The sequence below is a fragment of the Chitinophaga hostae genome (genome assembly GCF_018224885.1).
Lineage (GTDB): Bacteria > Bacteroidota > Bacteroidia > Chitinophagales > Chitinophagaceae > Chitinophaga > Chitinophaga hostae.
In genome coordinates this window covers 115,344-165,562 of the sequence record NZ_JAGTXB010000019.1, presented here as the reverse complement: position 1 = coordinate 165,562, position 50,219 = coordinate 115,344, and the positions used below count along the sequence as shown (strand labels likewise).

Annotated in this window: 39 protein-coding genes (1 of these 39 only partly in view); 19 read left to right on the top strand and 20 right to left on the bottom strand. The window is 47.4% G+C overall.

Going from position 1 to position 50,219, the window contains the following annotated elements; all coding sequences use genetic code 11:
- Positions 1 to 28 precede the first annotated feature (28 nt).
- The 3 genes from KE626_RS27615 (at position 29) to KE626_RS27605 (ending at position 5,089) form a co-directional block, all read left to right on the top strand.
- Positions 29 to 1,306, top strand: coding sequence for an IPT/TIG domain-containing protein (locus KE626_RS27615; RefSeq protein ID WP_211976261.1), 1,278 nt, complete (start codon positions 29 to 31; stop codon positions 1,304 to 1,306).
- A 10-nt stretch (positions 1,307 to 1,316) separates the two neighbouring features.
- Positions 1,317 to 2,444 carry a family 20 glycosylhydrolase gene (locus KE626_RS27610; RefSeq protein ID WP_211976260.1) on the top strand — a complete coding sequence of 376 codons (1,128 nt, stop codon included), beginning with the start codon at positions 1,317 to 1,319 and terminating at the stop codon, positions 2,442 to 2,444.
- 89 nt (positions 2,445 to 2,533) lie between these two features.
- Positions 2,534 to 5,089, top strand: a complete 2,556-nt coding sequence (locus tag KE626_RS27605; protein ID WP_249207740.1) for a M1 family metallopeptidase — start codon at positions 2,534 to 2,536, stop codon at positions 5,087 to 5,089.
- A gap of 57 nt (positions 5,090 to 5,146) precedes the next feature.
- On the opposite strand, the gene KE626_RS27600 is transcribed toward KE626_RS27605, so the two are convergent.
- Genes KE626_RS27600 through KE626_RS27585 form a run of 4 tightly spaced genes read right to left on the bottom strand, consistent with a single transcriptional unit; the run spans position 5,147 to position 12,014 of the window.
- The gene (locus KE626_RS27600; protein ID WP_211976259.1) at positions 5,147 to 6,322 is read right to left on the bottom strand and encodes a TlpA disulfide reductase family protein; all 1,176 of its coding nucleotides are present in this window, start codon (positions 6,320 to 6,322) and stop codon (positions 5,147 to 5,149) included.
- Between the two features lie 16 nt (positions 6,323 to 6,338).
- Positions 6,339 to 7,574 (bottom strand): TlpA family protein disulfide reductase, encoded by a 1,236-nt coding sequence (locus KE626_RS27595; protein ID WP_211976258.1) that lies wholly within the window; start codon positions 7,572 to 7,574, stop codon positions 6,339 to 6,341.
- A 37-nt stretch (positions 7,575 to 7,611) separates the two neighbouring features.
- Positions 7,612 to 8,946, bottom strand: a complete 1,335-nt coding sequence (locus tag KE626_RS27590; protein ID WP_211976257.1) for a RagB/SusD family nutrient uptake outer membrane protein — start codon at positions 8,944 to 8,946, stop codon at positions 7,612 to 7,614.
- A gap of 11 nt (positions 8,947 to 8,957) precedes the next feature.
- Positions 8,958 to 12,014 (bottom strand): SusC/RagA family TonB-linked outer membrane protein, encoded by a 3,057-nt coding sequence (locus KE626_RS27585; protein WP_211976256.1) that lies wholly within the window; start codon positions 12,012 to 12,014, stop codon positions 8,958 to 8,960.
- Between the two features lie 305 nt (positions 12,015 to 12,319).
- Here KE626_RS27585 and KE626_RS27580 point away from each other — a divergent pair, with 305 nt between their 5' ends.
- The 3 genes from KE626_RS27580 to KE626_RS27570 are packed head-to-tail and all read left to right on the top strand — an operon-like array spanning position 12,320 to position 15,039.
- Complete coding sequence (locus tag KE626_RS27580) at positions 12,320 to 13,285, top strand: histidine kinase (protein WP_211976255.1); 966 nt, start codon at positions 12,320 to 12,322, stop codon at positions 13,283 to 13,285.
- Positions 13,278 to 14,339, top strand: a complete 1,062-nt coding sequence (locus KE626_RS27575; RefSeq protein WP_211976254.1) for a sensor histidine kinase — start codon at positions 13,278 to 13,280, stop codon at positions 14,337 to 14,339. Before KE626_RS27580 ends, KE626_RS27575 begins: the two co-directional genes overlap by 8 nt.
- A gap of 4 nt (positions 14,340 to 14,343) precedes the next feature.
- The gene (locus tag KE626_RS27570) at positions 14,344 to 15,039 is read left to right on the top strand and encodes a LytR/AlgR family response regulator transcription factor (RefSeq protein ID WP_211976253.1); all 696 of its coding nucleotides are present in this window, start codon (positions 14,344 to 14,346) and stop codon (positions 15,037 to 15,039) included.
- Positions 15,040 to 15,377: 338 nt separating this feature from the next.
- On the opposite strand, the gene KE626_RS27565 is transcribed toward KE626_RS27570, so the two are convergent.
- Positions 15,378 to 15,923 carry a type II toxin-antitoxin system death-on-curing family toxin gene (locus KE626_RS27565; protein ID WP_211976252.1) on the bottom strand — a complete coding sequence of 182 codons (546 nt, stop codon included), beginning with the start codon at positions 15,921 to 15,923 and terminating at the stop codon, positions 15,378 to 15,380.
- Between the two features lie 91 nt (positions 15,924 to 16,014).
- Here KE626_RS27565 and KE626_RS27560 point away from each other — a divergent pair, with 91 nt between their 5' ends.
- On the top strand, positions 16,015 to 16,608 hold the full coding sequence (locus KE626_RS27560; RefSeq protein ID WP_211976251.1) for a hypothetical protein: 594 nt from the start codon (positions 16,015 to 16,017) through the stop codon (positions 16,606 to 16,608).
- Between the two features lie 71 nt (positions 16,609 to 16,679).
- Here the strand turns inward: KE626_RS27560 and ppsA are convergent, their stop codons facing one another.
- Entirely contained in the window at positions 16,680 to 19,172 is a 2,493-nt protein-coding gene (ppsA, locus tag KE626_RS27555; RefSeq protein WP_211976250.1) for a phosphoenolpyruvate synthase, read from the bottom strand.
- A gap of 208 nt (positions 19,173 to 19,380) precedes the next feature.
- Between ppsA and KE626_RS27550 the strand changes: the two genes are divergently transcribed.
- Positions 19,381 to 19,884 carry an Lrp/AsnC family transcriptional regulator gene (locus tag KE626_RS27550; RefSeq protein WP_211976249.1) on the top strand — a complete coding sequence of 168 codons (504 nt, stop codon included), beginning with the start codon at positions 19,381 to 19,383 and terminating at the stop codon, positions 19,882 to 19,884.
- A gap of 22 nt (positions 19,885 to 19,906) precedes the next feature.
- Here the strand turns inward: KE626_RS27550 and KE626_RS27545 are convergent, their stop codons facing one another.
- Complete coding sequence (locus KE626_RS27545) at positions 19,907 to 21,919, bottom strand: beta-L-arabinofuranosidase domain-containing protein (RefSeq protein ID WP_211976248.1); 2,013 nt, start codon at positions 21,917 to 21,919, stop codon at positions 19,907 to 19,909.
- 140 nt (positions 21,920 to 22,059) lie between these two features.
- Between KE626_RS27545 and KE626_RS27540 the strand changes: the two genes are divergently transcribed.
- Positions 22,060 to 22,872, top strand: coding sequence for an alpha/beta hydrolase (locus KE626_RS27540; protein ID WP_211976247.1), 813 nt, complete (start codon positions 22,060 to 22,062; stop codon positions 22,870 to 22,872).
- Between the two features lie 17 nt (positions 22,873 to 22,889).
- On the opposite strand, the gene KE626_RS27535 is transcribed toward KE626_RS27540, so the two are convergent.
- Complete coding sequence (locus tag KE626_RS27535) at positions 22,890 to 23,276, bottom strand: response regulator (protein ID WP_211976246.1); 387 nt, start codon at positions 23,274 to 23,276, stop codon at positions 22,890 to 22,892.
- Positions 23,277 to 23,582: 306 nt separating this feature from the next.
- Between KE626_RS27535 and KE626_RS27530 the strand changes: the two genes are divergently transcribed.
- Complete coding sequence (locus KE626_RS27530; protein ID WP_211976245.1) at positions 23,583 to 24,362, top strand: protease complex subunit PrcB family protein; 780 nt, start codon at positions 23,583 to 23,585, stop codon at positions 24,360 to 24,362.
- Positions 24,363 to 24,675: 313 nt separating this feature from the next.
- Here the strand turns inward: KE626_RS27530 and KE626_RS27525 are convergent, their stop codons facing one another.
- The 7 genes from KE626_RS27525 to KE626_RS27495 all read right to left on the bottom strand — a co-directional run bounded on the left by KE626_RS27525 (position 24,676) and on the right by KE626_RS27495 (position 36,133).
- The gene (locus KE626_RS27525; RefSeq protein ID WP_211976244.1) at positions 24,676 to 25,527 is read right to left on the bottom strand and encodes an NAD(P)-dependent oxidoreductase; all 852 of its coding nucleotides are present in this window, start codon (positions 25,525 to 25,527) and stop codon (positions 24,676 to 24,678) included.
- Positions 25,528 to 25,674: 147 nt separating this feature from the next.
- On the bottom strand, positions 25,675 to 27,108 hold the full coding sequence (locus tag KE626_RS27520; protein ID WP_211976243.1) for an alpha-L-fucosidase: 1,434 nt from the start codon (positions 27,106 to 27,108) through the stop codon (positions 25,675 to 25,677).
- A gap of 9 nt (positions 27,109 to 27,117) precedes the next feature.
- Positions 27,118 to 29,166 (bottom strand): glycoside hydrolase family 2 protein, encoded by a 2,049-nt coding sequence (locus tag KE626_RS27515; RefSeq protein WP_211976242.1) that lies wholly within the window; start codon positions 29,164 to 29,166, stop codon positions 27,118 to 27,120.
- 12 nt (positions 29,167 to 29,178) lie between these two features.
- The gene (locus KE626_RS27510) at positions 29,179 to 30,762 is read right to left on the bottom strand and encodes a RagB/SusD family nutrient uptake outer membrane protein (protein WP_211976241.1); all 1,584 of its coding nucleotides are present in this window, start codon (positions 30,760 to 30,762) and stop codon (positions 29,179 to 29,181) included.
- A gap of 17 nt (positions 30,763 to 30,779) precedes the next feature.
- Entirely contained in the window at positions 30,780 to 34,025 is a 3,246-nt protein-coding gene (locus tag KE626_RS27505; RefSeq protein WP_211976240.1) for a TonB-dependent receptor, read from the bottom strand.
- A 288-nt stretch (positions 34,026 to 34,313) separates the two neighbouring features.
- The gene (locus KE626_RS27500; RefSeq protein WP_211976239.1) at positions 34,314 to 35,498 is read right to left on the bottom strand and encodes a FecR family protein; all 1,185 of its coding nucleotides are present in this window, start codon (positions 35,496 to 35,498) and stop codon (positions 34,314 to 34,316) included.
- 44 nt (positions 35,499 to 35,542) lie between these two features.
- Entirely contained in the window at positions 35,543 to 36,133 is a 591-nt protein-coding gene (locus KE626_RS27495) for an RNA polymerase sigma factor (RefSeq protein WP_211976238.1), read from the bottom strand.
- 130 nt (positions 36,134 to 36,263) lie between these two features.
- Between KE626_RS27495 and KE626_RS27490 the strand changes: the two genes are divergently transcribed.
- The 3 genes from KE626_RS27490 to KE626_RS27480 are packed head-to-tail and all read left to right on the top strand — an operon-like array spanning position 36,264 to position 38,227.
- Entirely contained in the window at positions 36,264 to 37,484 is a 1,221-nt protein-coding gene (locus KE626_RS27490) for a trans-sulfuration enzyme family protein (RefSeq protein ID WP_211976237.1), read from the top strand.
- A 25-nt stretch (positions 37,485 to 37,509) separates the two neighbouring features.
- Positions 37,510 to 38,037: a hypothetical protein gene (locus tag KE626_RS27485; protein WP_211976236.1), complete on the top strand. Its 528-nt coding sequence runs from the start codon at positions 37,510 to 37,512 to the stop codon at positions 38,035 to 38,037.
- 4 nt (positions 38,038 to 38,041) lie between these two features.
- Entirely contained in the window at positions 38,042 to 38,227 is a 186-nt protein-coding gene (locus tag KE626_RS27480) for a hypothetical protein (RefSeq protein WP_211976235.1), read from the top strand.
- 27 nt (positions 38,228 to 38,254) lie between these two features.
- Here KE626_RS27480 and KE626_RS27475 read toward each other — a convergent pair whose 3' ends face one another.
- From KE626_RS27475 to KE626_RS27465, 3 genes are all read right to left on the bottom strand, one after another.
- Positions 38,255 to 39,583: a GntP family permease gene (locus KE626_RS27475; protein ID WP_211976234.1), complete on the bottom strand. Its 1,329-nt coding sequence runs from the start codon at positions 39,581 to 39,583 to the stop codon at positions 38,255 to 38,257.
- Positions 39,584 to 39,645: 62 nt separating this feature from the next.
- Positions 39,646 to 40,131 carry a YdcF family protein gene (locus tag KE626_RS27470; protein WP_211976233.1) on the bottom strand — a complete coding sequence of 162 codons (486 nt, stop codon included), beginning with the start codon at positions 40,129 to 40,131 and terminating at the stop codon, positions 39,646 to 39,648.
- Between the two features lie 208 nt (positions 40,132 to 40,339).
- The gene (locus tag KE626_RS27465) at positions 40,340 to 43,480 is read right to left on the bottom strand and encodes a glycoside hydrolase family 31 protein (protein ID WP_211976232.1); all 3,141 of its coding nucleotides are present in this window, start codon (positions 43,478 to 43,480) and stop codon (positions 40,340 to 40,342) included.
- 351 nt (positions 43,481 to 43,831) lie between these two features.
- On the opposite strand from KE626_RS27465, the gene KE626_RS27460 reads away from it, so the two are divergent.
- The 5 genes from KE626_RS27460 (at position 43,832) to KE626_RS27440 (ending at position 46,952) form a co-directional block, all read left to right on the top strand.
- Positions 43,832 to 44,362 carry an OmpA family protein gene (locus tag KE626_RS27460; RefSeq protein ID WP_211976231.1) on the top strand — a complete coding sequence of 177 codons (531 nt, stop codon included), beginning with the start codon at positions 43,832 to 43,834 and terminating at the stop codon, positions 44,360 to 44,362.
- 5 nt (positions 44,363 to 44,367) lie between these two features.
- Positions 44,368 to 44,565 carry a hypothetical protein gene (locus KE626_RS27455; protein WP_211976230.1) on the top strand — a complete coding sequence of 66 codons (198 nt, stop codon included), beginning with the start codon at positions 44,368 to 44,370 and terminating at the stop codon, positions 44,563 to 44,565.
- Positions 44,566 to 44,595: 30 nt separating this feature from the next.
- Positions 44,596 to 45,702, top strand: a complete 1,107-nt coding sequence (locus tag KE626_RS27450; protein ID WP_211976229.1) for a Gfo/Idh/MocA family protein — start codon at positions 44,596 to 44,598, stop codon at positions 45,700 to 45,702.
- A gap of 126 nt (positions 45,703 to 45,828) precedes the next feature.
- The gene (locus tag KE626_RS27445; protein ID WP_211976228.1) at positions 45,829 to 46,425 is read left to right on the top strand and encodes a porin family protein; all 597 of its coding nucleotides are present in this window, start codon (positions 45,829 to 45,831) and stop codon (positions 46,423 to 46,425) included.
- Positions 46,426 to 46,466: 41 nt separating this feature from the next.
- A complete protein-coding gene (locus tag KE626_RS27440; protein WP_211976227.1) occupies positions 46,467 to 46,952 on the top strand; it encodes a DinB family protein in 486 nt (161 codons plus the stop codon).
- Here KE626_RS27440 and KE626_RS27435 read toward each other — a convergent pair whose 3' ends face one another.
- Both KE626_RS27435 and folD read right to left on the bottom strand, forming a co-directional pair.
- Positions 46,953 to 47,456 (bottom strand): DinB family protein, encoded by a 504-nt coding sequence (locus KE626_RS27435; RefSeq protein ID WP_211976226.1) that lies wholly within the window; start codon positions 47,454 to 47,456, stop codon positions 46,953 to 46,955.
- A 201-nt stretch (positions 47,457 to 47,657) separates the two neighbouring features.
- Positions 47,658 to 48,509 carry a bifunctional methylenetetrahydrofolate dehydrogenase/methenyltetrahydrofolate cyclohydrolase FolD gene (folD, locus tag KE626_RS27430; RefSeq protein WP_211976225.1) on the bottom strand — a complete coding sequence of 284 codons (852 nt, stop codon included), beginning with the start codon at positions 48,507 to 48,509 and terminating at the stop codon, positions 47,658 to 47,660.
- Positions 48,510 to 48,689: 180 nt separating this feature from the next.
- On the opposite strand from folD, the gene KE626_RS27425 reads away from it, so the two are divergent.
- A protein-coding gene (locus KE626_RS27425; protein WP_211976224.1) for an FAD-dependent oxidoreductase crosses the window boundary here: on the top strand, positions 48,690 to 50,219 show its 5' portion. 483 nt of this gene lie beyond the right edge of the window; 1,530 of the gene's 2,013 nt are visible here — the first part of the coding sequence; the start codon lies at positions 48,690 to 48,692; the stop codon falls past the right edge of the window.

The window sequence follows — 50,219 nt, the reverse complement described above, 5'->3', positions numbered from 1 at the left end:
CGTAACTGTCTAACTAAAAAAATAACAGATGAAAACTATGATATATCGTTTACAGGTAGTATTGCTGTTGTTTGCAGCAGCCGCCTGTAAAAAAGACAAAGGTTTTGTTCACGATAACAACGCCCCCGTAGTAGTGGATAAATTTACACCGGAGAAAGGCGGATCGGGAACAGAAGTATTGATTTACGGAACCAATTTCAGCACAGATACTACAGGCGTAACCGTTACCATCAATGGCGTTAAAGCCCTGGTCACAGGGATCATCAGCGATCATATCCTGGTGGTGATACCGGAGAAAGCAGGTACGGGTAAAGTGGTGGTAAGTATCAACGGAAAAACGGGCGAGGCGCCAAAGGATTTCCAGTATGAAGCTTCTTATAAAGTGAGCACCCTGGCCGGCAACGGCACCGCCGGTTTTTCGGACGGAAAAGGAAGCAATGTGGCATTCAGTTTCAACAAACGATGTGGCCTGGATGTGGATGCAGACGGGAATGTATATGCAGCCGATGCAGAAAATTTCCGTGTGCGTAAAATAGCGCCTGATGGTACCGTAACTACCCTCGCTGGCGGGATGTATGGCTACCAGGAAGGAAAAGGCGGCGATGCACAGTTCTACCTGCCTTTCGACGTAGTAACAGACAACAGCGGTAATATATTTGTATCAGACCCATCTGCATGGACGGTTCGTAAAATTACACCGGATGGCACCACGTCACGGATAGTTTGGGGCGAGGCCTGGGGACTGGGTATCGACAAACGCAATGGTACCCTGTATTACGCCAACAATCGTTACCCGGGCAGCATTTACCAGGTAACGCAGGATGGTACGGCTGCGGAAATCATCAAAGGCCTGAGCGGCCCGGCAGATGTGGCAGTAGATGATAAGGGTAATTTGTTTGTAACAGAAAACGGGAATTCTATCATCAAAAAATTTGCTGCGGGCAGCTGGGAACCTACTGTTATAGCCGGTGCAGAAAACCAGACAGGACTGGTCAATGGCGTTGGTACAGCCGCACGCTTCGAAAACCCATGGGGTATTACCCTCGATGCTGCCAACAATATTTATGTAGCCGGCAATGGTTCTTCCGACGGCAGCACGGTTAACTCCAATCAGTGTATCCGTCTTATTACCGCCAACAACTGGAATGTAACCACCTACATAGGCGGTGGTACAGCCGGGTTTGCAGACGGTACCGGCGCTGCCGCTCTGTTTAGTGCTCCCACCGGCGTGGCGGTAGACAAGCACGGCGTGGTATATGTGTTGGACAGAAATAATAATCGTATCAGGAAGGTAATAGCTGAATAAAAAACAGATGATGATAAAACAAATCCTTTTCGCCTTGTGGCTGCTGCTGGTACCGGCAACAGTATTTTCGCAGTCGCCCGGCACATTTAAATGGAACGTACTACCGGTAAAAGGCTTACTGCTGAGTGTTCCGGCTTCACAGGATGTACCGCTGCTTTGCCGCTTTATTAAAGAAGCGCTGGTGGCAGAAGGTGTAAACACGCTGGCATTGAGAATAGAGTACGTATACCAGTTCAAATCAAACCCGGAAGTGGCGGAGCGAAACAGTCTCTCGGAAACGGAGCTGAAACAGATTGTACAGGCTTGTAAGGAAGCAGGCATCCGCTTCATTCCTACTATGAACCTGCTGGCGCATCAGTCGGAGCAAACGGAAATTGGGCCGCTGTTAAAAAAGTATCCGCAACTGGATGAGTCGCCGGATTATAATCCGCCTGTACCCTGGAAAGATGGGGGCATGTTCGACTTCTATAGTAAATGTTTGTGTACCCGGCATCCGGACCTGTTCAAAATTATTTTTCCTTTAATGGATGAATTGATTGATGTATGCGGCGCCGATGCGTTTCACGTGGGCCTCGATGAAGCATGGATCATTGGCTATAACAAATGTCCCCGCTGTGGTGGTAAAGACCCGGCGGAACTGTTTGCCGCCTATGTAAATACCTTGCATCAACATCTCAAAGAAAAAAAATGCCAGATGTGGATGTGGAGCGACCGGCTGATCGATGGTAAGGAAACCAACCTGCTGGCATGGCAGGCAAGCATGAATAATACTGCCAGGGCCATAGACATGATCCCGAAAGACATCATGATCTGCGACTGGAAGTATGAAGATGCACCACCTACACCTGCCTATTTTGCCATTAAGGGATTCCAGGTGCTCCCGTCGGCCTGTGGAAAAAAAGACGCTGCGCTGGCGCAGCTGGAACAGGTATATGCTGCCCGCAAAAATGCGCTGAGAGCGGATTATTCCCGCACGCTGTCGGAACGTATGCCTGGCGTATTTGAAACCATGTGGATAAATACCCGTGAGTTTATTGATGCGTATTACAACCGTAAAGGCGTGCGTAAAGGCACACAGGATAATGCAGATACCTTTAAGGCATTGTTTGCAGAAATCAGAAAGAAGGAGAAATTATAAGTATACTATTCCTATCCGGATACCAACCGCCCTGACTGACAGGGCGGTCTTTTTTATTTACCGCGATCCTTTATATTTACAGGATGACGATGAAATCATTTCTGCCAACCATGTTTTTTCTGCTGACCGCTTCACAGGCTGCTGTGGCGCAACAGCAACATCATTCCGTGCCGGTTACCGCCGGTGTTTCCCTGGAACTCGCACAATACAGGTACGCCGTTATCAGGGATGTCAGCTATACGCTTCATTTCAGCATTCCTGAAACTAAGTCCGAACCTATACCGGCAAAGGAGAAGATACAATTCCAATTGACGGATGTTTCCCAGCCATTACAACTGGATTTCAAACAAACGACTGCGCAGATCAGCAGCATCACGGTGAATGGTAAGCAAACCAAGGCGAATGTAGAAGCAGAGCACCTGTTGATACCCGCCACCATGTTGCATACCGGCAAGAACGAAATAGCGCTGGCATTTACAGCGGGAGAAGGAGCATTAAATCGCAATGCGGAATTTTTGTATGCGCTGTTTGTGCCGGACAGGGCACGTTTCGTATTCCCCTGTTTTGATCAGCCGGATCTGAAAGCCATTTTCAACCTGAGCATGGAAGTCCCTACCGGCTGGAAAGTGCTGGCCAACGGCTGGATGAAAGACAGTGTGGCGACTTCATCTTCCGTAACTTATACATTTGCTGCCACAGAAAAATTGCCTACCTATCTCTTTTCCTTTACTGCCGGGAAATACAGCGAAGCGGTGCAGCAGATAAAGCAAAAGAATGCCACACTGCTGTATAGGGAAAAAGACCCGGGAACCAATATCGACAGTGTTTTTCAGCTGCATCGCGAAGCGGTGAAATTCCTGGAACAATGGACCGGTATTCCTTTTCCGTTTCAGAAAATGGGCTATGTGGCCATACCCGACTTTCAATTCGGTGGCATGGAACATCCGGGCGTAGTGCATTACAAGGCATCGTCCTTTTTTCTTCAGAGCCCCACCAGGGATCAGCTGCTTTCCCGCACCAACCTCATTTCTCATGAAACGGCACATATGTGGTTTGGCGACCTGGTTACAATGAGGTGGTTCAATGATGTGTGGATGAAAGAAGTATTTGCCAATTTCATGGCCGACAAGGTGGCGGAAAATATCCTGGGCAGCGAGCAGTTCAACCTGCGTTTCCTGCAGGATCACTACCCACGTGCCTATAACACGGACCGTACCGCAGGCGCCAATCCTATACGTCAGCAGCTGGATAACCTCCGCGATGCCGGCACCATGTACGGTGATATTATTTATCATAAAGCGCCTGTAATGATGCGGCAGATTGAATTGCTGATGGGAAAGGATAATTTCCGAAAGGGCGTGCAGGAATACCTGAGAAAATATGCTTACGGCAATGCCGATTGGAACGATATGATCGCCATCCTGGCGAAGTATACGAAAACTGATCTGCGCAAATGGAATAAAGTATGGGTGAACGAGTCGGGCAGGCCTGTATTTGATTATACAATGAAAGAAAATGCAGGTAAAATTACCTCCCTGGAAATTGCCCAGCATCCTGAATCCGGTGAACCGCGGCGCTGGCCACAAGCCTTTGACGTGACCCTCGTTTATGCAGATCATGTACAACCGCTGAATGTGAATATGACCAGGGAAAAGGTAATGGTAGCAGCTGCCGCAGGCCAGCCAAAACCATTGTACCTGCTGTTTAACGCCAGTGGTCTTGGTTACGGACTATTCCCTTCTGATCCTGCTATGAAGCAGGACGGATTTCAGCTGAAAAGCTCCCTGCACCGGGCTTCGGCGTACATCAACGCATATGAGAATATGCTTGCCGGGCGCACCTTTCAGCCGGCGGAACTATTACGTATGTTCGTTAACGTTTTACCAGCCGAGCAGGAAGAAACAAACCTGAAGTTGTTGTCTGGCTACATCAGTACACTGTTCTGGGAATTTATTACGCCTGCCACCCGCAAAGCATATGCCGCCCGGCTGGAGCAGCAGGTATGGGATGCCATGGAAAAACAGCCGGCGCCGAATAACCGGAAATTGCTCTTTAAGATCTGCCAGGATATTTATACTACAGAAGACGTGGGTAAACGCATGTATGCTATATGGAAAAAACAGCAGGCGCCGGCGGGAGTGAAGCTCGCTGAGGAAGACTATATCTCCATGTCGCTGACGCTTGTACTCAAATCTGATACCGCCAATTCCATCATTGCGCAGCAGCGCGACAGGCTAAAAGATAACGATAAGAAAGACAGGCTGAATTTCCTGATACCCGCTTTATCCGCACAGGAGAACGACCGGGATCAGTTCTTTAACAGCCTGCGTGACCGCCAGGGGCGCGCAAAGGAATCGTGGGTAGCTACCGGTCTGGCCTACCTGCATCATCCGCTACGGCAGGCTACATCGGAGAAATACCTGCCGGAAACATTGAACCTGCTGGAAGATATTCAGCGTACAGGAGATATATTTTTCCCCGTGAACTGGCTCAATGCGATATGGAACAACTACCAGGATGCAGCGGCATGGAAGGTGGTGAGCACTTTCCTGGAGCAGCATCCGGATTATCATCCCAAACTGAAGAATAAGATATTGCAGGCTACGGACAACCTGCACCGCGCACAGCGGCTGGTGCAGGAATAAAATAATAAAGCAGGTGTCCCAAAAATAATTTGAGACACCTGCTTTATTAAAACCTTATTAAAGTCCTAAAGCGCTTTTTAATTGCTGATCCAGTTCATCTCCACCATTTCCAACAAGTTTGAATAAAACTTTACCATTTTTATCCAATAGTATTTTGGTAGGGAAGCCACTGATACCATAAGCCATGACCATATCGGTGGTGGCCTTGTTATAGTTGTTCAGTACCTGTATCCAGCTCATGCCATCGTCGCTGATGGCTTTTAACCAGGCTTTCTTTGCAGTTTCCAGGTCGTCTGATTTTTCCTCGGCGATGCCTACAATTTCCAGTCCTTTGTCTTTGTATTTGGCATATACCTCTTTCAGATGCGGATGGCTGGCCCTGCACGGCCCGCACCAGCTACCCCAGAAATCGAGCAATACATATTTCCCTTTCAATGAAGATAACGTGAACGGCTCTCCGTGGTTATCCGTTTTCGTAAAATTAATAGCTACAGCGCCGGTAGCGGTGGCTTTGGCGCCGGATATACGGGAAGCTACATATTTGCCCAGGTAAGTTTCCTTATAGGTTGCATTCAGCGCATTAAACGCCTTTTCGTAAGCAGCGGCTTCGTAATCACCTTGCAGTCTTGCCAGCATCATTATGCTCACAAATGATTTGGGATGAGCGGCCACAAATAGTTTACGTATAGCAGTGAGTTGATCTGTAGTGCTGGTAATTTCCGCTATGATCGCTTTCCTGGCGGTGCTGTCTTCCGGTTTACGCATACCGGCGGATTGCTTCCGCAGTTCCCACACTTTCGATACCAGTGGCATTTCCTTTTGACGGAGTGCATTCAGCTCCTCGTTGGCTTTGTCGCCTTTTACCACAGCTTTGTATAGTTCATCAGCGTTCCCGGTGATCTGTACATCGGTATTTTCTGATAACAGGATTTCCAGGCTGGGAGCGGGCATAAACATGCCGCCTTTGGAAAGCTCAAATTTTGAGGCCGGGTGATGGGAAATAAAAGTACCTACTACCGGTTCTTTTACATTCCCGGAAAAGAGGAAGCTGTCGCCATTCCGGGAAAGCAGCGTATCGATTTTACGTCCATCTGCTGTAGTATAAACGATGCTCAGTTTATAATCGCCCTGACCCTTAATATTGGTAGTTACCTTGTAATTTTTCTGCGCCGCTGCCGGGAGAAAAGAGGCCAGCAGCAAGCTGCCGGCCATTGTGAGGAGGTGTTTATTCATGGTTGGTGTATGATATTTAGAAACCGGTCATTGGAATAGATGCGGCTTGTTTTGCAGGGGCCGCCTTGCCGCCCTTGGTAATGATGGCCTTTATTTTACTATCTGCCTCATCTGTATAGCCTGTAAAACGTTCCACAATTTTTCCTTCCGCATCTACCAGGTACATAGTTGGAATGCCGGAGAACTGGAACTGTTCCATTGTTTTATCTTTGTTATCGCTGAGCAGTTGTTCCCATGGCATACTTTCTTCCTTCATCGCTTTTTTCCAGGCATTTTTATCGGTGTCAATAGAAATGCTTACTACTTCAAAACCTTTTGCCTTATAGCTTTCGTAGAGTTCTTTTACTTTAGGAATGGCTTGTCTGCAGGGGCCGCACCAGCTGGCCCAGAAGTCTACCAACAGGTATTTGCCTTTGTATTTTTCCAATCCGGCGATGCCGCCATTAGCATCCGGGTATTTTACAGATGGCATAGGCTGACCAGCTTTCAAACGCATAGCCTGGGCCTTATTGGTGATAATGGTTTCTTTGAGTTGTTGCGCTTCGGTTAACCAGGGATAGCGGGCAATCAGGAGGTCCAGCATCTTCATGGCCCTATCGTATTTTTCGCCGGCCTCTGTTCCTGCCATGCCACGGATAGCATATACCATTACCGGGCGGTCGGCGTATGATTTGACTAATACCTCCTCGCGAAGCGCAAAGTCTTCTCTCATCGGGTTATATTTCTTTGTATTTTTCATATAGGCGGCCCAGGTAGTGTCGGTCGCTTTTTTTGAATAATACTCCATATTGTATTCATCGATCAGCCGGCGATAGTTCAGTTCTCCATTCAGTTGTGTAAGATTGATGAAGTTGTTGTCATAAGATCCTTCTACGTAATTGTAGTGAGGTACTTTAACTTTGTACTTTGAAGTGTCGTAACCTCTCATCGCAATTTTTACGTCCGCGTCACTCCAGAAAGTAGCGTGGTCCCAGTTCATCGCGTTTACAAGATAAATGCCCTGGTGATCCTGTTTTATTTTAAAGGTAAAAGTATTGTCTTTCCCTACAACGCAGGAATCTACCATTACCGGCTTTCCTTTCAGGTTATCTTTGGACAGGAATACTTTATTGACCTCCTGTTTGGGGTCAGTGAATTCAACACTGCCTTTTACGGTAATGGATTTCACTAATTTGTTTTGTTGTGCCATCAGCGCTGCGGGTGCAGTCAGCATAAGCAGTGGCAAACAAAAATTAATCATTGGTTTCTTCATCGTTATTAATTTAATTTATTGTAATTGATTTCCGTTTTTATTTACCGTAATCTGCATTTTGTGCAAGATTCGGATTGATAAAAAATTCCCTGGAAGGCAGCGGCATCAGGGCATGGGTAACGGGTTGTCCGAATGACAGCAACCAGGCATCTGCTTTTCCAAAACGGCGCATATCGCTCCATCTCAGTCTTTCGCCGATAAACTCTCTTCTTCTTTCCTGTTCTATTGCAGCGAGAAATGCTGCCGGGGAAGCGAAGTCCGTGTTATTAGCCGTGGTGGCTTTGCGGGCGGCACGAAGCAGGTTGTAGTTGCTGACGTCTACCGTTCCTTTGCGGGCATTTGCTTCTGCGGTGATCAGCAACGCTTCGCTATAACGGCATACCACATACGAAGGCGTCATTTCCTGTGGAAATTTAAGGAGGAAGTATACGCTGTCGGCAATGGAACCGCCTTTGGTGCGCAGGAAAGTACTCCTGCGTACATCAGCCGGTTCATATGATTTTACCAGGTTGCTGTCGGCCCAGGTGTTTCCTGAACCGGGCATGTTTACACCGTTCACGGTACCGGGTCCGTATATATTAGGCAGCCCATAATAGGTACTGGTGCTGGCTTCTGTAATTTTATAAATGGCTTCGCTGCTATTCACCTGCGATTTAAAGATATCGGTGAAGCTACCCTGCAGATTGAATTTCCCGGAGCTGATCACCGTGTTAGCCATGGTGAGGGCTTCGTCATTGCGGCCCAGGTTCAGGTATAGCCGGGCCAGCAGCAACTGTGCTGCCTGTTTGGAGCCTGACTGGGGACCGGTATAGTCAGGAAGATGATCGGCTGCGTTTTTAAAATCGCTTTCTATAAACTGGTTGACTTCCGTAACAGGGTTGCGTGCAGGACGGCTTTTAGGATCTTCGCTGCCTTTGATAATCACTACGTCGCCGAAGGATTCTGTCAGCAGCATATAGGAATAGGCCCTTAAAAGGTAAGCTTCTCCCAATGTGGTGCTGATGGTGCTGTCGCCCGGGTACTGGCCGGCGAATTGTATCACCATATTGGTATTGGCGATACACTGGTAAGGTTGCCGGTAAGTGGGTGGCAGTGTAACATCATTGGAGGGTATGTTATTGCTTTCATAAGCAGTCAGCGATATTGATTGGAAATCATCACCCATAATATCCTGGAGCGCATAGTAAGTATAAAACGCGTTGTTATTGGTGAGCGCGAGTTTTGCCCCGTTGACAACCAGCGGCAGGTTGTTTTTGTTAAGCTGTGCATAGCTGATCCTGGTATCCGGTGCTACTTCATCCAGCTGTTTGCTGCAGGAGGATATTCCAAGTGTGGTAATGGCGGCAATATGAAGAAGAATATTTTTTTTCATGTGGTGGCAGATTAAAATGAAAGATCTATACCAACAACCGCTGAGCGGGGATTAGGCATATTAGAACTTACAATACCGTTGTTGGCGGCGGCTTCCGGATCAAAGCCAATGTATTTGGTCATGGTAAATACATTTTGTGCAGATGCGTATATGCGTGCCCGTGATATTTTAGCTTTGCCCAGTATGGATGCCGGTATATTGTAACTTACCGAAAGGTTACGTAGACGCACATACGACGCATCGTATACAAACTGCGTGGAAGGGCGATAGTTCCAGTCGATGGTTTGTCCGGCGCCATGAACGCCTGTGATGGCTCTTGGCACATCGGTGATATCGCCTTTTTGTTTCCAGCGCTGGTTAATGACGTCAAATTTATTTGGCATTACACCGAAGTATCCGGTGCCATAGTCTCTTAATGTTTGTTCATAAAAGTCGTATACTTTGTTGCCAACTACATAGTTGAATAAAGCTTCTATCGTAAAGTTTTTGTAAGACAGGGTGATGTTGGTACCACCGGTGAAGGCGGGTAAAGCAACGGGTACGGTGATAAGGTCATTGCTATCCCATTTGCCGTCTTTGTTCTGATCTTTATACAGCATATCGCCGGTTTGCGGATCTACCCCCAGCGATTCATATACCTGTACAGAACCGAGTGATTGTCCTACTTTGGCTTTGGTCATAGGGCCGCCGAAAACGAAGGCGCCATAGTTGGTAAGCGAATCTTTCAGCGACAACAGCATGTTCCTGTTGATGTTCATATTGGTTTCCACTTTCCAGGAAAGAGCCGTGCCGGCGCGGCTACTGATACCAAGTTCAAGGTCAAAGCCGTAATTCCGGATGCTGCCGATATTATCGGGGATGCTGTTGGCGCCATAGATCCAGGAGACGTCGTTGTTACTCATGAGACCATCGGTGGTTTTGTTGTAATAGTCGGCCGAGAAAGAGAGGCGGTTGTTCAGCAATGTTACATCGATACCTGCATCTACCTGTTTGGTACGCTCCCAGCGGATATTGGGGTTGCCTACTAAAGTGCCCAGCATTAGGGCTGGGTTGCCTATATAGGAAGTAGCATTAAGCAGGTTTTGTGCATCGAAATAACCCAGCGGTCGGATGTTGCCGCTGATACCATAGCTGCTGCGGATCTTTAGTTGATTAATCAGCCTGCTGTTTGCGAGGAAGTTTTCGCGTGCGATGTCCCAGCCCCCGGAAATAGAAGGGAACCAGCTGTAACGATTGTCTGCATTTAATTTAGAGGACCCGTCGCGGCGGATGGAAGCGTTGAGCATGTATTTACCTTCCCAGTCGAAGCCGGTCCGCAGAAAGTAAGCATCAGAAATTTCCTTGTTGTTGCCGTTATAGCTGCCGATGCTGAAGGTGCTGCCATAGCTGGATCCGGCGGCGCCGCCGGTAATACCGTCTATTTTCGGGAAGCCGTTGAGGTCATAGCCAAAGTAACTGAGTTGATTGTTGTAGAACGTATAACCCAGTGTGGCATTGATTCCCAGTCGGCTTATTTTTTTGATGTAGGTGAAATAGTTATCAAAGTTATAGGAGAAGTTATCAGTTCCCTGGTTTTTGAATATGCCCTTATTAAAAGCGCCCAGGTACCCACTGGCAGGGGAGAAGGTAGTGGTGAGGCCATTAAATTTTGTAGCATTAAAGGATGACCGGAAGCTAAGTTCTTTCAATAACTTAACATCCGCCGAGAGGCTACCCAGGTATACGTTGTTTTTGTCTTTGTTGTTATTGTCCAGCATGGAGCCCAATGGGTGTTGTTGCTGGGCAACATAATACCCCAGCGAACCATCGGGATTCAGTACCGGGTCTTCCGGGGTATCCGGGCGGGCGTTGAATGCGTTGACGATAGGGTTGGAGATATTTTTCCTGACAGACTGGGTGATGTTGATACTACCGTTTACTTTCAGCCAGTCGGCTACCTGCTGGGTAAGATCGAGCCGGCCAGTGTATCGTTCGAAGTTACCGGTTCCGATGGAGGCGGCTTCCGAATAGCGGCCGAGCGACATATAGTAATTGTTTTTATCACCGCCACCGCTCATGCTGGCCTGGATATTACTGACAGGTGCATTTTTATTTTTTATTTTGTCGAGCCAGTCGGTACTTCTGTCGGCCATGTGTAATCCGTTCACCTGGCTTTGCAGTGTTGTTCTTTCGTTGTTGAGCTGGCTGATCTTGGCTGGTGTCAGGTTATCGGGGTTAGCCAGTTGCGTATTGATATCAGCGATACGGTTGTTACGTGCATCCATGAAAGCGGAGGTATACTGCTCCGTGTTCAGCATATGCCGGGAGGTAGGCACGTTATTTACCCCGGTATACATGTTCAGGTTAAAGACCGGTTTACTGTTTAGCTTTCCTTTTTTGGTGGTAACAATAATTACACCGGTAGAACCTCTTGCGCCATATATGGCGGCAGAAGCGGCGTCTTTTAATACTTCAATGGATTCGATATCCTGTGGGTTGATGTTGTTGATAGAGATGGTATTGCCTTCTACTATCAGACCATCTATCACGATCAAAGGATTGGTGCTGGAGGCATTGACAGACTGTGCGCCGCGGATCAGGATATTAGGGGTATTGCCCGGACTACCGTCTTTCGACGCTACAAATACGCCGGCAACGCGGCCGGTCAATGCTTTTCCAAAATCGCTGCCGATGTTTTTTTCAGGAGCCAAAGACCCGCTTTTCAGGGTAGAAATGGCATTGGTCACCTTACCTTTCTGTTGGGTACCGTAACCTACTACTACCGCATCAACGAGATTGATAGCCCTGATCTGCATCATTACCGGGCCTGCTTTGATAAGGTTGGCGGCTACGACTACATTTTCAAACCCAACAGAAGAGATCTGCAGTTGAGCATTTGCGGGAACATTGAGTTCAAATTCCCCTTTTTCATTGGTGGTAGCGCCTTTGGCAGATCCTACTACTTTTACGGTGGCTCCAGGTACCGGTTGATGGGAAACCGCATCCTTTACGGTTCCTTTTAGTACCTGTTGTGCATAAACGGATACACCGGACATGCACAGAAGGATAAATAAAAATGACTTTCTCATACAATTGTTGGTTGATTTTTACGATATATGAACTGTCCCCGAACAAGCATCCAAAGTACTTATCCTGTTATTATCTGCGTTAGAAAATGGACATACCCGCTGCGAAAATGTACATTCCCTCTTTTGATAGGTATAAACCCCTTTTTTAGGCCAGTAGCGGGTGTGAAAAGCATGAAACCACGTTTTGCGGGTACTTTCGGGCAAATAAAATGTACGAACGGACGTTTTACAGGGACGAAAAAAATAAGTGACGATTTATGCCGAAACCGTTGCTGCAAATACTATCTTCAATATCGTAAGTGTATATGCGACACAATAAACCATACCGTTATCTTGTACATCTGGCCGTTTGTATGGCTCTCATCCTGCTGTATTGCTATCCGCAGCTGAAAGGGGGCTGGGCTTCACCATTTTCGCTGAAGTGGACGGTAGTGCGGTTTATATTGTTCGGCTTTATTAATTTTCATCTTTTCTACCTGCTGGTATTTGGATTACTTCAGAAACCGGTACAACATAAACAGTATGGGAAGGCCATCCTGTATACGCTGGCAGCCATCATTGTTTTTTCGGGAATTAAATATGCAGCAGGATACTTCTTTTTCCCGGACCAGGTGTTATTACGCGGGATCCCTTTTATTGGCCGGCCTAAAATATACATGACCTTCCTGCAATATTTACCGGAAACGCTGAAAACAGGTTTGGCTGTTGCCTTGCTGGCCTATGGCTACCGGTTGTTGCTTCAATGGCGGAATACGGCTCCGCAGGACCGTTTGCTGGCCACAGCGGCAGCCCAGGCAGGCGCGCGTTATGAACGTATGCAGGAAGGGTCCAGGCAATTGCTGCATTACCTGCAACAGCTTACACCGGTGCTGGAAAATGAGCAGACCCGTGAGAAACAGGGTACAAAGGCCATCCTGTTATTGTCCGACCTGCTGCGGTATATGTTGTACGACAAAGCCCTGGAAAAAGATAAGGTCAGTTTTAAGAAAGAACTGCTGAACTATGAACGTTACCTGGCATTGCGGAGGATTTGTCATCCGCAGCAATTGCTGACGCTGCAGGTGACCGGGGAAGACAGCAATAATATGATAGAAGCTTTGCGTCTGCAGGATATTACGGAGAGAAGTTTACAGGAACTAGCCGGTGTTATCGGTGAAATTGTAATTTCCGTGCATGTTATGGAAGACTCGGTAGCGTTGTCTGTAACACCGGTACCCGCTGCTGTTTCCATCTCCCCAAATAAAATTAAGTTATACCCGGAATATGCATAATACCCGTAAAAATATCGTGGAGCTGTTGGTCCTCTTGCTGGTATGGATGCTGCTGGTATATGGATTGAATGTGGCGATGGCGGTGAAGCGGACGCCGGAACTTCAGTGGAAAATGTTTATTAATTATGGCTTTTTCGGACTGCTTAATTTTATTCCGTTTTATATTTATCTCCGTTGGATCATACCTCCCTTTCTGCAAAAAAATAATTGGGTAAAGCTGTTGTCGTTACTGTTGCCGCTGATGCTGGGAACGATTGTGCTGAAGTATTTAATAGCAGATCATTTTTTCCGGGAGGAGGTATTGTTTTCCGGTTACAGGTATGAACACAGGGAAAAGGTGTTCTTGTATGTTTCAGCAACAAACTATTTTATCAGTAGTCTATGGGGCGGTGCTGTAATTGTACTGGCGGCTTTTTCCTACCGTTTTTTCATTTTATGGCTGGAAGAAGATAAGCGCAGGGCTATCTTGCAACAGCAGCAATTACAGGCGGAATCAGGTTTTCTGAAGATGCAGCTGAATTCACATTTTCTGATCAACAGTCTTAACAGCATTTATTCACTGGCGCTGATGGATTCTCCGGAAGTTGTAAGAGCCCATAAAACGCTGACGGATCTGCTGGCCTATATGGTGGAACAACCATCGGATATTGGCTACAGGGCGCCTATTGCGGAAGAAATACGCTACCTGCAGGATTTTGTAACTTTGCAGCGTATACGTACCGGCTGCCAGGAAGGGATTGTTTTCAGACTGCCGGAACAGGTGCCTGATAAGGAAATAGCGCCTTTACTACTGGTACCTTTTGTAGAAAATGCTTTTAAACATGGGGTCACCAACCGCCCGGAGAAGCCCGTCCGCATTACGCTGGAATGCACCCAACAGCAGATGGTATTTACGGTGCATAATTATATTTCCGGCTACCAGCGCGACAAAACCGGCGGCATAGGGTTGGACAATGTGCGGAAACGTTTACAGCTGCTCTATCCCGGCCGGCATGAACTGGAAATTCTGGACATGAAAGAAGAATATTGCAGTAACTTAGTGATTAACTGGTAATGATATGGCAGTAAAGTGTATAGTGGTCGATGATGAGCCACTGGCGGCGCAGGTGCTGGTAGCGTTTATCAACAAAACGCCTGACCTGCAGTTATTGAAAACGTTTCACAATCCACAGGAAGCGTTGCTTTTCCTGAAACAGGAAAAAGTAGACCTGGTATTCCTGGATATACAAATGCAGGAACTCAGCGGCCTCGAATTTATGCAGCTGGCGCCTCCCGGTATTCATATCGTTATTGTATCCGCCTACGACGAATATGCGGTAGAAGGCTTTGACCGCGAAGCGGTAGACTACCTCCTGAAACCTGTATCCTTTGAACGCTTTGCCCGCTCCGTGCAACGGGTGCTCGCAAAAAATACAGGGGCTATTTCCCAGCCTGCAGGAACAGATTATATTTTTGTGCGTACCGATAAACGCATCGTACGGGTGGATGTAAAGGATATTCTTTTTGTAGAAGCGTTACGCAATTATGTAGCCATACAAACTACTACGCAGAAAATTCTCACGTTGCAAAACCTGCGCAGCTTTGAAGAAATACTGGCGCCATTCCGGTTTTTACGCGTGCACAAATCCTATATTATCTCACTGGATAAAATAGACAGTATAGAAAGACAAAGGATTTTTACGGGCGCACATAACGTACCTATCGGTGACGCCTATATGAAACAGTTTATGGAGGCGATTAATATGCCGAGATAGTTAGTTTCTCAAACAATATTTTTCTAAAAAAAATTGTTTTGTAATTTATTTATTCGAAATAAATATTGTAATATTGTGATAACATAGTCCGCCACCCCTCTGTATACAAGGGCAAATCTGGCGGGCTTTTTTTATTTTCCCCAAACTATGGTAAAGGTTCAATACAGGGCCCCTTCTCTCTCCATATCTGAACAAATCATGCTGGAAGTATAATCTACCAAACAATATTTTTATTAACTCCACAGCCGTATTGTTTACAGGTCTATGTCTAAAACAATATTACTGCCATCAAGAGCGAAGCGCACGTTTTTGAATGAAGTTAGTGTGGTAAGCCTACATTAGTTCCGCATATTCATCAAATTCACCAGCACCTTTATCATCATTTCCTTTTCATCAGGTTTGGATTCCGCTATCATCAGCGTGAAAGCTACCAGTGCATTATCGCCGATCTTTTTGGACCCATCGGTATGATACAGGATATTGTTTTTGTCCAGGAACCACACAAATAAAAACGCGGCTATCCTTTTGTTGCCATCAGAAAATGAATGATTTTTGGTGACAAAGTATAAGAGGTGCGCCGCCTTTTCTTCTACGCTGGGGTATACATACTGCCCGCCAAAGGTTTGATAGATGGCTGCCAGGGAGCCCTGAAAAGATTCATCTTTTTCGTTGCCAAAAAGGGTGCTGCCACCGAATTTGTCGCGCAGCCCAAGGATGGCGCTCATTGCCACAGGGTAGGTGATTTCAAAGAGATTTTCCGCAGTGGCGGATTCAATTGCTAAAACCTGGTGGTCGTACTTATCCAGTATGTCTAACGCGTACGCATAATCGTTTAATATCTTTAACAGGCCGGCGGATTCGGAATCTGGGGTTAAGTGTTGCATGGCGTTTATTTTTCGGGTACCAAGTTAGGCAATTTACATAGATTTGCAGCGGCTCAATTTTATATTGTTTATGCGGCTGCTCTTGTGCCTCATGGTTGTTTTGTTCCTTGTTGCCTGTTTACCGCGGGCAAGAAGTACCCATCCGGTAACCCTCGTTTTAAAGGATAATCGTGGTGTTATTAAAATGGATATACCCAATGAATGGGATACATTAATACAATGGACGCACTATTCAGATTGCGGTCCACCCTGCGACAAGATTAAATACAGGTTTCAGCCTAAGATATTTCCTATTGCGCAGGAGAATGGCGAGCTCTATACAAAATCTCCGGCTGATTCTGTAGACCAGTTAACCATCGAACACGAAGCAGAGAAATTTGCCGGAAGCGCACCAGATATTGCCAGCTTGCGAAACGGAATGAAGCAAATGCTATTAAAGGAGGGATACCGGGATCATTTAGTGATAGATACTGTTATAATGGGGGGTAAAGATTCGATTCCAGTGACCGGTTTTTCCAGGGAGGTAAGTCACATCAAAAAATTTAATATCAGAGCATTGGTGAGGTTGAAGGGGGATCTTGTATTGTTTGAATTTGAGTTACGTTCAAGAAAACCGGTGTTGAAAGACGGAATCTTTGTGCAAAAAGTCACGGACATAATCCGCTCTCTGAAGCTCGTAGACTAGCTGTGTTTACCATCAATATGAAAAACGCTGAAACCCCGCTTTCGCGAAGCTTCAGCGCTCTCTAACTTTTCTTACTTCTCTGCCTCGTGAATCGCTTTCCCCGTTTTTTTGATTGTATCTGGTGTAATTGAATTGCCATTCATGCCCGGTGTAGCCTTCTCTGCTTCATGAATCGCTTTCACGGTTTTTATGACTGCATCTGGTGTCACTGAAATACTATCAATGCCCTGCGCCACCAGGAATTTGGTGAACTCCGGAAAGTCCGATGGTCCCTGTCCGCAGATACCGACCTTTACTTTTTGCTGTTTGGCCACTTTTATCAGGTGGGCAATCAGGCGTTGTACGGCCGGGTTCATTTCATTGTAAAGATTGGCTACCAGGGAAGAATCCCTGTCGAGACCAAGTGTGAGCTGTGTCAGATCATTTGATCCTATCGAGAAACCATCAATGAAGGCTGAAAATTCTTCTGCCATCATAATATTGGAGGGTATTTCTGCCATCAGGTATACTTCCAGTCCTTCTTCGCCGCGACGTAATCCAAATTCTTCCATGGTAGCAAGTACCAGTTGCAGTTCTTCTACGGTTCTGCAGAACGGGATCATTACTACTACATTCTTTAGCCCCATGGTATGCCTTACTTTCCGGATGGCCTTACACTCCAGCTCAAAGGCTGCTTTGTATTGGGGGGAATAGTAGCGGGAGGCGCCTCTCCAACCGATCATCGGATTTTCTTCCGTAGGCTCAAAGTGTTTACCACCGAGCAGGTTGAAGTATTCATTGCTTTTAAAATCCGAGAAGCGAACAATCACTTTCTCAGGGTAAAAAGCAGCGGCAATTTTCCCGATACCATACGCGAGTTTGTTTACAAAGTAGTCTTCTTCATTATCATGCCCCTGTATCAGCTGGGCAATTTTGGCAGATAGATCGGCGTCGTTGAGTGTTTTATGATGCAGCAACGCCAGCGGATGTACTTTGATATAGTTGTTGATGATAAATTCCTCGCGGGCCAGCCCTACGCCTTTGTTAGGCAGGTGGGTGAACTGGAACGCCATGGAAGGCGATCCTACGTTCAGCATGAGCGGGGTATGTATAGCGGGGAGCTGTGACAGGTCCAGTTTGTCTTCCCGGAAAGGCAATATGCCTTCGTATACGATACCATCGCTGCCTTCAGCACAGCTGACGGTGATTTCCTGGCCGTCGTTTAATTTTTCGGTGGCATCGCCGCAGCCAACAATAGCCGGGATTCCCATTTCACGCGCTACAATGGCGGCATGACAGGTACGACCGCCTTTATTGGTAACGATGGCGGAAGCCATTTTCATGATAGGTTCCCAGTCGGGGTCTGTCATGTCGGTTACCAGTATATCACCGGGTTTGAATTCGTTACCGGTAATAAGGCGGTTATCGAGGGAAAAGAGGATATTTACCTGGCCGGTGGCGATCTTATCACCTACGGCAATGCCTTTTAGTATTTGTTTTGCCTGGGCTGTATGTTCGATGGCGTAAGAGGTGATCATATTATGATCTTTCCTGGAGTGGATGGTTTCCGGGCGTGCCTGTACGATATACAGGTTGCTGGTAAGCCCGTCTACTGCCCACTCAATATCCATCGGGCACCAGCGGCCTTTCTTTTCTGAATAGTAGGTTTCAATACAACGCACCCATTCAGCAAGTTGCATGATTTGTGCGTCGGTCAGGCAAAAATGCTGCTGCTGCTTTTTTTCTACCGGGATGATCCTGGTTCGTTCATCGCTGCTTTCACCGTACACCATTTTCTTATCTTTTACACCCAGCTTTTTTTCTATGATAGGGGTATAACCCTGCTGCATACATGGTTTGAATACGATGAACTCATCGGGGGAAACGGCTCCCTGTACGACCATTTCACCAAGACCAAAAGAACCGTTGATCACTACCACTTCTTTGAATCCCGATTCGGTATCCAGGGAAAAAGCGACGCCGGAAGCGCCAAGGTCGGAGCGGACCATTTTCTGTACGCATACGGACAAGCCTATACTAAAGTGGTCGTAGCCGAAGTTGGCGCGATAGCTGATGGCCCGGTCGGTAAACAAGGAGGCGAAACAGTTCCTCACAGCATCTATCAGGGCAGCAGGTCCCCTTACGTTCAGGAAGGTTTCCTGCTGACCGGCAAAAGAGGCATCAGGAAGGTCTTCCGCGGTGGCGGAGGATCTTACGGCTACATCGGTTTGTTCCTGGTCGTATTGCTGGGATAATTGCTGGTAGGCGGCAATGATTTCCTGGCTCAGCTCATGCGGAAACCGGGTGCTGCTGATCGCTTGCCTTATTTTCTGCCCCGCCCGGCGCAGGGTAACTATGTCTTTAAAATCAATAGTGGCTACCTGCTCTGCTATAAATTGTTCCAGCCCGCTTTGTTTCATAAAATCATAATAGGCGGTGGTGGTAATGGCAAAGCCGTCAGGGACTGCAACCCCCATTTTTTCGAGGTTGGAAATCATTTCACCCAGGGAGGCTGATTTACCGCCTACAAGGGCAATAGCATCCATGCCTACCGCTTTTAGCGGAAGTACAATACTTTGTCTCATGTAAAAATGAGTTTAATGAATAAAAAATATGGAAGGTTGATGGTCGTCTCCCAAACGTGGTTTGTTTCTCTGTCAGCAAATTATACCAAGCCGCGGTGTTATGACAACTACTTTCGCAAAAGCGAAAACAAAACTAAAAAAAGCACCTGCCACCGACTTTTTTTCCTAAATCAATAACAGGATCCCTATTTTTGATAAAAAATCGGACATGAGTTTCATACCTGACCAAATTGATATGTGTATAATGGACATATTACAGGAAGACGCCAGAACAACCAATAAAGAGATTGCTTCCAGGTTAGGTAAGTCGGTTACTTCTATATTTGAAAGGGTAAAACGACTGGAAGCAGAAGGGTATATCTTACGCTACATAGCGGTGCTTAATAAAAATAAGCTCGGTAAAAACCTGGTGGCCTATACCAGCGTTACCTTAAAGGAACACGGCCAGGACCGTTTGCCAGCCTTCGAAGAAAAGATCAATACCTTTCCGGAAGTAATGGAGTGTTATAAAATGAACGGACAGTTCGATTACCTGCTTAAAGTATTGGTAGCTGATATGGAAGCCTATGAACATTTTAACCTCACAAAACTCTCCCGGCTCGATAACATCTATAAGATCCGCAGCCTGTTTGTTTTGTCAGAGTCGAAATGCGAAGTAGAATTGAACCTCAAAACAGGACAGCAAATAAAGCCCCAGCAAAAAAATAAATAAATTTAAAAAGTAAATTTCCCGGTTACCTTACCACCGGGAACTGTGAAATCCGCAGCTTGGTGCAACCATAAGGTACCAGCGTAATCTCTTCTTCCTTTCCCATTTCCATACCATATGTAATACTATAGGGAACAGGGCCGGTCATTTCGTTATACAACTGCCAGGAGGGAATACGTTTTGCTGTAGTTTTTATGGAGATGGGTACATGGGCGGTGGTCCACGGATAAGCAGCCGGCGCACCGGCGCTTTCTACCTTGTAACGTGCCTGGAGCTGGTCATCCGGCGTTTCAATGAGGGCATAGTTCCATGGGCTGGCAGGGCGCACTTCAAAATAAGCAGCACCGTAATCCAGCGGGTCTTTGGTATTGTTTACCGCGGTAATAGTTTCGGCTATCTTCAAGGCATAGGTAATAGGTCCCCGCTCTACCGACATGGAGTTTTCATACCAGGTATTTTTGAAGATATGCATAGGCAGCTGCAGTTCCACTACATCACCATTTTTCCAGTCGCGCGAAACCTTTACCACCTGGTTGCCGGCGGCTTCCTGCCATACCTTCCCATTCACTTTAATAATGCCTTTTTTACACCATTCGGGGATACGCACATGAAAGGGAAAGTTCACTTTCTCTGGCGTGCTGAGTGTAAAGGTGATGCTTTCTCCAAACGGGTAATTGGTTTCTTCTTTGAAGGTGATAGGAGTTTGCTGTGCCACATACATTTTTACTTCGCTGGGAGCATACAGCAAGGCTGCTGCACCACTATCGGCGGTAGCATACCACAAGTTCCGGGTAAACTTCGGCCAGCCCTGGTGCATATTGGACGTACAGCAGGGATAACCGGATAACAGCCCGTAGCAAAGATCTGTGCCACTGTGATTCACATCAAAATTGCGGATATGCCGGGTAGCCATTACCTGGTTGGCCTGCTGGAAATACTGGCGGTTCATAAAGTCTTCCGTAATCTGTGATGGCAAAGCGTTAAAGGCAATTTTCTCCAGCTGGTCGGCATACCGTACCTCACCGCTTACTTCCAGGATGCTCTCCAGCGAAAACATCATTTCCACGGCGGTGCAGAGTTCAGATCCCTGTGTGGGATTATTGCCATGGAGGGCTTCATCGCCGCCATAAAGACCATGCGCCATACCATTGAATTTACGCAGGTCGTCGAATCCTTTGCGCGTGGCTTCCAGGTATTTTTTATCGGGATGCTGCTGGTAGTAAATCACCGGCTCTTTAATGCCCTGGGCGAGGTTTACGCCGTGAATGCTGCCCTGTTGTGATAACAGGCCGGTATGTAAAAATGCGTCGGTATAATCAAATGTCTGCTGATGGAGAAGGTCTGCCAGGTCGAGCAGGAACTTGTCGCCCGTAATATTATACAGCCAGTACACCACCATCAGGTTATCCCCGGCGCGATAACGTGCCCAGAAAGTCCAGTGGTCCAGCGGTTTTTGCGGGAGCTCTTTTAACTGGTAACGGAAGTAGGCGGTCATTAAATTAACCACGCGGGAATCGCCGGTGGCCTCATAATACTGCTGCAGTACTTTTAACATGACCATCTTTGGCCACCAATCCCGGCTATTGTCGCGTTGTATGCCGGGTTCGTAGCCATAGTCTTTTGCCGGACCAAAATAACCATCGGATTGCTGGCTTTTGATAGACCATTCCACCCAGGGTTTTACTTTGGCAATAAGGGCCGTGTCTTTCAGTATATAAGCCAATGGCAGCAGGCCATCTATCCAGTAAGGACCACGTTCCCACTGGTCGCCATCACCACCCAGCCATCCGTTACGCTGGTTCATCACCAAGGGATATAATTGATCCAGCTGACCGGTGGCGCCATTTTTTTGCTGCACCAGCATGGTTCTCAGCCAACCTTTGGGACTAATGGCGCCCAGTGGCAGCGCGATATAAGGTTTCTGATGAAGAGGAGCACGGTTTCCGTTATACTGAATTGTTTTTTTCGTTTGTGCCACAACAGCACAAGGAAGCGTAATGCTTAATAATATCGTAGAGGCAATGAGAATATGTTTCATATACAGTTGCTGTCGGTACTTGTTTCGCCGGCAAGATATTCCTAATTCTTCCTGGTGGTTCATTTAATCTGCTCATTCTTTCTATTAAATGTATCAAAAAAGGTTGTCAGGTAATTTATCCTTAAGTTTGACAGAAAAAGATGCGTCATTTGCTTTTCCTGCTTGGACTTTTATACATCAGCTCCACTCATGCCCAAACCCAACCTTTTTCAATCGGCGAAGTACGGCAGCTCCGTTCTGAGGTACTCAGCGAAACACGCACACTGAATATCTATCTCCCGGAGGGATATGAAAAAGATACCTCACAAACCTACCCGGTTATTTACCTGCTGGATGGTTCAGCCAATGAAGATTTTATCCATGTAACCGGTGTCGTGCAGTTCCTGACAATGATACAGCAAATGCCACCTTCCATTATAGTGGGTATTGCGAACGTTGACCGCAAAAGGGATTTCACCTTTCCCACAACAGTGGAAGCAGATAAAAAAGCGTATCCCACTACCGGGCATTCCGAAAAATTTATCCGCTTTGTGGAACAGGAACTGCAGCCGTTTGTACAACAGCATTTCAGGACCAACAAGGTGCGTACCATTGTAGGGCAATCATTGGGAGGGTTGCTGGCTTCAGAAATATTGATTACGCGTCCTCAGCTCTTTAACCGCTATGTGATTGTGAGTCCCAGCCTGTGGTGGGATAATGAATCGCTGCTGGCCAAAATAAAATACAGCCAGCCGGTGGATGCACAGGTGTTTATTGCCGTTGGTACAGAAGGCAAACAAATGGAACACGATGCGAAATTACTTTCCGATAAACTTACGACCCCGGTAGTAACGGGTATGTCTGTACGATTTGCTCCTATGCCGGCGGAAGATCATCTGACTATCCTGCATCATGCCGTGTATAAAGGATTACAGGTATTAAACGCAAAAAAAAGAGCAAAAGTAAAGCGATAAGGTAGTGGCAGGAAGGTTTACAGGAAGCGCAGGAAGATACTTGCATTCTCCAGGCTCTCCTGGTAAGAAATAGGTTTGGTAATAAAGGAGTGGGCGCCTAGTTCCATACATTTCTCTTTTTCAAATGGATTGATAGAAGTAGAGTATATGATCACAGGAATGTTTTTGAAACGTTCGTCGCTTTTCAGGTTTCGCAGGGTTTCGGTACCGTTCATCCTGGGCATGTTAAGATCCAGGATAATAAGCATGGGAATATTAGTGAGGGGATAATGATTGTTTAACAGGGTGAGGGCCTGTTCCCCATTTTCTGCAAAGCAAACGGTATCTGTGGCATTAACGGATTCCATTGAAAATTGAAGAATGTCTCTGTCTTCCGCATCATCATCTACCATAAGAATTTTCATCTCCATATATTTTATATAATCATCCCATGGTTGCCGGCCCTTAGCGGCTTTCCGGAAATGGTAACCTTTTAAACGCATAACAACAGTGGTAAATAGCTGTTATCAAAGCCAGTGCCACGATCTCCGGGCGATTTACAGCCGGTAGTAACGGCGGATACAGGCCGGGAGGGCCGGTGGCGTCTGCGTTTTTTTGCCCCAAATTGTGGAATCGTAACTTTTTCGGGGCGGGAATCGTTTCATATGTGAATTTTAAAACTTTAGTACAAATGCCTAATTTCGGGGCATCGTATAAAAACCTGTTTTTTTATGAATCTATACACGGCCGTAGCATTACCGGTATTCCTCCTGGCACTGAATCCCCAGGATCTTTACAGCAAAGACAAACCTGTAACGGAATACACCGCCCCCAAGCCCCAATCCCGTATCTCTTTTGGTAGTGGTATTGATCTTATCGTAAAAGGTCTGGGTTTAAATATCGATAACCTGCGCTTTATCAAAGCGCCTAAGGCGACCGATTATTTTAAGCTGGCCAATGACAAGGCTCCTTATGCCGAGGCGCTCATTATTGCGGCCAATAATGGTATCCAGTCCGGCCGTAACCTGCGTCCTGAAGCGCCTGCCACCAGGGAACAGTTTGCCCTGGCTTTGTATGAGGCCATCCAGGGTACTGGTCAGTACCCGGTGAATATGATGTGGCTGAATATAAAGGATGAAAAATCCTTTTCAGGCAACGCACTGAATGCAGTACAAACGCTTATTAAATTTAACGTAGCAGCATTGGAAAACGGCAATTTCCGTCCCAAAGCCTACATTACTAAAGCAGAAGCGAGTAAAATGGTAAAGAGTGCCGCTGATTTTGTGCAGTCACATAAGGGAAATGCAGGCGGAGAGCCGGCTACTACCGACGGGGTTACCTTTACAACCACCCCGGTGAATGACCAGGTAAACAGCGTGGTGCTTTCAGCAGGAAGCAAACCTACCGGCGGTTATCAGCTGCTGGTAACCCGTATTGATTTTACAGAAGAAAAAGAAGCAATCATCTACTATAAACTTACCAGTCCCGCTCCGGGCAGTATGACCATATAGGTAATTACAGAACCCAAAGCGGAAACATTTGTTCCCGCAGGGTATAGGGTGAGAACAGCGGTTAGCCATTAGCTGTTAGCTTTTAGTAAATGCAGCGGGTTTTGTCTTTATCAGGATTAAACTGATTTTGGTGATTGCAGGATTTTACTTTTTTGATTTAAAAAGATTAGGGAAGATATACGCGAATTTTATTCGCTTATGTCTTCCCTAATCTTTTTAAAATCTTCCAAATCACAAAAAAAATCCTCCAATCATCAAAATCAGTTTAATCCTGATAAAGACAAAACCCGCTGCATTTACTAAAAGCTAAAAGCTAATGGCTAACAGCTGACCCAATCACTGTCCAGTCTTCATTTCCGTGTCCTTTTTCTATCCAGCGGTCCATTTCGGCGGCGATAGCGGGGAGTACGGAAAGAGGGGTGTTCGCTTTTTGAGCGGCCTCGATAAACAGCTGGGTATCTTTCCGGGCCATACTTAGTTCCCAGGAAGGGTTGCTATAGTTGCCGGAAGTCATCCGCTGCAGCCTTGCAGGTAAACCGTTGCCGGGATTCCATAAATCAAAGAGGGAGCTAATATCACTGATGGGCAGATCAAGTGCTTTGGCCAGTGAAAGGGTATCGGCCAATCCGGCGGTGAGACTTACCAGGAAACTATTGCCCACCAGTTTCATGCCGGCGGCCTTGCCTGGTACATCGCCAAAATTGATCACTTTTCCGGTCATTTTGGAAAGGGAAGGGATAAGGGTACCGATTACCGTTTGATCGCCGGAAACCAGCATGTAGCCGGTACTGTCCAGCGCGTTTTGCGGACCCATAAATACGGGCGCATGCACATACGTAAATCCACGTGCCGCCCATTCTTTGGTCCGTTGTACAGCTCCATCGGCGGAGGTGGTGGTATGATCAATGATCACCGCACCTGGAGTGAGTCCTGCTGCTACGGCCTCTAATACTTCATTTACGGTGTGGTCGTCTTTCAGCGTCAGATGTACGCGGCTGGCGCCTTTTACGGCTTCGGCTGCACTGGAAAATGCCTTGGCGCCATATGCTTCCAGCGCAGCAGCTTTGGCGGCGGTGCGGTTCCATACCTGCACCTGTTCATTTTTACTGATCAGTGCCCTCACGAAATTTGACCCCAGAAGGCCCATGCCTAAGAATGCTATCATAACCTTTTTTAACCGAAGATAACAAAAGGGAAGCAGGCATCCCAACCTATGTCGCAAGCTTGCGGCCGTTGCTGGTACCGGCCGCAAGCCTGCCGGCTGTCAGTCCTGATATTATCAGGATTATCATAGTAATCAAATTAATCACAGTCACGTTTTGGCTTTTTCGAAACGGCCGTTATCATTACCGGTATTGCGGCTGGTTTGTAATAATATCACGACCGGGGTATGGAAATTTTTTGTTTCCAGGCGAAGAAAATATTCGTTTTTACCGGTTACTTCCGGCGTAATGGCCTGTGCGGGATTTTCCAGTGTTGCGGCATGTGTCAGCGTAGTTTGCTGCGGCAGTTTCACGCGGAGATCGCCGGATACAGGTACGTTGCATACTACCATGAAAACACTGTCGGTACCGTTTTTACGGATATAATATCCCCAATCCTGTTTTTCAAAACCGGCGTAACCACCGTTATAAATAGCGGCGCCATTTACTTTCATCCATTGACCGATTTCCTGCATGCGTTGTACTTCTTCTGTACGGAAGGTACCATCGCTTTTGGGGCCAAAGTTGATTACGAAGTTGCCAGCGAGTGAAGTGGATTTGACCAGCATTTCAATCAGCTCGTTAGCCGATTTGATATGCCCGGCCCATCTGGCATTGTAGCCCCATTGGTTTTCGGGGATGGTCATTACGCCTTCCCAGTCGTTGCCATGTATATCGGCGATTTTTTCCGGCAGTTTGCGTTCCCATCCCTGTTCGTAGTCGCCCATGAGCCGGCCGTTGCTGTCGAAGTGCCGGGCGCCTTTTTCGTCGGCGCGTAAGCGGCTGCCGATGATCAGGCCAGGGTGAATTTTTTGCAGGTATTGTTCCAGTTCATCGGAGAAGGCGCCGTCATTTTTCCAGGAGTCATCCCAGGTGCCGTCAAACCAAAAGCCTTTTATCGTTGGGTATTTTGTGAGCAGTTCCTGCAGCTGGTTTTTGACGAATACTTTAAAACGGCCGTAGGCGATACTATCGGCCGGTGTTTTCGGTGATGCGCGCCAGTCGGGGTGGTTCCAGTCGATGATGGAAAAGTAGAGATATACATCGATGCCATTTTTATTATAGGCATCTACCATAGGACCGATGATATCTTTTTTCCAGGGAGAGGAAGCTACCGTATAGCGGCTGTATTTACTGGGCCATAAACAGAAACCATCATGATGTTTGGTGGTGATGATCATATATTTTGCGCCCATATTTTTGGCTTGCAGGGCCCATTGTTCCGGCTGATAATTTACCGGGTTAAACTGTTTATAGAGGTTGTCGTATTCGGCCTGTGGCATTTCTTTCCAGGAGCGGATCCATTCGGCTGCGCCGTTATAGGTTTTACCTTTCCATTCGCCGCCGGGAATGGCATAGAGGCCCCAGTGAATAAACTGGCCAAGACGCAGGGATCTCCAGCGTGCCATGCCGGCATCCGTTCTGTTTCCAATGCGATGAGCGCCATGTTGCAGGGTGATACTATCTTTTGCTGTTGTTTGCGCCAGGCTGTGCAATTGCAACAGCAGCAATGCGCCGGCAGCAGCGGTACAAAGTTTTTTCATGTTCATCAGTTAATGGGTCCAGGTAATGGTATCCGTAACTACTTTTCCGTTACGTGTACCCGTTGCGGTTATTGTGTTTACACCGGTGTTGAGAGTGATGTTGTCAAAAATATGATCCTTTTGATTAGCGCCATAGTGGCCTGTTACGGTTTGCCCGTTGTTTACGCGGAGGGTAATATGTTCCATATTACTGAATACCTCTACCTTTACCGTGCCGGGTTTCCTGATATTATTCCGGCGTTCCGTGATGTAGACCATGGGTTCGGGATTCCAGTTGGCCTTGTACCAGTAGAACGCATCTTTTTTCTGTTTGCGGTCGTAGGTGATCAGGCCCTTCAGGTTCCTGGCATTTACGCCACCCCTGTTCCACATGGGCACGGCAAATTCAAACATATTCCACAAATAGGAAGCGGTAATATACGGGTGTTTTTCTATAACGGACCACTGTTTCACATGAGTGGCCGTTTGATAGGTTTCGGGGAAAAATTGTCCGCTTACCGGGTCAAAATCTACCGAAATACTATCTGTGTGCTGGTTAATATTTCCATCCGCGCCATATTCTGTGAGCATCAGTTTATAATCGGGATATTGTTGTTCCAGGCCGGTTATCCATTGTTCGATATCTCCTGTTTTTCCTTCATACCAGCCATAGTAGCGGTTCATGCCCTGTATATCGGCTGCCAGGTTCGCAGGCCGGTTCATTTCTCCATACCCGCTTACAGCAACAGTATACCTGTCGGGGTCCTCTGTTTTGGCAAGGTCGTTTAGCTGACGGGTAAGCACCGCCACATGTTCATCCGGTGTTTTGGAATACACTTCATTGTGCATGCCCCATACATAAATGGAAGGGTGATTCCTGTTTTGCCGGATCAGCTCTGTGAGTTGCTGGCGGGCGTTTTCACTTTCTTTCCCGGAGAAGTTGTTAACAAAGGGGATCTCTGCCCAGATCACAAAACCCATGCTATCGCATTGCGAGTAGAGGTATTCGGATTGCTGGTAGTGGGCAAACCGGATGGTGGTGGCGCCTATTTCACGGATCAGGTCGAGATCGGCTTTGTGTTGTTCATTGCTAAGTGCGTTGCCACAGTCCTGCCATTCCTGGTGGCGGGTAACGCCATGCATCGTATAGGGGTGCCTGTTAAGGAAAACACCCTTGCCGGCGATCACTTCAAAGCGGCGTATACCCAGTGGTTGGGTAACGGCGTCGATAGTGTGCCCGTTGGCAATGATGGAAGTGGTCAGCGAATAAAGATAGGGATCTTTCAATCCGTTCCATAGGTGCGGACGTGTAACGTCCAGGTCTTGCCGGATGATGTTGATGCCCTGCGGACTTAGCTCAGCTGTTTTAACTACTACGGCTACACGTTTTCCCTGCCGGTCTTTTATTTCCGTTTGTACCTGTACGTTAGTAAGATGCGCCTGTTTGTTTTCGATTTTCGCGGTAACGCTGATGCCTGCTTTTTTATCGCTTACATTGCGTTGGCTGATGGCAATACCGGCGGAGGCGTAGTCGGTGGTGGTGATATTGATATCGTTGGTGATCAGCAGGTTCACCGGGCGGTACATGCCGCCGAAGATACCAAAGAGGAAGTTGTTGATGGGCAGTACATCTTCCCTGGCTTTATTATTGGCTTTCAGCACAATGGTATTTTCTTCGCCATATTTCACCGAGTGCGTGATTTCAAAACAGAAGGCGGCATAAGAGCCTTTATGTTCGCCGATGAAGCGGTTGTTGACATACAATCCGGCCACAGAGCCCACGCCATCAAACCGGAGAAACAATCTTTTCCCTTTGAGTTCAGGTCCTGGTGTAAATAATTTTTTATAGCAGCCATCGCCTGCGTAGAAATTTTTGCCCTCCTGCATGTCTTTGCTGTTCCAGGTATGCGGAATAGCTACCTTATTCCAGCTGGTGTCTGTTTGCCCGGGTTCCGCCACCATAGGCCCTTTTCTGAAAGTCCAGCCGTTGTTGAAGGGAATTACTTTTCTTCCTTCCTGGCTGTACCCCTGTAAAAACAGGAGTACAACCAGGCACGAAAGGAGTGTGCATTTATTCATCTGTGCTGATTATTATTTGCTATAGCCGTCGTTCTGTGTTAGTGCGGCATCTTTGTTCACATCGATTTCCGCCTGCGGAATGGGTAAGTGTATGTTGAAGTCGCTGATGGTAGGTGCTACTTTCGGATTATATTTCCGTACTCTTTCCACCAGTTTTTTTGTTCTGATGAGGGTGAGTCTGCGCAGCTCTTCTGCGGTCAGTTCCCTGGCTCTTTCATCGAGGATATAATCCATGGTTACGTCGCTGGCCTGTATAGGCGTAGCGTGTGCGCGGTTGCGGATCACGTTGATGCTGGCAGCGGCGTCGCCGGGGCGTCCCTGCTGCAGCTGGGCTTCGGCCAGCAGCAGGTAGGTTTCGCCAAGACGCATTTGTATCCTGTCTTTATACGACTGAGCGCCTTGTATATCCTGTGGCTGGAACTCGTACCATTTAGTGGTATGTGCGTAAATATTCTGGATGGTATCAAATCCGCTAACGGTGACCGGTTGGCCGTATTTAGGGGAAGCCGGATCATTGTAGTAATAGTTACGACGGATGTTATAAGGCGAGTTACGCATATCTTTTTGTTCGTACAGTTCATAGGTCCACCAGTTGGTAGGCCTGATCCTGCCTATGCCGCGGCCGCCGAGGGAATCGCAGACTTTCATACCGGCCACATTTACGTAGAATGGTCCCCATTCGCGGCGGCGCTGATCAAAGGCGGAACCGCCACCGGTAACATTATATTGCTGTTCTATTACCCAGATGGCTTCTGTATTGCCCTGGCTGCGGCGCATGTTGCCGTAGGTAAACATATCTGCAAACGGATCACCGGGCAGCGATGCTTTGGTACCGTAGCGGGCAGTGATGAGCTGGAAGAATTTGCTGTCGATAACACGTTTGGCTGCCGCTTCCGCATCTGCGGGTTTGTTGGCGCGGAGCGATGCTTCGGCCAGCAGTTGTGTTGCTGCAAATTTATTGATGCGGCCTTGTTTTGTTACGCCTGCCGGGTCGGGAAGATGTGCTTCCGCAAAGGTAAGATCTGCGATGATCTGCTGTATCACGGCATCTTCTGTGGCCCTGGTGTAATCGGTACGTGGCACGGATACGGGCGCGGTGATGAGCGGCACGCCGCCAAACAGGATCGACAAATGATTATAGGCATATGCCCGGAAGAAACAGGCTTCTGCTTTATAAAAATCGCGTTGCTCCTGGCTGAGGGTAGCGGCCGGATTTTGAGATGCGTTGATAATTACGTTGGCCGTATTGATCACTTTATATCCCCAGTTCCAGATGTTTACCAGCGAACCGGTTTGAGAATTGAGGTTCTGATAATTTTCATACGGCGCCTGTACGGTATTCGGCTGACCGGTAACAGCCATATCGGTGCCTACGTAGAAGGTGGCCAGTAACCCCTGCACATCCCCGTAATCGTTACGTACGTTGCTGAGCATGCCGGTGCTGGCAGCTTCAAAGCCCAGGGGATCTACCAGTGTGTTATCCGGTGCGTAATCGGACTTGAGGTGTTCGTCGAGAAAACTTTTGCTGCAGGAAGACAGGCTCGTTATGAACACACCTGCTGCCAGCATTCCGCATATATATAAGCTTTTTTTCATCGTCATATCTTTTTAAATTAAAAACTGATATTTACCCCCATGATGATGGTGGTGTTAAGCGGATAAAAATCCGAACTCTGCTGCCCTGCGCCCTGTCCGTTATTTAAACGTGCGTCTGAGGAGGTGATGGTCGACGGAGATGTTTCCGGGTCATAGCCCTGCCATTTGGTAAAGGTGGCGAGGTTACGGCCGCTGACATACACCTGCAGGTTGGAAATTTTAGAACGCTGTAATACCTGTTTATCAAAATTATAACTGAGTGTAACATCCTTCAAGCGGATAAAAGAGGCATCCTGCGCATACTTATAGCCTTTTGGATTGGTATAGAATAAAGCAGGATTGGTGTTGATTTTATTGTCGAAAGTCCAGTAAGGAATTTCTGCGGGCAGGTTAATGACGCCAGCCTGGTCCCTGTTATCGAGGATATTGTTGGCACGTAATAAGCCGTGTACATCCTGCAGGAATATGTTTAAGGTAAAGTTGTTGTAGCGGAAAGTATTGGTTAAACCGGCTACATATTTTGGTAATTGAGTACCGAGATAGGAGCGGTCGGCCGCATCTATTTTGCCGCTGTTATCGATGTCTTTGAATTTGATATACCCTGGTTTTGCACCCGGATCTACTTTTGCATCTTCACCTACCTGCCAGATACCGGTCATGGTATAATCGTAGATGCCCAGCATGGGTTTACCGATAAAGAGGTTGTTACCGATATCATCTTTATTATCGCCATAGAGGGCTACTACTTTATTTTTATTAAAGGAGATGTTGAAAGATGTTTGCCAGGAGAAGTGATCGGTTTGGATATTGCGGCTGTTCAGCAATATCTCCAGTCCTTTGTTGGCTGTTTCACCTATGTTATCATAGATAGAAGTATATCCGTTGATGGCAGGAATTTTCCTGTTCAGCAGCAGGTCGTTGGTATGCGTGCTGTAAACTTCAATGCTGCCGCTGAGACGGTCGTGTAAAACGGCGAAATCGATTCCTGCGTTGAGGCCGGAAGTGGTTTCCCATTTCAGGTTGGGGTTACCTATGGTGTTAGGCACTACGCCGATGGTGGTAACACCATCGTAGATGTAGTTGGCGGTGGCGAGCCTGGACAGTGTTTTATAAGAACCAACGGCCTGGTTACCGGATTTACCATACGAGGCTCTTAACTTCAGCTGGGTGATGGTTGGTATTGCGGCCATGAATTTTTCCTGTTGGATATTCCATCCTGCGGCAATAGAGGGAAATACGCCATACTTGTTATTGGCGCCGAACCCGGAATAGCCGTCACGGCGGATGGTAGCGGTGAGCAGGTAGCGGCTGTCGTAGTTATAATTTACCCTGAACATTTGCGACAGCAGTGCGCTGCCGGTATAGGAGGTCGTCGTTTTCTGCACCTGTGCGGCTTTCAGGTTGTTGAAATCCAGGTTATCATTTACGAAGGAAGAGGCATCCAGTTGGGAGGTAAATTGTTCATCCTGCTGGGCGCTATACAAGGCGGTAAAATCCAGGGCATGTTTTTTCACATGCAGGTTGTAGCTCAGGATGTTTTCTACGATCCACTGTTTGTTTTCTTCGTTATATACGCTGGCGGTACCCAGCATATCGCCCATTTTGCGGCCGCTGTAGTCGGCACTGCGGCTGGGGCGGAAAGCATAGGAAGCGTTCATGTGGTACTTCAGTCCTTTCAGGAAAGCGGGTGCAGCTTCTACATATCCGCTGGAAGTGATGTTTTTACCACGGTCAAGTCCCGGATTGTACAGGTTGATGAGCGGACTCATATACAATGTTTGCGGGGCAATGGGATATACTTCATAATCGCCGGCTGCATTGTACAGGGAGCCATAGGGACTCAGCGCGTTGGCATCAAACAGGGTGGCTTTGCCGCCGTCCTGGTTGTTGTTCACAAAAAACATATTTACACCTGCTTTCAGCCAGGAGGTAACGTTGGCGTCTATATTGGCGCGGATACTGGCGCGGTTGTACTGATAACCCTTGATGGAGCCTTCTTCTTTCAGATAGGTGCCGGATACATAGTATTTAACGTTATCGGTACCGCCGGAAATGCTTAGTTCATGGCTGTGGATATATCCCTGTTGTTTGATTTCTTTGAGCCAGTCTACTTCCGGTGTGCCGTTGGCAAAATTCTTTTGTTCAGTAAGGTAAGGCAGGTCTGGCGCATCGGGCCGGCCGGCCTGGATATTATACCAGTGATTTTTAGTGCGGTACTCTTCACCATTCATTTGTTTCACGGTGTTGGACTGGTACTCGGGTCCTGCATAACCATTATAGGATATAACAGGTTTGCCGGTTTTTCCTTTTTTGGTGGTGATCATGATTACACCGTTGGCGCCGCGTGATCCGTAGATGGCGGCGGCTGAAACATCTTTCAGCAGGTCGATGGAGGCAATATCGTTTGGGTTGATATCATTATAGGAGCCACTGAAAGGAATTCCATCGAGTACTATCAGCGGTGCGTTGCTGGCATTGATGGATTTCAGTCCGCGCAGATAGAAGGCGGGAGAGCTGCCTGGTTTGCTGCTGTTGCTCACGATATTAACGCCGGGGGTAGTTCCTTGAATCGATTGCAAAACATTTGTAACGGGCAGGTTCTGCAGTCTTTCTTTAGGCACAGAAGCCACTGCGCCTGTTACATCGCTTCTTTTCTGGGTACCATATCCAACTACTACCACTTCGGTTTGTTGTTCAATGGATGCTTTCAATACCACGTTAAACGTGCCGTTGCCCGTTACTGTTACCTCCTGCGGGATCATTCCCAGGTAGGAGAAAACCAATACCTGCGGGCCATCAGCGGCAATATGAAGGGTATAGGTGCCATCTGTTCCGGTGCTCACGCCCTGGGAAGTACCCTTTACCCTGACGGACACCCCGGGTAAAGGGGCGCCTGCTTCGTCTGTCACCTTTCCATTTACATCTGCCGGTGGCGCGGTGATGGTAAGGTTGGTAACGATGGGTGTTGTTGGTTTGGGAGAAATAAAAATCGATTTGTTGACGATTTCATACTTCAGTGGCTGATCTTTCAGCATCAGGTCGAGAAACGCGCGTACAGGTGCGTTTTCCACCTTCATGGTAACGGGGCTGGCATTTTTCAATACGTCCCTGCTGGCCACAACAGTGTAGCCGGACTGCATTCGGATGACGGTAAAGATTTTTTCCACCGGTACATTTTTTCCTGACCAGGTGATGAGTTGTGCATACCCGGTGGCATTCACATTTAACAGAACGACCGTAAGCAATAAAAATGTCAGTTTCATAACTAACAGCATTTTGGTTGGAAACCAGCTCCGGTTAAGTACTTTCGTTGACGTAGGTACATAGCGGGCCTGGTTACAAAGAGCAATTTTTTGCATAGCTTTGCATTGATTTGGCTTGTAAATAGATAGTTGTCTGGAATACTCAACTGCTTTGCATAGCTGTAATCTTTTAACCGGAGGTGGTCGAAACACCTTCGGTTTTTTATTACCAGTATCCTTGGCAGTGATGGCTGAACTTTAGTTCACTGTTTTTCTATAACATTCTTTCTTTGGTTGTGTGATGATATTTTAAGCTCCTATAATCAATTTTCTCCCTTCCAAACGGAAGTGAATACCCGAATCCTTCAGGAATGTTAATACGCTGGCAAGTGTTACATCACTGCCTATTTCCCCTACGAACGTGATGTTGGGAGGTGTTGTTTCATACACCACTTCAATGTCGTACCATCTTGCAATCATGCTCATCACGGCTGTTAGCTGTTTATCCTGGAAGTTCAGGTTGCCATTTTTCCAGGCAATTACCGCGAGTGTATCCACCAGCGGATGGAATGTGGTGGCGCCGGATGCTCTGTTGATGGCCAGTTGCTGTCCTGGCTGCAGTACCCTGGATTGTTGCGGCGCTTTTACGCGCACGGCTCCTTCCAGCAGGGTGGTGCTGATGCTGGCATCGTCCTGGTAAGAGCTGATATTAAAATGGGTACCGAGTACTTCCACGGCAGTTTCATTATTTATTTTTACAATGAATGGCAGTGCTTTGTCGGGCGCTACTTCAAAGTAGGCTTCTCCCGTAAGGGATATTGTTCTGTTATTACCGGTAAAGGCAGTGGGGAAGCTGATGGCGCTGGCAGCGTTTAACCATACGTTGGTGCCATCGGGCAGCTGCAGGCGAAATTTACGTCCTCTTGGCGTGGTCATCGTATTATAGCTTACGGTGCCGGCTGCGGAGGCATCATAGGAAAGCTGTCCGTTACGCAGCAGCACCTTTGTGCCTTGCTGGGTGCTGATCACACCGTTATGTAAACTGTCGAGCACCACCTGGCTGCCATCGCCGAGGGTAAGCACGGCGCCATTCCTGCCGGGTTGCACATCGGCGGCAATGGCCAATGCGGGTGCAGCGGGCGCTTTCGGAGCCCGTTGCCGGTTAAGATAGCCGCCTGCGGCAATCAACAGCAGCAAAGAGGCGGCAGCGGCATAATACCAACGGTAGGAGCGTAGCTTTTTGAGCGGCATTGCCGGGTGGAGAATACGATCTATATTGGCTTCATAAAGCGCCGGATCATAGGCCGGATCGGCAGCAGCATTGGCATGCAGCTCGCTGATGAGGGAGGTCCATTCTTCCTCGTCCGTATTGCTGCGCAGTGCAGTAAACAATTCTTCCTCTTCCGCAGCGGTGGCGGTGCCGTTATAATAACGATGCAATAAAAACCGGTAGTACTCTTTTGCTTCCACGATACAATCCCTTCTTTTGCTCATAGACGCCAGGAAACAGGCACTGTACTATGCGTCACTAAAAAAAATTAAAAAAATCTGGATAGGAGTATAATCAGGAGGATAGGAAGTCGTGTTCCTGTTTGTTTTTCCAGGTATTCACGAATAAATTTGCGGGCGGTGACCAGCTGGTTTTTGACCGTATTTTCGGAGATATCCAACGCAGTGGCGATCTCTTTGCGTGATTTGCCGTCCCGGGTATTCATCATAAACACTTCCCTGCGGGAGGCGGGTAGTTTTTCTACCGCATGTTTAATCAGTTCCTGCAACTCCCTGGCATAAATGCCGGAGGAGAGATCTTCGTTGTCTGGTACATCTTCCGAAATATCATCCTGCCGGTGTTTTTCCCGCGCATGTTTCCGGAGGGCGGAAAGAGAATAGTTGGCGGCCAGCGTATACATCCAGCCACCGGGATTTTCGATATCCGCCAGCGTATGCCGCACCAGCCATATTTTCAAAAAAACTTCCTGCAGTACTTCTTCAGCCGCAGCATCCGTTTTCAGCAGTTTCTTTACAGAGCCCGACAATACTGCATTGTAGCGATGATACAATAAACGGAAGGCGGTTTCATCTCCAACAGCAATTTTTGAAAAAAGTAGCCTGTCCTCAGTATTATTCAAAGCGTGTTTCAGGTTTTGTGGGAAAAAACGATCACCAATATTATATCATTTCAACTTTTCCAGCAAGCGCTTTCTTTTCCCTGCTTCCTTTTTTATTCATTATCAACTGTTGAAGTGATAAATTTACGCCATGAACCATCATCCGATTTTTTCAGAAATGGCCTCCGCGGCCATTCATGCCGCCCAGTCTGATTTGGGGCAGAATGCCCACCTGGTACCGGTGTATGCCACGTCGACCTTTACCTTTGATAATGCCCGTCAGGGGATGGATCGTTTCTCCGGTGCGGCCCCGGGATATATTTATTCCAGGTTTGGCAATCCAACCGTTACCGTGGCGGAAGAACTGATTGCCATCCTCGAAGGTTTCGGAATGGTGCAGGACAACGGGCAACCGCTGCCCCTGAAAGCGATATTGCATGCCAGCGGACAGGCAGCCATGGCTACCCTGTTTCTCGCTAATATAGCCGCCGGCGATACGGTACTCACACATTATTCCCTTTATGGAGGTACTCATGAGTTTTTATTTGACTTTCTGCCAAAGTTTGGCGTAAAAGCCCTCATCGCAGACCTGCATCAGCCGGAATCAGTAGCGGAGCTGTTACAACAGGATCGTTCCATAAAGATGATCCATATTGAATCGCCCGCCAATCCCTCCATGCGTTGCGTGGACATTGCCGCTATCTGTAAAGTAGCGCATGACTGCGGGGTGAAGGTAAGTGTTGACAATACCTTTGCCACGCCTTACCTGCAACAGCCTTTCCGTTACGGGGCCGATTTTGTATTTCATTCTACCACTAAATTTCTGAACGGACATGGCACTGCTATTGGCGGTGTGCTGATCGGAAAAGATCTTCCACTGATGCAAAAGGTGAACAAAACAGCGAAGCTGTTGGGAGGCTGCGCCAATCCTTTTGACACCTTCCTGCTGATCCAGGGCGTCAAAACACTGGAGCTCCGGATGAAACAGCATTGCAGTAATGCCATACAGGTAGCGGAATTTTTACATACGCATCCCGCCGTGTCTATCGTCAATTTCAACGGTTTGCCATCGCATCCGGACTATGAATTATCAGCCCGGCAAATGCGGCATCCCGGCGCAGTGATGAGCTTTGAACTAAAAGATGGATTTGAGGCAGCGGTGCGTTTTATTGACCGGTTGCAAATGTGCCTGCGCGCGGTATCAGTGGGTACGCTCGATACCTTGGTGTCGCATCCTGCATCGATGACCCATTCCGGCATGAAAAAAGAAGACCGGGAAAAAGCAGGTATTTCGGATGGATTGATAAGGATGAGCGTAGGTTTGGAGAGTGTGGGAGATATCATCAGGGACCTGGAGCAGGCGTTGATTTGATGAGATTTTATTCGTAAATTTGTTGATGCCCCGACAGTCAAAATATCATATAAATATCGAAGTAGACAGACTGACAAACAGCATTTTAAATACTATCTCAGGTGATAGTTTTGAGACAGACGTAAGTTTGGTGTTGAAGGAGGATCTGAAAAATATTTCGCTTAAAACAGGCTGGAAGTTTGACTGGAAAAAAGAATTCAGATTGACTGACAGGAAAGTTTTTAAGCTTACCATTGAGGGCAATCCTCATATACTGCAAGGTTTGGTAAGTTTAAGCGACTATAAAGATCACTTTTATCTTCACCTAATTGAAAGTGCGCCTTTCAATTTAGGAGCACCCAAATTGTATGAAGGAGTACCCGGTAACCTTTTTGCCTATGCTTGCCGGTTATCGCTTGAGTGTGGTTATGATGGATTTGTTTCTTTTACGTCAAAGACCCGGTTAATTTCACATTATGAGAAATCATTGGGAGCATCTCATATTGGTAACCATAAAATGATTATATTTCCAGAAGCAGCGTTAAAACTAGTCAATAAATACTTTAAAAATTAATAATATGGGATATATTGCGGAGCCGAAAGGAGTGGATTTTGTAGTTGATCCCAAGCCTTTGAGCGAAAAAGACAAAAAAAAGATTAGCGAGATAATTGCTTATTATAAGTTAACCGGACGTAAAAAACGCATTCCTGCCAAAACAGGTGCAGGTACATCAACAAAGAATAAAAAATCAACTCAGGCATAAATTTTTTATGTCATAAAAAATAATACCCTAGGTTGTCGGCAACACCAGCGATAACAGGTAAATAAACCCAATCGCTACCAGTCCCATCACCACGGTACCCGTACTATAAACCCGTAACATCTCTTTAATTTCCAGCCCGGAAAATTTTGAGATCACCCAGAAATACGCATCATTGGTATGCGATATCATCATGGAACCGGCTCCCATGGCCAGTACACAAATGATTTTTCCACTGGCGGAGTCGAATCCCATTACGGGTAATAATGGCTGCATAATAGCTGCTGCCGCAATGACTGCTACCGTGGAAGAGCCCTGTGCTGTTTTTAGCAACGCAGTGACCAGGAAGGGCAGCAATAATCCCATCGCGGCAACGGATTGGTTCTGCGCAATATGGCTTCCGATGTCTGCTTTGGCCAGGATGGCGCCAAAGGCTCCGCCGCCGCCGATAATGATCAGTATGCCGGCCGCTTTTTCTGCGCCTTCCTGCAGGATCGTGCCTATGTTGTTTTTCAGCTGCGACAGCGCCAGCAGGATACCAGCGCTGAGCGCCACTTCGGGCATGCCCAGCACGTCGATTGTTTGCAGCAGCAGGGAAGGATGTGTTGCTTCCAGGCTGCTGAGAGAGCGTATGGCGATGAGAAGGATGGGTATTGCAATAGGTAGTACCGACATCAGCACAGACGGACCTTTCAGAACGGTATCTCCTGCAGCAATATCATCACTAGCGGCAACGGCTATACGCCGGCCAGCAAACGCCGTCCACAGGTAGCCGCTAACAGACACGGGGATAGCGATCAACAGGCCAAACAACATCACCCTGCCGGTTTCTGCATGAATAGTGGCGGTAGCCGCGGTAATGCCGGGGTGAGGCGGCATCAGGCAATGCACCGCATACAGCCCGGTGGCGAGAGAGGAGGCCATCACGATCACGGGTACGCCTGAACGTTTAGATAACGCCTTGTTCAAGCCGCTGAGTACAATAAATCCTGAGTCGCAGAAAATAGGCATGCCCACGAGGTAACCGATGATGTTCATCGCGAGGGCAGAGCGCCCGGTCCCCGTGCGGCGCAATACATAATTGGCCAGCACCGTGGTACTGCCGCTATGCTCGAGGATGAGGCCAAGGGTGGTGCCTAAAATAATCAGCAATCCTAATGAACCAACGATACTCCCGATACCGGTTTTTATACTGCCAATAATAGTAGCCACCGGGAATCCCAGGATACATCCGGTAAGTACGCTGGCGAGCAGTAGCGCAAAGAAGGCATGCACACGAAACCGGGCAGTGAGCACTACAATAAGGACGATGCCGGCCAGCAGCCCCAGCATGCTTTGTATCAGTGGGATAGTAGTCATACTGTTACAAGATATAAATTATATCTTAACCGGTAACTTTCATTGCAAAACAGTCCCTAATTTTATTGACCCTGTTGTAAGCGCGCGATCGCCTTTTGCTCATGCGCAAAAAGAGATGCCAGTTGCTCGGCAGGAACAGTAGATGGAGCACCCCAAAAAATGGTGGCTGCGTAATTTATTCTTTCCTGCTGGATGATTTTCGCTCTCGCTACGTGGAAGTCGGAAGTAACTACCCACAACAGTTCAGGCGCCATCCGGTAAATTAACGGCCGCGCCTGTACGAAATCATCGATAGTGCTGGCGGAGTTTACGGGTTCAGCCAGCGCCGTTTCCGGGATACCATTAGCCAGCAGGTATTGTTGTGCATAATGGTAATGCGGATGTGCTGCTTCATTGAAATGTTCGCCTTTCCCGCCCGTGCAGCTAATCACAAACTGCGGGTTGTAACGGTAAATCTGCAATACGGCATTCAGTCGGTCGAGCGCCATGGTGCTCAGGTTACCGGCAATATCGTTAGGAGCGCCCAACGACAGGATAAGTCCCTTCATTGTTCATGGTGTTTTGATAATAAAGATCGGGGATAAAAGTGAACCGGTGTAAAATGCTTTCGTTTACTTCAGTTGCTCCGCCGCAAGCAAGCACTGATTAGATAACGTTCTCAAAAAATGATTGGGCTGGCCCAAAAGGCCAGCCCAATCATTTTCATCCATTTTAAAATTTTAATCTTCGCAAACCAGGTTCATCACATACATCATCCTAATCACAGTCCACGACCTGTGCATCCGTTGTACTCAACATGCCCGTTTTTATATGCAGTACACCTTTTTTCTCGGCAGCATTGAAATAGTACCCGGTAGCCGCTTTGTCAAATGCCTGCTGATTGGCGTATACCTTCAGTACTGCACCATTAACAGTTACCGTTTTAGGTTTGGCAGACTGGTGTATATCGAGTAAATAAACACGTGTTTTATTTTGTCCGTTGTAACTGCCCCTGGCCGCATTGATTTTTATAGCTACGCCTTTGCCGGCATTAGCCTCAATCAGTGTTTTGGCAAAGCTGCCTGTTTTGTAATCGCGGGTAAGTCCGTCATCTTCATAGAGATCGAAGGACGATTGTCCGCCTGGATAAATGTCTAACGTCAGCGTATCCGTTTTCTTTTCTCCGTCGTAGTTCATCAGCGGGTACATCGGGATAATAGCGCCTTGTTTTACAAACAGGGGCAGTTTATCCAGGGGAGCGTTGTAGTTGTTAACAACGGTTGATCCTTTATAGGCGGTGCCATCCCAATAATCAAACCAGGTGCCCTGTGGGAAGTAGATGCTGTCTCTTTTCCCTTCGCTTTTATATACCGGTGCTACCAGCAGGGAAGGACCGTTCATGAACTGGTAGGCGGTTTGGGTACCTCTGCACAGGGTATCTTCCGGGAACTCCAGTATCATAGCCCTGGAAGCGGGAACGCCGGTTTCATGTGCTTCCGCGCAGAGGCTGTACATATAAGGCGTCATTCTCATTTTCAGCTGCAGGTACTTTCTGTTGGTAGCGGTATTGGCGGCGCCCTGCAGGTAGGGTTGTTTGTTCTTTTTAGCCCATCCGCTCATAACCATGAAAACAGGTGTAAAGCATTTCCATTGCAGGTCGCGTACATAAGTGGAGTCGCTGCCACGGAATATACCGTCTACGTCGCCGGTGGCGGCATTTTGTGCCGACAGCCCCGCGCCGATAATAGTAGGAATGTGGAAGCGGATATATTCCCAGTTGCCTGACTGATCGCCCGACCAAACGGTGGAATAGCGCTGTGTTCCGGCCCAGCCCATCACGCTCCAGATGTAACCCCTGGCATTGCTGTTGTTTTCGATTCCTTCATAGGCGGCTTTACAACCATCCAACGCAAATTTATACCCCGGACCCACCCAGGCTACATCCAGTTTAGCCAGTCTTGAGCCGTATACGCCTACTTCACGGGCAATTTTATCGACGCCGTTTTCTGTCCACAGGCCGGTGTAGAACCCACGTTTATGCAGTTCCGCGATGGTAGAATCTAATTTTGTATAGCCGCATCCGTAGCCATCATTAGGAAGGATCCAGCCCCGTGGCATATCGTTTTCAATATATTTATCTGCTACCAGTGATATGACATCCGGCGTGGTGCCGGTGGTACCGGTACCTTTATAGGCTTTAGAGTCGGTGCCTGTGCCTCCGCGGTTGTAGCAGTTGGCATCACCTAAGCTGAGCGCCCAGCGGGGCATTAGGAATGGGCGACCGGTCATGGTGGTGTAGCCGTTCAGGATTTGTTTTAACGAAGGACCGTAAAAATAGAAGCAATCAAAACGGTTTTCATTATGTACAAACTGCAATTTTTCTTTGAAGGAGTATTTACCTACATCAAAGGTATTCCTGAAAGCGCCATAGCCGGCGGTGGACATATAAAACGGCGCCGGGTTCGGTCTGCCGCCATTATCCCAGCCATTTCCTTTCTCGATCAGGATATCCTGGCCGCGGTGGGAGAAGTAGCCGTTTTGCATACCGCCGCCATAAAAATATTCTTCCGGCTGCCGTTGCATGGTTTGAGTGGTGGTGGCGCCGAAGGAGATAGGCTCCGATTCTTCCCAGATCACCCGGGTATCTGTAAGGTCGTACATGGCAAACCGTAATGGTTGTTTGTATACACGAACAATACATGCTTTGCTTTTCACCTGGTAGTAACTGCCTTTGTCAGTGGTGGATACGGTTGATTTTGCAGCGGTATAATCCACTACGATATCATTCCCGGCGGGATTGGTGAATTCTCCATCCGGCGCCATCCAGATACGGAAAATATCATCTGTATAAAAAATCAGTTTGAAGGCAGATAGCCCGGCATTGATACTGATTTCGTTACCGGTGGCTTTGAAGCCGGTGAGGTTACCGATATGCGATTCTTTGGCGTTTACCCTTGCCCGTAGTGTATCATTCAGCGTGTGTTCGTCACCGTTATAACTGAGGTTGAATACCAGCGCATGTAAGGGGCGGTCAGTCAGGTCGGCAGCCGGGAACTTCACCGTCATTTCCTGGCCGGGAGCCAGTCCTTTTTTAGCCGCCGGAACCACGGCGGTAATTTCTTTGCGCTGATCTATTTTGCACTGGATTTTAAAGGAAGATTTTATCGTTTCAATACCGGTATTCTTCACCGTAACGGCCAGTTCATCGGCATTGGTAAAGGTGTTTTTTTCTTCGTTATGCGACACCAGCCTTGTAATGGCGAGGTCTTTTTTGTAGGCTTCTGCCAGTTCAATGTCATCAATCATCCAGTACCAGCTGTAAAATCCTTTCCAGTAAAAACGGATATATACTTTCGGCTGATTAGCGGCGATATGGGTGATATTGAGTTCCTGGTTGATAGGAATAAACATATCGTTGGCAGGAGGCACATTGTTCATCACGTTGAAGTCGGTCCATTTAACGCCGTCGGTGCTCACACCCACCAGCAGGGCAGCCCCGGGAGCGGCAAACTGGCTGTTATAACGGAAGGTATGCTGAAAGCGCAGGATGACGGAGCTGCGGTTAGCGCAGTTGATAGCATCTGTTTGTACCCAGGTGTCGGGATATACTTTTTTCTTCACCCATGAAGGTTGATCTTCATCCACAAAGTAGCCCGCCTGGAATTGTAAATGATAGCCACGGCTTTTGGAGGCAATAGGAGGGGCCTGTTGCTGGTATTCAAAAGAACCCGGATAGGGTTGATCCGTGATGATCCAGTTGAGCTGCCGGTTGCTGGAATCCACATTTTTCCATCCTATCGGCAAATCACCCTTTTTGAAATTTTCCTGCCAGAACACTTTTGATTTTGAGGGTGTTTCCTGCGCAAAAGCAGCGTAGCCGGCTATGACAGCCAGCATTAATAGCATAATTTTTTTCATGAATTGTTCACTATTATAATCACCAAATATATATTCAGCCCCGCTATCACCGGGGGAATACCGCTTAAAAATAGGGCTTGGGAAAAAAAGGAGGGTATGGAATGGTATTAAATGGCCTCCGTATGACAAAGGACGCTGTTGCCTCCGGATGCCGGTCATTTTACTGCCATAGAGAAGGAAGGCCGGGCGGCAGGCCGCCGCCCTGGCGGAAGCCTCTTCGCTCCTGCACGTCAATCCCCGGCAAATGATATAACATTAACGCATATATGATTTTATGAATATTAGAGAATGTCAATGCAACAGCTTGATAATGTCTATTTTACATACCTTTGTGCCCTAATACGCATGATAATGAAAAGAATGTTATTGATCCCCCGTTACGGCCTGGTGGCTTTAATGGCCGTTGTTTTGTTGGCTTCCTGCGCTGCGTCAAAGAAAAGCAGCAGTCCGCATGTTTATATGAACAAGCAGTATAAAGAGCTGAAAAATATATTGAACGAAGCAGAAGTAAGTATTATCAAAGACAGTCTCAAAGTTATTTTCCCCAATAACGTCCTGTTTGCGAGCGCTTCCGACCAGGTGAATGAAAGCATCAAGCCCACCTTTGGTCACTTTGCTGAAATACTCAACAAGTACAATAAAACAAAGATCCTCATCACCGGCCACACGGATAATACCGGCGTTGCCAATTATAACCGCGACCTGTCTGAAAGACGCGCAGCCAGCGCCAAACAGCTGTTGGGCAGTTTTAATGTCAGCAACGACCGTATGTTTACCTGGGGCCTGTCCGACCGCGACCCGATCGCCACTAACGATACGGAAGCGGGTAAGGCAAAGAACAGACGGGTAGAGTTTGTAATTCTGTATGATGTAAAAGACTAGCTCTTTTGCTGCAATGGCAGGCGCCGGTAATACCGGCCCTGCCGCCACCCCGCACTTTTTGTAACCCGCCATTCCCGCTCCATACCTTCCTGTTGTTGCCGCCATCCGTTCTCCGGTTGATGGTGATCATCTTCGTATATCCCTGCCGGTATTTTTTAACGGATACGGCCCATAGAAATGCTGGTATTTTTTTGTATTATTAAGCTATTCATGAAACCCAAAATATTCCCGTTATGAACTCACGCCGTGACTTCCTTCAGAAAATTGCCGCCTCCGCAATGGTAATGCCTTTAATGCCGCTGGCAGGCTGGGCTGCCCGTATGAATAACTATGACGGGCCCGTATTACGTGTAGCCATTATGGGACTGGGCGGATATGGAAACCGGGTGGCAGAAGCAATGAGGGACTGTGTAAAAGCAAAGCTGGTAGGTGTTATCAGTGGTACGCCATCAAAAATAAAAGACTGGCAAAGCAGGTTTTCCATCCCGGAAAAAAACTGTTACAATTATGAAAACTTTGACCGCATCAAAGACAATAAAGATATTGATGTGGTGTATATCACCACACCAAATGGCCTGCACCACGACCAGGTAATACGCGTAGCCGCTGCGGGTAAGCATGTAATCTGCGAAAAGCCGATGGCCATTAATGCAAAGGAGGGCCAGGAAATGATCGACGCCTGCAAAAAAGCAAATGTACAGCTACTGGTAGGATACCGCATGCATTTTGAACCCAAAACATTAGAGATCATCCGTATGAGAAACAGCGGAGAATTTGGTAAGATCATGTTCTTCCAGGGACAATGTGGTTTTAAAATAGGCGACCCCACCCAATGGCGGTTGAATAAACAATTGGCCGGCGGTGGCGCTATGATGGATATCGGCATATACGCCATTAACGGCGCCCGGTATATGGTAGGAGAGGAACCCATCTGGGTAACCGCGCAGGAAACAAAAACAGACCCGGTGAAATTTAAAGAAGGGGTAGACGAAACCATACAATTCCAGTTTGGATTCCCAGGCGGCGCAGTTGCATCCTGCCTCTCTACCTACAACATGAATAACCTGGATCGCTTTTTCCTGGATGGCGAAAAAGGATTTGCGGAATTACAACCATCTACCGGCTACGGCCCTATTAAAGGACGTACCAATAAAGGAGAGCTAACCCATCCGCATGTTACCCATCAAACCGTGCAGATGGAAGAAATGGCCGGTATCCTGCTGGAAGGAAAACAACCGTCAATTCCTGTGAATGGAGAAGAGGCGCTGAAGGACCTGAAGCTGATCGACGCCATTTATAAAGCCGTGAAAACAGGACAAAAAGTAGATTTGAAAGGATAACCCGTTTTGATTTGCCGAGGAAATTTCCGGCATGATAGTGAAAAACAGCAGGATCATCTATTAGTCGTAATGCCGCTGCAATACGCATCTGATCAATTCGTTTCTTTATGGTCAAATTGATCAACTATGAAAAAACGATTACTGTTTACGGTTACCCTGTTATGCGCGGTTGTTTCCCTCCTGAACGCACAGCAATTGCACTATGGCCTCAAGGCAGATCTGAACATGTTTAAGCTGAATGGAGAAGGGATCAGGTCAAATTATACCATGGGTGGAAGATTAGGCGTTTTTGCCACCTATGATTTTTCAAAGAAATGGGGTATACAGCCGGAACTGTTGTTTTCGCAGGCTGGCGCTAAGCGCGGCGATGATTTCAGCGCCCGTTACATTCATACCAGTAATGATCAGGCCAATAAAAATATTAAGCTGAGCTATATTACACTGCCGGTACTGCTTCGCTACAACATCAATAAAATGATCACCGTCAATGCCGGCCCCGAATACAGCTATCTCTTTTATGCCAATGAAAACCTGCTCACCTACAATCGTTCCGCTTTTAAACGCAGCGATCTGGGCATCGCCGCCGGCGCTACTTTAACGTTTGATATCCTGCATGTGTATGCCCGCTATGTATTGGGTATCTCCAATGTGAATGATATTGATGAGCGCTATCAATGGAAAACACAGCAGGCGCAAATTGGTCTTGGTATTAATTTCAGATAAATAACTACATTTATTCTTCCTATTTACCAGGGAAGTATAAAATGGATAAAGTATATCGACAAGGCGCTACCGGCGCCCTGCTGGACGAATATGAAAAAGCGGTGAATGAAATGGTGGGATGTATATCCACTATTCCTGATGCCACACTCGTTGCCGTTGCAGATCCGGTTACGCAAAACCCTGACTGCCGGTCTGTTCAAACGATATTGTCGCATGTAGTCAGTTCCATGTATTCCTATGCCGGGTATATTCACCGGTGGAAGGGCCATGACTATACAAAACCGGATAAGACACTGCACACATCTGCTGATAAGTATATTACTGATCTGAAAGATGCCTTTCAATTTACTACTACTGTTTTCAACGATATCAGCAACGATGAACTGGAAGAAATGGAGCAGTCAAAAAAGATGCTTACCGGCTGGGGACAGGTATACGATATAGAGCAGTTAATGGAGCATGCTATTGTGCATATCCTGCGTCATCGCCGGCAAATAGAAAAGATGAAATTGTTGCTGGAGGTATAGCTATGCCCGCAATACCTTCGCCTGTATATTTTGCATCTGTTGAATATGCCGCTGTGTATGCGTATTGATAAACTGTATCCACTCTAACCGGGTAAATGGTCCAAACCCGGGCACTTCAAAAGCAGTACATTCTTCTTCCAGCGTCAGCGTATTGGCCGCAGTGGTCAGCTTATCCCATATGCTGCGGATATTGTCCAGTGCAGCTGCTTTCGGATGATAACCTTCTCCCGGACGTATTGATTCCGGCGATGTCATTTTAATACCAAAATTTAAAAACAAGGTTTTAATAGCGCCCACTTTTTCATCCGGCACTCTGTCTACAGCCACCGTAGGTCCATACAATATTTCGCAGTCGCCTGCTTTCCAGATATGCTCGGCCACCTGGCCCGCCGTCCAGCTGCCTTCAAATGGAATGGTATTAAATTCTTCTTCAGAAAAAGAAGAGATCAGCTGTAATAATGTGCTGCCGGTGATATCAATATCGTTGATCAGTTGTGTTTTCATAGTGTTTGTTTTTCTACTGCAAACATAAATGGATATATCGATTTGAATCGGGTGCTAATACGACAACTAAGAGGGCGATTAAGGACAAGTTTTGGGTTGAAGGCATAAAGGAGAAAGCAGAAAGCTATCGAAGCGAATGATCAAAACGGATCTGAATTTTCCGCATCACTCATTCGCCTCGATAGCTTTTTGCTTTCTGCTTTACGCTTTCAGCTTCTTTTCAGCAGAAGCCACTGTCTGCGCAATCAGCGTTGCTATGGTCATCGGGCCAACGCCGCCAGGTACCGGGGTGTAAGCCGCAGCACGGTCTTTTACCTTGCTTATTTCCACATCTCCGAGTCCGCCTTTATGATAACCGGCGTCCACTACCACTGCGCCATCTTTGATCCATTCTGCCCTGATGAATTCCGGCCGGCCTACGGCGCCTACTACGATGTCGGCCTGTTTGATCAGCGCCGGTAAATTATCGGTTTTGGAATGGCAGATCGTTACCGTTGCATTTTCATTCAGCAGCATCATTGCTACCGGCTTACCGAGGATAGGGCTGCGACCTACTACTACCGCGTGTTTACCGGCCAACGGTAATTTATAATGTTTGAGCAGCTCCATAATACCTGCCGGTGTAGCGCTGCCATAGGCAGGTTCATTCATCGACATCCGGCCAAAACCCAGACAGGTAACGCCATCCACATCTTTGTCGATCGCAATTTTATCAAAACAGGCCCTTTCATCAATCTGGTGGGGCACCGGGTGCTGCAGTAAAATACCGCAGATCTGCTCGTCGTTATTCAGTTTTTCTATAGCAGCCAGCAATTCTTCCGTCGTTGTTTCTTCCGGCAAATGTACCCGCACTGAGGTCATTCCTACCCGTTCGCAGGCATTTCCCTTCATTTTTACATATACCTCAGAAGAAGGATCGTTGCCCACCAGGATTGTGGCCAGTACCGGCACCTTACCCGTTTGCGCAATAATTTTTTCTACCCTTACCTTTAAATCAGCTTCCATTGCCTTGGATAACCCTTTCCCGTCTAACAGTGTAGATGTGGCTGCCATATTAAAATCTTTTATTCGTTATTGATGTGTGTTTCTGCCGCTTGAAGACAGCAAAGATACCCGATCAGCGGCATCCCGGTAAATGTTGGGGAAAAAATTTTTTGCGGGACGCATTCCCTGTTCCTCTTTTTCCGTCTTTATAGCATAAGGCCTTTTAAACGGTCGTTATTAATTCTGCGTATGAAGACCAAAATCATTTCCGCCCTCCTGGGGCGATACCGGCATGCCCTGCTGGGCGCCTGTTGCCTGTTGCCAGCCGGTAATTTACTCTTTGCGGCAGCGCCGCCGGTGGAAGCAGATATCTGCGTTTACGGAGGCACCTCCGCGGGTGTTATCGCTGCCTATACGGCCAAAAAGTTGCATAAAACCGTGATCCTGGTATCGCCCGATAAGCATCTCGGCGGACTCACCACCGGCGGATTGGGGTATACCGATATCGGCAACAAATATGCGATTACGGGCCTGTCGCGCAATTTTTACCGCCGCATCGGGCAGCATTACGGGAAGCTGGAACAGTGGATCTTTGAACCACATGTGGCGGAAGATATTTTCCAGGAATACATAAAAGCCGCCAAAGTGCCGGTGCTGTATGAGTATACCATCAGCAGCGCTAAAAAGGAAAACGGGTATATCAGGGAAATAACGATCAATGGTCCCGATACCCGCGTGGTGAAAGCGAAAATGTTTATTGATTGCTCCTACGAAGGTGATCTGATGGTGAAAGCAGGTATTTCCTATACTACGGGCCGCGAAGCCAACGGACAGTATAACGAAACCTATAACGGGGTGCAGCTGCGGGATATGCATCAGTTTCCCGATGGTATTGATCCCTACAAAACGCCTGGTAAACCCGAAAGCGGACTGCTATGGGGCATTGCCCCCGGTACAATGGATGTAAAAGGAGCCGGCGATAAAAAAATACAGGCCTACAATTTCAGGATCTGCCTGAGCGATCAGCCAGCCAACCAGGTGCCTATCACAAAGCCGGAAGGATATGATCCCTCCAAATATGAATTGCTGGTGCGTTTACTGGAACAAACAAAACCCAAAGAGCTGAAACCTTTGCTGAAGATGGACCTGATGCCCAACGGCAAAACAGATATCAATAATATGGGAGCTTTTTCCACAGATATGATCGGAATGAACTACGACTACCCCGAAGCAGATTACGCTACGCGTAAAAAGATCATCCTGGAGCATGAAAGCTATACCAAAGGGCTGTTGTATTTCCTGGGGCATGATGAGCGGGTGCCTGCCCCGCTGCGGGAGCAGATGTTGAAATGGGGTTATCCTAAGGATGAATATAAAGATAACGGGCACTGGTCGCCCCAGCTTTATGTGAGGGAAGCGCGGCGTATGGTAGGCGCTTATGTAATGACACAAGCCAACTGCGAAGGTCATACCACGGTGACCGATGCCGTGGGAATGGCTGCTTATGGCATGGATTCGCATAACTGTCAGCGTGTGGTCGTAAACGGTATGGTAAAAAATGAGGGAGATGTGGAGATCCATGGTTTCGGACCTTACCCCGTTTCCTATAAATCCCTTATCCCGGTGGCTACCGAAGCAAAGAATGTACTGGTGCCGGTGTGCCTGTCGGCTACACATATTGCCTATGGCTCCATTCGCATGGAACCGGTGTTCATGGTATTGGGACAATCCGCTGCCACGGCGGCAGCTGTGGCTATCGACAGCAAAACTTCCGTACAG

What these genes read in the sequence shown, in the direction of transcription:
- KE626_RS27500 (WP_211976239.1), bottom strand. Translation starts at nt 35,498, where the DNA reads ATGAGCAAAAGAAGGGATTGTATCGTGGAAGCAAAAGAGTACTACCGG.
- KE626_RS27525 (WP_211976244.1), bottom strand. Translation starts at nt 25,527, where the DNA reads ATGATAGCATTCTTAGGCATGGGCCTTCTGGGGTCAAATTTCGTGAGG.
- KE626_RS27565 (WP_211976252.1), bottom strand. Translation starts at nt 15,923, where the DNA reads ATGCAACACTTAACCCCAGATTCCGAATCCGCCGGCCTGTTAAAGATA.
- KE626_RS27615 (WP_211976261.1), top strand. Translation starts at nt 29, where the DNA reads ATGAAAACTATGATATATCGTTTACAGGTAGTATTGCTGTTGTTTGCA.
- KE626_RS27560 (WP_211976251.1), top strand. Translation starts at nt 16,015, where the DNA reads ATGGTTGTTTTGTTCCTTGTTGCCTGTTTACCGCGGGCAAGAAGTACC.
- KE626_RS27580 (WP_211976255.1), top strand. Translation starts at nt 12,320, where the DNA reads ATGCGACACAATAAACCATACCGTTATCTTGTACATCTGGCCGTTTGT.
- KE626_RS27465 (WP_211976232.1), bottom strand. Translation starts at nt 43,480, where the DNA reads ATGAAAAAAATTATGCTATTAATGCTGGCTGTCATAGCCGGCTACGCT.
- KE626_RS27490 (WP_211976237.1), top strand. Translation starts at nt 36,264, where the DNA reads ATGAACCATCATCCGATTTTTTCAGAAATGGCCTCCGCGGCCATTCAT.
- KE626_RS27535 (WP_211976246.1), bottom strand. Translation starts at nt 23,276, where the DNA reads ATGAAAATTCTTATGGTAGATGATGATGCGGAAGACAGAGACATTCTT.
- KE626_RS27515 (WP_211976242.1), bottom strand. Translation starts at nt 29,166, where the DNA reads ATGAATAAATGCACACTCCTTTCGTGCCTGGTTGTACTCCTGTTTTTA.
- KE626_RS27505 (WP_211976240.1), bottom strand. Translation starts at nt 34,025, where the DNA reads ATGAAACTGACATTTTTATTGCTTACGGTCGTTCTGTTAAATGTGAAT.
- KE626_RS27530 (WP_211976245.1), top strand. Translation starts at nt 23,583, where the DNA reads ATGAATCTATACACGGCCGTAGCATTACCGGTATTCCTCCTGGCACTG.
- KE626_RS27600 (WP_211976259.1), bottom strand. Translation starts at nt 6,322, where the DNA reads ATGAATAAACACCTCCTCACAATGGCCGGCAGCTTGCTGCTGGCCTCT.
- KE626_RS27550 (WP_211976249.1), top strand. Translation starts at nt 19,381, where the DNA reads ATGAGTTTCATACCTGACCAAATTGATATGTGTATAATGGACATATTA.
- KE626_RS27445 (WP_211976228.1), top strand. Translation starts at nt 45,829, where the DNA reads ATGAAAAAACGATTACTGTTTACGGTTACCCTGTTATGCGCGGTTGTT.
- KE626_RS27450 (WP_211976229.1), top strand. Translation starts at nt 44,596, where the DNA reads ATGAACTCACGCCGTGACTTCCTTCAGAAAATTGCCGCCTCCGCAATG.
- KE626_RS27510 (WP_211976241.1), bottom strand. Translation starts at nt 30,762, where the DNA reads ATGAAAAAAAGCTTATATATATGCGGAATGCTGGCAGCAGGTGTGTTC.
- KE626_RS27590 (WP_211976257.1), bottom strand. Translation starts at nt 8,946, where the DNA reads ATGAAAAAAAATATTCTTCTTCATATTGCCGCCATTACCACACTTGGA.
- KE626_RS27570 (WP_211976253.1), top strand. Translation starts at nt 14,344, where the DNA reads ATGGCAGTAAAGTGTATAGTGGTCGATGATGAGCCACTGGCGGCGCAG.
- KE626_RS27595 (WP_211976258.1), bottom strand. Translation starts at nt 7,574, where the DNA reads ATGAAGAAACCAATGATTAATTTTTGTTTGCCACTGCTTATGCTGACT.
- ppsA (WP_211976250.1), bottom strand. Translation starts at nt 19,172, where the DNA reads ATGAGACAAAGTATTGTACTTCCGCTAAAAGCGGTAGGCATGGATGCT.
- KE626_RS27440 (WP_211976227.1), top strand. Translation starts at nt 46,467, where the DNA reads ATGGATAAAGTATATCGACAAGGCGCTACCGGCGCCCTGCTGGACGAA.
- KE626_RS27435 (WP_211976226.1), bottom strand. Translation starts at nt 47,456, where the DNA reads ATGAAAACACAACTGATCAACGATATTGATATCACCGGCAGCACATTA.
- KE626_RS27605 (WP_249207740.1), top strand. Translation starts at nt 2,534, where the DNA reads ATGAAATCATTTCTGCCAACCATGTTTTTTCTGCTGACCGCTTCACAG.
- KE626_RS27540 (WP_211976247.1), top strand. Translation starts at nt 22,060, where the DNA reads ATGCGTCATTTGCTTTTCCTGCTTGGACTTTTATACATCAGCTCCACT.
- KE626_RS27545 (WP_211976248.1), bottom strand. Translation starts at nt 21,919, where the DNA reads ATGAAACATATTCTCATTGCCTCTACGATATTATTAAGCATTACGCTT.
- KE626_RS27480 (WP_211976235.1), top strand. Translation starts at nt 38,042, where the DNA reads ATGGGATATATTGCGGAGCCGAAAGGAGTGGATTTTGTAGTTGATCCC.
- KE626_RS27460 (WP_211976231.1), top strand. Translation starts at nt 43,832, where the DNA reads ATGAAAAGAATGTTATTGATCCCCCGTTACGGCCTGGTGGCTTTAATG.
- folD (WP_211976225.1), bottom strand. Translation starts at nt 48,509, where the DNA reads ATGGCAGCCACATCTACACTGTTAGACGGGAAAGGGTTATCCAAGGCA.
- KE626_RS27475 (WP_211976234.1), bottom strand. Translation starts at nt 39,583, where the DNA reads ATGACTACTATCCCACTGATACAAAGCATGCTGGGGCTGCTGGCCGGC.
- KE626_RS27610 (WP_211976260.1), top strand. Translation starts at nt 1,317, where the DNA reads ATGATAAAACAAATCCTTTTCGCCTTGTGGCTGCTGCTGGTACCGGCA.
- KE626_RS27470 (WP_211976233.1), bottom strand. Translation starts at nt 40,131, where the DNA reads ATGAAGGGACTTATCCTGTCGTTGGGCGCTCCTAACGATATTGCCGGT.
- KE626_RS27585 (WP_211976256.1), bottom strand. Translation starts at nt 12,014, where the DNA reads ATGAGAAAGTCATTTTTATTTATCCTTCTGTGCATGTCCGGTGTATCC.
- KE626_RS27520 (WP_211976243.1), bottom strand. Translation starts at nt 27,108, where the DNA reads ATGAAAAAACTTTGTACCGCTGCTGCCGGCGCATTGCTGCTGTTGCAA.
- KE626_RS27575 (WP_211976254.1), top strand. Translation starts at nt 13,278, where the DNA reads ATGCATAATACCCGTAAAAATATCGTGGAGCTGTTGGTCCTCTTGCTG.
- KE626_RS27485 (WP_211976236.1), top strand. Translation starts at nt 37,510, where the DNA reads ATGCCCCGACAGTCAAAATATCATATAAATATCGAAGTAGACAGACTG.